Genomic DNA, 48,037 nt, shown 5'->3' on the forward strand with positions numbered 1-48,037 from the left:
CTCTTGGAAAACCTTTTTCACCAAACCCTCGGCAATGGCCATGATGTCGTCCTCGCCAACAAAACTCAGCTCCAAGTCTATCTGGGTGAATTCTGGCTGGCGGTCGGCGCGCAGGTCTTCATCGCGGAAACATTTGACAATCTGGAAATAGCGGTCCATGCCGCCCATCATCAGCAACTGCTTGAAAAGCTGCGGCGACTGCGGCAGAGCGAAGAATTTACCCGCATTAACCCGGCTCGGCACGAGATAATCCCGCGCCCCTTCCGGCGTGGAGCGCGTCAGCATCGGCGTTTCGATTTCCAAGAAGCCGTTTTCGCAGAGGAAGCTCCGCCCAGCCTGCGTCGCCGTGTGCCGCATGACCAAGTTGGCTCCGATTTCGGGCCGCCGCAAATCAAGATAGCGGTATTGCAGGCGGATGTTGTCCGAAACCTCGCTGTCCTCGTCGAGCGGGAAGGGCGGAGTTTTGCTCGTGTTGAGGACGTGCAGCTCGCTGACCATGATTTCAATCGCCCCGGTCTTCAGCTTCGGGTTCGCCATGTCGCCGGGCCGCGCCTCGACCTTGCCGCGCACCGCCAAAACCCACTCGGAGCGCAGCTGGTGCGCCTTGGCGTGCGGCTCAGGGTTGACTTCCGGGTTGAACACAATCTGGGTGATGCCCCAGCGGTCGCGGAGGTCGATGAAGATAACCCCGCCGTGGTCGCGGCGGCGAAGAACCCAGCCCATGAGAACGACCTCCTGATTCAGGTTGTCGAGGCCGAGGGTGTTGCAGTTATGTGTGCGCCGCAGCGCGCCGAGTGAGTCCATTGATGTCTCTTGGTTATGGCCTTATATATACTGATTTGGAAGGAAACCGATTGAAGTTGTTATTTATCAAATAGAATTGATTGATAGCTACATCGATATCAGTGCAAATGAAAGAAATATGAATAACAGCATTGTCAATACGGAAGACCAAGTAAATATATCTCTACTGAATAACAACCCTACATGCGTAACGATAAGCAGAGTAATTATATAAAGAAAAACGAAAGGACAGGAAACTTCGCCAGCTTCTTTGATGTTTCCGAAGAATAGCGACAACAAAACTAATATAACAAAAAAGATAATACTAGGGCGTGAATGAATAACGATATCCTTCAGTTTTATTTTCCATATGTTGTATGTAATTAATTGCAAGACAATAGAAACGATAAAAATCATAGGCGATATAGCCAGAACGGCCTGACCAATTTCCTTGCTAGTTGGCCCGCCACACCCGGCAACTAACGGGAGTATTAACAAGATGAAAAATAAATTTTTATTCATATTCATACACCGTTAAGGCAAGCTCGCCAATTTAATTTTTACTGCATTCCTTCTCGATTTCTTTGCCTTCCAAATACAAGGTGTCTGGGCAAATATCCTGCTCGTGCGCCCAAACAACCGTGCCGTGCTCCACCTTCGCCATGAGAAAATAATTCAGGTACTATAGCCAGCATTGGCGTGTTCAATGGCCATGCTGATTTTTTTTGATCGCTTCCAGCAGCGTGTCAATCGTATATCCTTTCTGCCATTCTTGACGATCTTCAACGTAATTTCCGCTGCCTTTGTCAAAGTGCTGCATGAATCGGATAAGCCCTGCAACGCCAAGCCCTTTGCAAAGGGCCTCTATGCCAAGTCGCTGAATTTCACTTTCTGTGGCGTAATTAACGTGCTTCATACTAAAACCTCACTCAGCCATTGCACAGGATTTCTTGCCTGCACCTTCAAATCCTCAACTTTTAATGCCAGCTTCAGAAATTTATCATCAACGGTCAGGAAAACATCTGCGGAAGTCTCTGCGCAGGCCAAATGCAGCGAATCAAACGCCTGCATTCCTGTCTTTTCAAACTCTTTCGCTCTCAATGCGATGCGAGCATCAATCTCAATAATTTGTTCCGCCAATCCACTGATAAATTTCAGTTTGCTTCTTTTTGCTTCATCGGGAGTGTTCGCAATTTCAAATTCAGCAATTTTGCTGCTTATCAAGCAACATTGTTTCTGTTCGCACAGCAGCAAAATCATCTTGACAGCTTCCGATTCAAGCCGGACACGAAGATTCGACTGATCATCAAATGGCCTATTCAGGCAACAGGTATCCAAATATATTTTCATTGGAACTTATCCAACTGCCTGCGCCACCATTAGCGGCATTTCCTGATAAGAAAATTCCCACAGCCCGACATTGGCTTTGGCGTGTTCAACAGTCATGCTGACGATATTTCCGCTCTCGTCAAAATCAACGTAAATATTCTCGCTGAGTTCCCGCGTTTCAGTTATCTCAATCGGCTCAAAAATTACACCGCTTCCAGCCTTTTCAGCCCGCTCAAATCCACTTTCTTTTCCGCCTTGCCCAAATCAAACTGAAGCTGGAGCTTCAGCCAGCCTTCCGCTGTCCTCCCGAAAACCTTGGACAACCGCAAAGCCATTTCTGGACTGATCCGCGCACGGGCATTCAGCAAGGCGGACAAAGTTTTCGGCTTCACGCCCAACGCCTTTGCCGCATCCTTCACTGTCAACTTTAAAGCATCTATACAAAATTCACGGATTATTTCTCCCGGATGCGGCGGGTTGCACATTTCCATAATCAGCCTCTCAATGATAATCTTCGTAATCAATATCTGTAATATCAGCATTGCAGAACTTAAACGTCACCCGCCAGTTGCCGCTGACCGAAACAGACCATATTCCTTCTCGCTCGCCTTTGAGCGGATGCAGTCGCAATCCCGGCAAATTCATGTCTTCAGGAGATTCAGCCGTTGCAAGCAACGCAAGGATTTTACGGAGTTTGCTTGCCTGTTCCGCCTGAATACCTGCTGTGCTGCCGTTCTTGAACAGCTTTTCAAGCCCTTTGTGCCTGAATTTGACGATCATGGATATTTAATCGCACCGCTGTGCTCCACCTTCGCCATGAGAAAACAATTTAGGTCGTTCAATTCCTGAAACACACCGAAATTTAAAAGCGGCTGGCAATCGTAGAGCTTTGTTTCCCCGTTTTTGAACACGATGAGCAAGCCAGCTCAATCACGGCTTGAGCCTGTATTCTGATCCCAGTGACTGTCTTCATCTTCTGCGATGACTGTTTGCTGTTTAGGCATAATTTTCTGCACAAATTTTTTCCATCCTACAGGAGATTCAACGATATTGAAGCCGACATCCATCATGGTGCCATTTTTCCTTCGCCAGCGCGGAAAAACCTTTAGCTTATAGCAGGCGGAATCCGGCCCTCCAGAAACCACGAGGGTGTATTTCTTTCCTTCCACGGAAAATTTTTCTGGCAGTTCATAGAGCCGCAGGCCATCCAGCGACACATCTTCTAATATACCGGCATAAACAAGATGCCCATCAGCAATATCAGCAATATATCCTTGTAGCTTCATTCTGGCCTGCCGACGTTTTTCAACTTTTCCTTCCATCGCACCCTCTCTCATTCATGTTATCGCTATATGGCGCATCTGTATGGGTACAGCTGAGATTATTATTCCTCAATCAGCTTTGCTAACCTCTCTGCCAGCTCTGTCGTAGGCCCTTGCAAGGAAAACGTACTCTGCTCTTGGCTGTCCATATTCCGCAGCACCGCCTCCTGCCGTTCAAGCTCCTGTTCGCCGATAATCAGGGTGAAACGCGCTTTGACTCGATCAGCCTGTTTCATCTGGGCTTTGAGACTGCGGCTGCCGTGTTCTATTGCGGCATAGAAACCAAGGCGGCGCAGGTTATGAACAAGCGGCACTGCAAAAATCGCAGCCTGCTCACCCAAGGCGGCGGCGAAAAGATCGGCGCGGACAAAGGCAGCCTTGCTGTCTTGTTCCTGCTGTTCCATGAGCAGAATCAAGCGTTCCATGCCCATACCAAAGCCGATACCGGGCGTGTTTTTCGGCCCACCCAGTTCTTCAATTAGGCCATCATAGCGACCACCAGCAGCCACTGCTGACTGTGCGCCAAGGTTGGTGGTGGTGAATTCAAAAGTGGTGCGGACATAATAATCCAAACCGCGTACCATAAAGCGGTTAAGCTGATAGGTCACACCCAACTCGTCTAAGCCACGCCGTACCGCCGTAAAGTGTGCGTCACAATCTGAACAGAGGCTGTCGAGAATGGATGGCGCGTCCTGAACGGTCTCTTTACAGCCCTTGCTTTTGCAGTCCAAGACGCGGAGGGGATTAGTACTGCTTCTGCGCTTGCAATCCTCGCAGAGACTGGCTGCGCGTTCCTGCAAATATTCTACTAAGCAGCTGCGGAACGCTGGACGACACTGCGGGCAGCCAATGGAGTTAATTTCTAGGCTGACGTGCAGGCCCAGCTCGTTGAGGAGCATTTGGGCCATTGCCATCAGCTCTGCGTCAGCTGCGGCTTCGCTGGCCCCGATAATTTCTACGTCAATCTGATGAAACTGGCGCAGCCTGCCTTTTTGCGGGCGTTCGTGGCGGAACATCGGGCCAATGGTGAACAACCGCTGTACCGGCTGCTGAACATGCAGACCGTGTTCGACATAGGCACGAGCTATCGAAGCCGTAGCTTCAGGCCGCAAAGTAAGGCCCTTGTCGGCAAAAGAGTACATCTCTTTTTCCACAATGTCCGTGGCCTCCCCGATGGAGCGGGCGAATAGCTCGGTCGGCTCCAGCAAAGGCAGGCGGATTTCCCGCAAGCCGAAACGGCGAAAAATATCGCGGGCTACCTGCTCGAGCTGCTGCCAGCGGGCAGCCTCGTCAGGCAGGATGTCTTTAAAGCCGTTAGCGGTCTTGAACTTCACGGAATGTACCTCCTGAAGAGCGATCTTCTCCCTTGAAATCAGGGATAAATCGGGCATAGTGTGGACATGGAAGAAAGTAAAATTTTAGCTGTCCACCGGGGAAAAGTCAAGCCTGGGCCGCAGAATTATGGTAATATGAAAAATTGCCGCCCGCGTCTGAGAGGACGATGCTTGACAAAGCAGGCCGGGCGTAGCATTATTGACAGAAGTTTAAAAACCGCCCGGCGCACGCCCTGTCATATTTCATGAAGAGCACATCACGCAAGAGACGAGAATGAAGCTGCCCGAACTTACAATAGGTTCCTTCACCGCCCGCATACCGATTATTCAGGGAGGGATGTCTGTCCGGGTCTCTACCTCGGCCTTGGCAGTTCCAGTGGCGGAATGCGGTGGAATCGGAACCATCGGTGGTTCAGGCATTCCAGTGCCAGAACTCCAGGAAGACATTCGCAGGGCTAAAGCGGCCACGACCGGTGTCATCGCGGTCAACATTATGTACGCGATGCGGAATTTTTACGAGCTGGTTATGGGGTCGATTGAGGCCGGGGTCGATGTGATCATTACCGGCGCAGGCTTTTCCAGAGATATCTTCCGTATCGGCAAAGAACACAAGGTGCCGATAATCTCTATCGTCTCCTCGCCAGATTTCGCCAAATTGGCTGAAAGGTTTGGAGCTGCCGCAATTGTGGTTGAATCAGCCGAGGCAGGTGGCCATCTTGGCACAGACAAGCCACTGCGGGAAATTTTTCCTGCTGTCCGTAAAGTAGTCTCTAAGGTGCCTCTGATTGCTGCGGGTGGCATCACCGACGGCTTTGAAATGGCCGAGCTGATGGATCAGTACGGCGCAGACGGAATCCAGATCGCCTCACGTTTTGTCCTCAGCGAGGAATGCTCAGTGTCGCAGGAATTCAAAGAGGTCTATCTCCGGGCGCAAAAGGAGGATATTGTCAACGTCCAGTCGCCCGTTGGGATGACAGGGCGGGCGATCAGAACGCCATTTATTGATCAACTGGAGCGCGGCGAGGATGTAGCCCCGGACAAATGCAAATACAAATGCCTGAAGCATTGCAGCTATAAATACTGCATCAACGACCGACTGACCGCCTCCTGCACTGGCGACGTGGCAAATGGGTTGGTTTTCTCTGGGGCCAACACCTACAAAATGAAAGAAATCCTGCCAGTGAAAGAAATCTTCCGGCAGTTTGTCCGCGATGCCGAGTCGGTGTATAAGGAAGGCGGGGAGAAAATATAGATGAACGGCGACGCAGCTGAAATCCGGCAGACTGAAGAGCAGCAGGCCCTCGTCATCCTGCCAGAAGAGCATCCGGTGCGAGAAGAGGACATTGACCCAGACGCTCTTGCCATCCTTTATCGTCTCAAGGAGGCTGGTTATGCTGGGTATCTGGTGGGCGGCGGAGTACGTGATTTGTATCTTGGCAAACAGCCTAAGGACTTTGATATCTCCACCAATGCCCATCCTGGTCAGCTCCGCAAGCTCTTCCGTAACTCCCGCACCATTGGCAAGCGCTTCCGGTTGGTGCAGGTTTTTTTCCGGGACAACAAGATTATTGAGGTCTCAACCCTCCGTTCCCAGAGTGAATACGATGAGGACGGTGAGCCGGACAAGGTGCTGCCTGCCAACAACACGTTTGGCACCTTGGAGGAAGATGCCTTCCGTCGCGACTTGACGATCAACTCGTTGTTTTACGAGGTCGAAAACAAAACAGTCATTGACTATGTTGGTGGGGTGCAGGATCTGACCGACGGCATCGTGCGGCTCATTGGCGACCCTGACCGCAGGATCATCCGCGATCCAGTACGGATGTTGCGGGCAGTTCGTCATGCTGCCCGGGCCGGATTCACCATTGAAAATGCGAGCTGGCAAGCCATAGTCCGCCACCGCGACAAGATTGATCTCTGTCCGGTTTCCCGGATTCGGGATGAGCTGCTCAAAGACTTGCAAAGCGGCAAAAGCCGGGCCTGGGTTGAACTTGTGCTGGAAACTGGCCTGTTCGCTGTTCTCTTTCCCTTTTACAATGAACTCCTCACTGGGGAGGAAGGGGCGGAAGTGAAGCGCGAGTTGGTTGCCCGACTTTCCACCACTGACCGGATATGCAGCGAAGGTGGCAAGCTCGGCAAGGTGCTGTTCGATGATGCCTTGTTGTTTGCCTTGCTGCTCCATCCTTGGGCGAAACGGCTGTTTGGCCTACCGCAGGCAGATGCCAAAACAGCGCGGCGGCTGGCCAGTACAGTGCGTGATGGACTGGACGCGGCCTTTTCTACGCGCCTCAATCTCCCCCGCGCCACGTTAGACACCATCACCATTTTATTTATCAACAGTTCGATCTTTCAAGACTACGCCCGCAGCGGCAGCTGGCCTACTTGGCTGAAGAAAAAAAGCTATTTTAACGCCTGCGCCCGCTTTGCCGCCTGTCTCAACGAGGCAGAGGGCGGCGAAGCAGCGGATGTATCCCTTTTTGTCAAAGTGCTACCGCAAAGCAGCCGTCCGCAACCGGTGCGGGAGCAGAAAGCAGTGTTTACTTTCCCAGACAGCGGCTCTCGAAGCGGAGGCAGCAACGGTTACAATCCAGCCTTCAGCAGTAACCCAGAAGGAGTCTTTGGTTTGCGTCGAGCTGGCCAGAATTTACGGCTGCTATAAGGCCGGTAGCATCAGCACTGAACCGCAGCGACCTGTGCCTAGTTTTTTCCCCGCCCGGCGATAAGAAAAGAAATCCTGATTGCAGACCGTGCAGAGGCCTGCGGTCTCAATCTGCGTTTCTTTTATCCCCGTAGCAACGAGCTGTTCCCGGCTGATTGCCCAGAAATCAAAGTAATTTGCTCTGATCTGTTGCCCGTGCATGGATGCGGGCAGCTCCTGTCGCCAGTTGACAAACTCTGCGCAGCACGGGCCAAGCGAGGGACTGAGCACCGCTCGCAGATGCGCCGGATCAGTGCCAAATCGCGCCTGCATCACCTGCACTGTGGCTGCGATGATATTCAGCACACTGCCTTTCCAGCCGTTATGGGCTGCCGCGATGACCTGTTGTACCGGATCGTATAGCAGCACGGCCTGGCAGTCTGCCTGTTGAATCAGTAAGCCTACGCCTGGTTGCTGCGTGACCAGGGCATCTACTCCCGCATATTCGCTGTCCTGCTCGATCTCTTCCAGCACCAGCACCTGATCGCCATGCACCTGCACTGCCGAGACGAGATGCGTTATCCCTAAGCATTGCTTGAGCCGTTGCCGGTTGATCGTCACCTTGTCCGGCTGATCGCCCACCCCGTAGCTGAGGTTCAGACTGGCAAAGGGTTGCTCGCTCACCCCGCCGTGGCGGCAAAACATGCCGTGCGGCAGATCGGCAAGCAGGTTGGAGCGGTACCAGCAGAGGCTATCTTGCTGTTCTCTTTTCATGATTACATAGTACAGCAAAGCGCAAGCAGGTTAAAGCGGAGAGTGAACCATTTTTGCCTGCTTGGTCAGGTGTGCGGCTCGTTTACCAAGGAGTTTGGCTCGATAAGAAAGGAGTTATACTCGGCAGAAGAGGAGTTCGGCTTGGCCAAACTGCTTTCCTGCCGACTTGCAAAGGAGTCTGGCCGACTACAACTCCTTTGTGGCCGAGCAAGACTCCTCTGCGGCTAATCAGAACTCCTTTGGTAGTCGGCCAGACTCCTTTTTTGCCGAGTACAACTCCTTTGCAAGTCGGCAACACTCCTTTCTGGCCAAGCCAAACTCCTTTGTCAGCGAGCAAGAAAGAAGTCTTTCCTAGGAGTTAGGCAGAAAATCCTGCCAGATGAGAAAGCGGTTCCTTCTCCGCTGGAAGCTGCTGGCTGCAATCTGCCTCTCCGCCTTGATCCTCTCCTGTGCGCTCTCAAATTTTGCTTGACTCAGTTCCGTCATTTGGTTACTTTACCAAGTAAGCTCAAAGGAACTATTGCCATGAATGAACAAGAAAAGCTGCGCTATGAAGCCAAAGCCAATGTGCTGAAGGCACTCGCCCATCCCACCCGGCTGTGGATGGCCGAACAGCTCGCGGGCGGGGAAAAATGTGTCTGCGAGTTTGTTGATGCCGTGGAATTCGACTTTTCCACCATTTCCAAGCACCTTGCCGTGCTGAAACAGGCCGGGATTGTCGAGGATGAGAAGCGCGGCAAGCAGGTCTTTTACCGGCTGAAGGTGCCGTGTGTGCTGAAATTCATGCACTGCGTGGAAGCGGTGCTGAAGTCGAATCTGCGATAGGGCTGTTCCACGGCAGGAAAACATGGCAAGAGTGCTGGGCACTGTTTGGATAAACAACAAAGGAGATTGCAATGAAAATCCAGATACTGGGCACCGGCTGCCCTAAATGCAAAAAGCTGGCAGAGCAGGCCGAAGCTGCTGCCAAAGCCCTTCAGCTTGACTTTGAGCTGGAAAAAATCACAGACATCCGGCAAATCATGGTGTTTGGCGTGATGACGACACCTGCCTTGGCGATTGATGGCGAGGTGAAGCTGGTCGGCATGGTGCCTTCTGTCGAAGAACTTAAGAAGATGCTGTCTGCATAAGGAGCGCGGCACGATGAATACGATGAAAAGGAAAAACATTGCTACTATCCTTCTGGCCTTATTCCTTGCTGCGGGCAGCAGCTTCGCAGCGTCAGCAGCGGAAACGAGTGCTGCTGGCAGCAGTCAGGCACCCGCAGCGGCCCAGAAGACTGAGCAGAGCAGGACGCGGGTCTATTACTTCCACGGCAACATACGCTGCACAACCTGCAAGAAGATTGAGGCACTGACCAAGAAGACCGTGGAGGAGTCGTTTGCCGGACAGCTCAAGGACGGCTCGATGGAAGTGCAGGTGGTCAATCTTGACCTGTCTGAGAACGAGCATTTCGTTGAAGACTATCAACTCGCCACGCGCTCGGTGGTGGTCTCCCAGCTCAAGCAGGGCAAGGAGACGAAATGGCGGCGGCTGGACAAGGTCTGGCAGCTTGTCCATGATGAAGCGGCCTTTGCGCAATACCTCCGCGATGAAATCAGCCTGCTGCTCAACGGGAAAGGCTCATGACTGAGTCCATCCTTGTGCCGCTGGCCTCGGCCTTCTGGCTCGGCATCCTCACCTCCATCAGCCCCTGCCCGCTGACCACTAACATCGCGGCCATCTCCTACGTGGGACGGCGGGTGGGCAGACCGGCCAGCGTCTTGCAAGCAGGGTTGCTCTACACCGCCGGGCGTGCTCTGGCCTATCTGCTGCTGGGTGTGCTGCTGGTCGGCAGCCTGCTCTCCGCGCCCTCGCTCTCGCAGGTGCTGCAAAAGCACATGAACATGGCCCTCGGCCCGGTGCTGATTGTGGTCGGCCTGATCCTGCTGGAGATCATCCGCCTGCCTGCGGGCAAGGGCGGCGGCCTGAGCGCGGCCTTGCAGAACAAGGCGGATTCCTTGGGCATCGGCGGGGCTGGTCTGCTCGGCATCGTCTTTGCCCTGTCTTTCTGCCCGACCTCAGCAGCCCTGTTCTTCGGCTCGCTCCTGCCGCTGGCAGTGCAGCAGCAGTCAAGCCTGCTCATTCCCGGCATCTACGGACTGGCCACCGGCCTGCCGGTGCTGCTCTTCGCCCTGTTGCTGGCCTTTGGGGCCAACAAGGTCGCGCAAGCCTTCAACCGCATCACCGCCTTTGAACGCTGGGCACGGCGGCTGACCGGCCTGCTCTTCCTCGTGGTGGGCGGCTATTATTGCGCGGTGTATTTCTTGTGAATGATCGGAACTCCATGCCGCCCTTTTCTTGCCGAAAGCGCAACAGAGGCCGCAAGGAATGCCTCATTCCTCGCTGGCAACGGGTCATTCCCCTCTGGCAATGGCTCATTGCCAGCTGGAAACGTGGCATTGCCAGCTGGCAATACGGCGTTCCCAGCAAGGAATGCCTCATTCCCCTCTGGCAATGAGGCATTTCCTCTTGGCAATGAGCCATTGCCAGAGTGAAACGTGACATTCCTTGTTGGCAATGAGGCATTCCCAGCGTAGAATGAGGCGTTTCCAAGCCGGAGCAGGGCATTCCCAGCCGCAGCCAGGCGCAAGGCAGCCGCGCAAGAGGCAGTCTTGGCACGTTTTTCCGCCTGCGAAGCGGAGAGCAGGGCATTGGCGCAGAGCATCATCGCCGCCCTGACTGGCAGCGCGGCTTTCTTTTCTTCTATGGAGTGAACCACTATGTCTGATCAAATGAAGGATGCCCTCCGCGCTGACGTGCGGGCCAGGTACGGCAACATCGCGGCGCAGGGTGGATCGTGCTGCGGCGCTTCCAAATGCTCACCGTCGCCGCTGGGCAATCCCTTGGCCTCGGCCAGCGTCGGCTATGCGGCGGAGGAAATGGCCGCTGTGCCGGACGGGGCCAACATGGGCCTGGGCTGCGGCAATCCGCAGGCCATCGCCGAATTGCAGCCCGGCGAGACCGTGCTTGACTTGGGCAGCGGCGGCGGCTTTGACTGCTTCCTTGCGGCCCGGCAGGTGGGCGCGGCAGGCCGGGTCATCGGCGTGGACATGACCCCGGAGATGCTGGCCAAGGCCCGTGACAACGCGCGGAAAGGCGGCTATGCCAATGTTGAGTTCAGGCTGGGCGAGATCGAGCATCTGCCGGTGGCCGACAGCAGCGTGGACGTGATCATCTCCAACTGCGTCATCAACCTCTCGCCGGACAAAGCGCAGGTCTTCGCCGAGGCCTGCCGGGTCCTGCGTCCGGGCGGCAGGCTGGCGATTGCCGATGTGGTGGCAATCGCCACGCTGCCGCCGGAGCTGGCGGCGATCACCGAAGCCTACACCTGCTGCGCCGCCGGGGCCGCGCCAGTTGCCGAGATCGAGGCCATGCTGCATCAGGCAGGCTTCAGCGCAGTTTCTATAGAGATCAAGGAGGACAGCCGGGCCTTCATCAAAGACTGGATGGCTGGCAGCGGCATAGAGAACTACGTGCGCTCGGCCCAGATTCGGGCGGTGAAATAATAAGCAAGGGGGAGCACAGCAATGAATCAACCAGCACAAAAAGAACTTTCCTTCCTCGACCGCTATCTGACCCTGTGGATATTCACCGCGATGGGCTTTGGAGTCGGTCTCGGCTTTCTCTTCCCCCGCGCTGTCACCAGCCTGAACAACGCGGTATCCGTGGGCACCACCAATATCCCGATTGCGATTGGCCTGATCCTGATGATGTACCCGCCCTTGGCCAAGGTGCGTTATGAGGAACTGGGCGACGTGTTCCGCAACTGGAAGGTGCTCGGCCTGTCGCTCATCCAGAACTGGCTCATCGGCCCGGTACTGATGTTCCTCCTTGCCATTATTTTCCTGCGTGGCTATCCCGAATACATGACTGGCCTCATCCTCATCGGCCTAGCCCGCTGTATTGCTATGGTTATAGTCTGGAACGAGTTGGCCAAAGGCGATAACGAATACGCCGCCGGGTTAGTGGCCTTCAATAGCATCTTTCAGGTCTTCTTTTACAGTGCTTATGCCTGGGTCTTCATCACCGTATTGCCGCCCTGGTTTGGGTTGACTGGCAGTGTAGTGGCGGTCAGCATCGGCGCAATTGCTCAAAGCGTATTTATCTATCTCGGCATCCCTTTTCTTGCCGGGTTCCTGACGCGCTTCTTCTTGGTCAAGGCCAAAGGCAAAGACTGGTATCACCGCGTCTTCGTGCCGCGCATCAGTCCAATTACCTTGATCGCCCTGCTCTTCACTATCGTGGTGATGTTCTCGCTTAAGGGCGATGTTATTGTCTCGCTGCCTTTAGATGTAGTGCGAATTGCCGTGCCGCTCCTGATCTACTTCCTGATCATGTTCTTTGTTTCCTTCTTCATGGGCCGCATGGCTGGCGCGGACTATGGCAAGACCGTCACTTTAGCCTTCACCGCTGCCAGTAACAACTTTGAGCTGGCAATCGCGGTCGCGGTGGCCGTGTTTGGCATCGGTTCCGGCGCAGCCTTTGCCGCTGTCATTGGCCCTTTGATCGAAGTGCCGGTGATGATTGCTTTGGTCAATGCGGCCTTCTGGCTGCGGAAGAGGATGTTCGGGGAATAAGTACAGTCAGCTCATTTGAGCTACAACCAACAGCAACTGAATCAGTCCCTCAGACTTTTTTTGTTGACATACAGCATACATAGTGTTTAACTAGAGCAGGTTATCAACCTGGTAAGAATGTGTGCGGTTGATTTCATCTGACAGATACTGACAACATGAAAGGAGATAGCTATGGGCGACAAAGGCGGCAAGAAAGATAAGGACAAGAACAAGAAGCAGATGGCCCAGAAACATGACCAGAAGGTCAAAGAAACGAAGGAGAAACAGCCGAAGAAAGTAGAAAAGTAGCGTGGTAAATCGGATAGTTTGTCATCACCTCTCAAGGTGATGCTCATTCCCCGAGTGAAGACCTTAACCGCCTTGGGTGGTTTACCATTTCAACCCTCTGGTTTTACCAGAGGGTTGGACTATAAAAAATAGGTTGGCCAATCACTCAAAATAATTATAGGCCCGATAGCCCTTCTGCTGGACAATCTGATCCCGTTCAGCCAGCTTCAGGTCTGCAATAATCATCTCCTGCACCATTTCTGCAAAGCTGATCTTTGGTTCCCAGCCGAGCTTCTCCTTGGCTTTGGATGGATCGCCAAGCAAGGTCTCTACCTCTGTCGGACGGAAATAACGAGGATCAACCCGGACGATAGTCTTGCCGCTCTTGCGCTCAATGCCGACTTCGTTCAGCCCGCTGCCCTGCCAGACCATGCTCATGCCCAGTTCCTCCGCAGCGATTTCCACAAATTCCCGCACTGAATGCTGCTTACCCGTGGCAATGACAAAATCCTCCGGCTGTTCCTGCTGGAGCATCAACCACTGCATCTGCACATAGTCCTTGGCATGGCCCCAATCGCGCAGCGAGTTAAGATTGCCGAGAAAAAGGGCCTCCTGTAACCCTAGCTTGATCCGTGCCAAGGCCCTGGTGATCTTGCGGGTGACAAAAGTCTCGCCTCGTACTGGCGACTCATGGTTGAAGAGGATGCCGTTACAGCAGTACATCTGGTAGGCTTCTCGATAATTGACCGTGATCCAATATGAATAGAGCTTGGCCACGGCGTAGGGCGAGCGAGGATAAAATGGCGTAGTCTCGCGCTGGGGAATCTCTTGCACCTTGCCGAACAACTCCGAGGTGGAGGCCTGATAAAAGCGCGTTTTACTTTCCAAACCGAGGATGCGAATGGCTTCAAGCAGGCGCAGGGTGCCGAGCGCGTCGCTGTTGGCGGTATATTCCGGGGTCTCAAAGGACACCGCCACATGACTCTGCGCCGCCAGATTGTAGATTTCGTCTGGCTGCACCTCTTGGATTATTCTGATCAGATTGGTGGCATCAGTCAGGTCGCCGTGATGGAGCTGGAAGCGGACATCCTGCTCGTGCGGGTCTTGATAAAGATGGTCCACTCGGTCGGTGTTGAAGAGCGAGGAACGCCGTTTGAGGCCATGTACCTTGTAGCCTTTTTCAAGGAGGAATTCGGCAAGATATGCGCCATCTTGACCAGTGACACCAGTAATCAGAGCTGTCTTCATTTCTGCTATTTTTGCTGCCTGAGAAAATCGTCAAAATAAGCGATGGTCGGAACCAGCCCCTCGCGCAGGGAAATATTCGGTTCCCAGCCGAGCTTGGCCTTGGCCAAAGTGATGTCTGGTTGTCGCTGGCGAGGATCGTCTGCTGGCAGTGGCTTAAAGATCAACTCAGACTTGGAGCCGGTTAGCTCAAGAATATTTTCGGCCAGCTGGAGGATAGTGAACTCGCCGGGATTGCCGGTGTTGACTGGGCCGGTGAAATCGTCCTCGGTGGCCATCAGACGGATGAACGCCTCGATCAGGTCATCAACATAACAGAAAGAGCGGGTCTGTGAGCCGTCGCCATAGATGGTGATCGGCTCGCCCTGTAGAGCCTGAACGATAAAGTTGGAGACTACCCGCCCGTCGTTGGGGTGCATTCTGGGGCCATAGGTGTTGAAAATCCGAGCCACTTTGATTCTGAGCTTATGCTGTCGGTGGTAATCGAAAAACAGGGTCTCGGCGCAGCGCTTGCCCTCATCATAGCAGGAGCGCACCCCGTTGGGATTGACATGGCCCCAGTAGGATTCCGGCTGCGGGTGAATCTGCGGGTCGCCATAGACCTCGGAGGTGGAGGCTTGGAAAATCTTCGCCTTCACCCGTTTGGCCAGACCTAGCATATTGATCGCCCCATGCACCGAAGTTTTGGTGGTTTGCACCGGGTCAAACTGATAATGGATAGGCGAGGCCGGGCAGGCTAAGTTGTAGATTTCGTCAACTTCGATGTAGAGCGGAAAGGTTACGTCGTGCCGGAGCAGCTCGAAATGCGGATTGTCCAGAAGGTGGAGAATATTTTGCTTGGTGCCAGTGAAGTAGTTGTCCACGCAAATAATATCGTGTCCCTCGTTCAGTAGCCGCTCGCAAAGATGCGAGCCAAGAAAGCCAGCACCACCTGTGATCAATATCCGTTTTTTCTGCTGTACAGCCTTCATGCGCCGCTCCAGTTTGTTATGTTTTGGGAAGAGAAAAATGCGTTGGCAACCGCAGACGCAGCACTACACAGCGGAGCAAACTCCCCGCATGATGTATTCGGCCACCGGCAACAAGAAGGGTTGTATTCCATAGGACAGTACGCCGTCATCAAGTTGCAGCGGAGAGCAAACCATCTTCTCCTCGTGCGGTATGGTCACGTGTTCAACGAAGCCAGGGAAGAGTACGACAGGTTTGCCAAGGAGTTTGGCTCGGCCAGAAAGGAGTTGTACTCGGCAGAAGAGGAGTTTTGCTTGGCCAAACTGCTTTCCTAGTCGGCCACAAAGGAGTTTGGCCGACTCCAACTCCTTTCCTAATCGGCAGAACTCCTTTACGGCTTGGCCAGATTCCTTTGTAAGTCGGCCAAACTCCTTGGCGACCAAGCACGATTCCTTTCCAACTCGGCAGAACTCCTCTTTTGCCCAGCCGAACTGCTTGGCAAGCGAGCAAGAAAAGAATATTTTCTTAGAATTATCCCCAATACCGCATGAAGAGAAAGGGGTTTGCTCTCCGTTTCAACCTGATGGCGGCTTACTGCAAGAGATCTTTTCTGTCTGGTGCGCCCGGCAGGATTTGAACCTGCGGCACCCAGATTAGGAATCTGGTGCTCTATCCACCTGAGCTACGGGCGCGGCAAACAACGATGGCCAATTCTACCTTAACCTGGGGTAAAAGAAAAGCCTTTCTGTATCAGCCAGCGGAAAAGACCGCACCGTGACGACACTCTTCCGGCAGCGGTACGCTCTTGCGGCCATAGCCTGGCTGGACGATGCAGTTTCTGCCCACTTGCATCCCATCTGGAATCCGGGCCTCTTTGCCGACCAAGGTGATCCCGCTGTAGAGGTGCGTTGGGAATTCTTTATTAACGATCTTCTTTGCCTCTGCGTCGCCGCAGCCAACGATTGCTCCTTTGCCGATTTGCACTCGTTTATCAGCAACGACTAAGTCCACTTCCGCATTTTCCTCGATCAGCGCATCTTCAAAAAGAACCGAATCACGCACTGCCGCGCCTTTTTTCACTACCACGCCGGGCGAAAGGACGGAATTGATTACTGTGCCTTCAATGACACAGCCTGCCGCGATCAACGAAGACTGGACTGTGCAGCCAGCGGCAAAGCGAGCCGGGGCGCGATCCATCATCCGCCGCTTGTTTTCGATGTTTGGCCTGATCCCCCACGCTTCTGGTGAAATGCCTGAATCTGGACGGATGATATCCATGTTCGCGTCCCAGTATGCCTGGATCGTGCCGACATCGCGCCAGTAGCCATAGAAGGGATAGGCAAAGACCTGCCGTTCCTCAATCGCCTTGGGAATAATGTGCATTCCGAAATCTATTTCCTTGCGGTCACGGGACAGCATGGCCAGCAGGTATTCGGTATCAAAGACGTAAATGCCCATCGAAGCTAGATTGGTGCGCGCCACCTTGGGCTTTTCCTCCCAATCGACAATCCGGTTGTCCTCATCGACAATCCCTGCCCCGAATTGGTGGATTTCGCTCATCGGTACAACCATCATGCCGATGGTGATGCCCGCCTTTTTTTGGCGGTGACAGGCGATCATATCGTTGAGATCCATCTGGTAAATATGATCACCAGAGAGAATGACGACCTGCTCAGAGGGATTAGCCCGAATAAAGTCGATGTTTTGGCGAATCGCGTCTGCCGTACCTTTGTACCAATCTGAATCCTTCTCACCAGTACGGGGCGGCAGGATTTCCACCCCCCGACTACGGCCTGTGAAGTCCCAAGCCTGGCCGTTCTGGATGTGCCGCATCAGCGAGAGCGGCTTGTACTGGGTCAACACGCCGACTTTGCTCAAACCGGCATTCATTACATTGGATAGGGAAAAATCGATAATTCGATACAGGCCGCCGAAAGGCACAGCCGGTTTAGCCCGGTGGCCAACCAAAATATTCAGGCGGCTGCCGATACCGCCCGCCAGGAGCAGCACGAGCGCGTCGTTCGCATCTCTCATCGTAATTCCTCCAGATCAGCAAGCCCCTGCTGCGGCCATCTGCTATCCGCTATTTCTGGTGCAACCGTGCAACCACCGCCAATGACCATGCCGTCCGGCACTTGATTGTTCCAACCGATCACTGTTACGGCTCCGTCAGCGACACCAGCTTGGACATTATAGCCAAAGGCGGTGTTGACATCGCTGACCACTCGCTCCAGCCTGCTACCTCCCTTAACCACGGTATTGAAGAGAAGAATCGAGCCATTAACCTCCGCGCCTTTTTCGACCCGGACACCGGGAAAAAGGATGGAATTCGTCACTTTCCCCTCGACGATACAGCCGTTGTAGGCCATTGAGTTATCGAGAACCCCTTCCTGTCCCACCTTGAGCGGCTGGCAGTCGCGAATGCCACGATGCTCCAAGTTGGTGCGAATCCCCCATTTTTCCATATCAATCAGTGGATTCTCGCCAAGTAGATCCATCGAGGTCTGCCAGTATTCATCTACCGTGCGAGTATAGCCCCAGTAGCCGTTGAATTTATAACCGAATACCTTCATATTCCGCTGCATCATCAAAGGAATAATGTCGCGGCCAAACTCATAGGACTCAGCGGCCTGGTTTTCTTTGAGCACCTCACAAAGCACCTGTGGCTTGAAGCAGAGGACAGTCAGTGAGGCCCATTCACCCTTGGGTTCCGCCGGTTTTTCTTCGTAGGAAAGCAGTCGTCCGCCTTCGGTAAAATCGTCGGCAATTTCCGCCACGCCGAAACGCCGGGCAGCATTTTTCTTTTCTACCTTAATAAAAGCGGCAGTTAAATCTGCATCCTGCTCGTGATGGAAACGGATCAGATTCCGGTAGTCCATCTCATAAATATGATCGCCAGAGAGGATAAGGATTTCCTCTGGCTTGTTGTAGCGGACAAAATCGAGATTCTGATAAACCGCGTCCGCTGACCCCCGATACCAGTGCGGATTATGATAATCTTTAAAGGGCGGCAGAATGAAAATACCTCGGTTCCTGCCAACCATGTCCCAAGCCGCACCAGTGCCGATGTGATTGATCAGCGAGTAGGAACGATACTGACTCAGGATGGCGATACGCTCTATCCCGGAGCGCATCAGATTGCTCAAAGGAAAGTCGATCACCCGGGCGAAGCCGCCAAAGGGGACAGCGGATTTGGGGCGGTAATGGGTGAGTACGCCCAGTTCATCAACGCGGCCTCCGGCCAAGATCATCGCCAAAGTGGAAGGCATTGCCATACAGACTCCCTGGAGTTCAGGCTTTTGGGGTTCCTGTGTCTACGAAAGCGGCAGCAGCCCGTAGGAGAGCTGCCTTTCCCGCAGCCCAATTATACTGCGGTGCTGGCAAAACGACAAAGGAAATCCCGGCAAAAGAAAGGGCTACAAATGCCGAGTGGCGATTTTCATCAAGGTGCCGGTCGTAAACTCCTGCCCTTCGCGTCGGGGCGGCAGGTTCTTCAGCGGCAATTCCGCCCGCGCCGCCTCGCGGTGGCCACCGGCAGAGCCGTACTCACCGAAGGTCTTCTGCGCGAACTTGCCCGCGTGCTTGCGGTAGCCGTCGCAGCGGAGGATTACCACCAGCTTATCTGCGCAGATACCCGACACCAGTACCCAGTCGAACTGGTCAACATGGTTAAGGAAATCGGCAATGATCACCAGTACGTCTGGGGTGCTGACCTTGCCGATGTGGGCATAGGATCGGCCTTTGCTGGATTTGACCTCCCGCAGGGCGGTACGGAAATATTTTAACTCCGAGCGGCGCAGTTCAGTCAATTCAAACTTGCGCACTAGGTTGCGGTTGGCCAGGTTGAAGACGTAACGGAAGGAAATGCCGTCAGCGAGCTGGAGGTTCTTCTTCTCAAAATTCTGCGTATCAACTTTGATGCCGTAATACAGGGCTGTGGCGAGCGAAACCGAGGGCGTGATATTCGCGGCGCGCAGATATTCAACCATCATGGAGGCCACTGCTCCATAGTCTGGGCGGATGTCGATGAATTTCGCATCCCAGCCGCTGGTGATCGGATGATGATCGATCACTGCGTCAAATTGGATTTTTTCAAAACAGGGCTGGTGAGTGGGCTGGGAGTCGAGGAGAATTTTTTTGGAATAGTCGTTGATCTGGAGGGTATGCAGCCGCTCAATGGGAATTTTCAGCCGCTCGACCATCGTCATGTTGTTGAGTCGCCGGATTTCGTTGGGATAGCCGATAGTGACGCTGCCCACCCGGTAACTGAGGAGCCGCTTCACTGCTAGCGCACAGGCCAGCGAGTCGGGATCGGCGACGATGACAATCAGCACCTGATCGGCACGGCCAAAGAGCTGGTAAAAAGCGTTCAGACGGTTCAGGGCGGAACAACGGCTTTTTTCGCTCCGGTTGACAACACCTGCGATCTTTTCCAATCGAATCTGCTTCAACAAGGCACCTGTGGCTATTTTTCACAAAGGAACCGGCAAGGACAAAACCGCAGAGTACGGCAGATTCCTGCGGTAGCCTGGAAATTTCTTATCATGGTAGCACAGGGCGAAAGAGAAATGCAAGCAGGCTTTTTGTTAGCGGAAGCGGGGCACAGAGGGGAACAAGCCCGGATCAGTGTGGGGGATGAAACGGGAACCGGAAAAACGGAGCATGAACTCCTGATTCACGTTCAATTCAAGGTAGGTAATCCGGCGGCAGATGGCTTTTGCCCGTTCCCAAAGCAAGCAGTCCAGCAGGAGCATCTCTGCCCCAGCCAACGAGGTGTTGCCGACCGGATTGAAAATCGTCAGCGGCAGATCAGGGAGCATTCCCAAGGTGATGGCCTGTTTCGGATTGATATGTTTGCCAAAAGCCCCGGCCACGTGAATCTGCGTTAGCTCCCCAAAAGAGACACCAACCTGATTGATTAGCGTTTCCAAGATTGCATACATGGCGGCTTTGGAGCGTATCATGGCATCAATCTCTGTCTGGCTGATGGCCACTCTTTGTGTAAGTACAAAAACTGTCTCGCCCTCGCGCTGAAGTAGGTGCTTCTTGATAAAGCTGCGCTGCTTCTCGCTCTGACCAGGAAATTCTCTCTGAAACTTACCGCGTAAGTCGATGATCCGGGCCAAGTACAGCTCTGCAACCATGTCAATCAAACCTGAACCGCAGATACCCACCGGGGCGGCATCGCCGATGCTGCGCCAGCAGAGCTGCCAGTCTTTGCGGTCGATGCTGACTTGCTCAATCGCGCCTGGCGCGGCCCGCATTCCCATCTTCGCTACTCCGCCTTCTAAAGCTGGACCGGCTGCGCCCGCGCAAGCAATCAACCAGTCAGAGCTGCCCAGCACCACTTCGGCATTGGTGCCGACATCAATGAGCATGGCTGTTTGTTCGGCTTGGTCAAGACCAGTGGCAAGTATCCCGGCGATCAAGTCGCCGCCAAAATAACTGCCCCGACTGGGGAAGGGCCAGATTTTTGCCTGCGGATGGAGCCTTAGCCCTATTTCCACGGCCAGCAAGGGATCAGGCGCATTGACCAATGGAATGTATGGCTCTCGGCAAAGGTAATGCGGACTAAGGCCAAGCAGCAAATGCGTCATTGTGGTGTTGCCTGCTACAGTTACAGCATAAATCGTCTCTGGTCGCACAGCAGATTCTTGGCAAAGATCTTTGATGAGATCGTTGATCGCCTTAATTACTGCCTGTTGAAGCCGCTTCAGTCCCTTGTCTTGGTCGGCAAAATGAATGCGACTGAGGATATCCGCTCCGTATTCTACCTGGAGATTGAGGGCTGTGCGGCGAGCGAGGATTCTGCCGGTGAGCAGATCAATGAGACTGGCCTCAAGATGGGTGGAGCCTAAATCTAAAGCAAGGCCGAGCAGGAAAGCAGGTTGTTCTGCAAAGAAGTCAATCAGCTCTAAGTGACTGGAGAGAATTTGAACCACAACCCAGCCTTTGAAGCCAGCAGAACGGAACGAGGCCGCAGTCTTTGCTAGGCAGGCAAAGGGGCTACGCAGAGGCTGTTTGGCCAGTTGTGGCGGCAGCGCGGTACTTAACGCCGCCTTCAGCCGGTCAAGATCAGCAACGTTATCGGTAAGACTGGGCGGGCTAGCCTCAACATAGATAACAGTGGTCAGGGGCAATGTGGTCAGCAAGAGCTGGCTCCAAGGTATGGGAAACAAGCAACAGCTTTTCCCGGTAATGCTTGACTGGAAAGCCTGTAGCGGGTAAAAATTGAAACTTATTGTAGCAAAAGGGACGGCGCAGGAAAATAGGAGAATTGGCCGACCCGTTGTTTCGAGCCGCCTTTTTCTCAACCGCTAAACACTCTTGAATCTCCTCAACCGCTACATGCTGAAGCAGTTCGGCAAGAATCTCCTTCTGCTGGCTCTGAGCTTCATCGCCATCTATATTCTCATCGACTTTTTCGAGAAGATTGATAATTTTGTCGAAAAAGGCAAGCCCATGGCCTTAGTGGCCAAATTTTTCCTTCTTTCCATCCCGTTTGTGGTCGAACAAATGGGGCCGGTCTGTATTCTTTTGGCTGGAGTGGTCACGCTTGGCGTGCTCAACAATTCTAATGAGCTGACTGCCCTCAAAGCAGGCGGTGTTTCCCTTAAACAAATCACTGGCCCGATCATTGCTGCCGGGTTGTTAGTCACTTTACTGCTCCTGGCCTTGTCGCAATTTGTTCTGCCTAGGACAGCAGCGCAGACTGCCAAGATATGGTACCGGGATGTCAAAGGTCAGATGCCGCTCGGTATTTATCGAAGCGGACGTTATTATTATCAAGGGGAAAATAACTTCTATTCATTTGCCCGGCCTGATCCAAGCAAAAATGTTTTCCTGTTTTTTTCGCATACCTCCTGGAATAGAGACTATGCGCTGCAAACTATGATCGCTGCTGGTCAGGCTGTTTGGAAGAATGGGAAATGGACGCTGTACAACGGCCAAGTCCAAACTGCGCAGGGCAACGGTCAATTCAAGACAGAGATATTTAAATGGCGGAGATTCCCTTTTGCCGAGAAGCCAGCGGACTTCTTTCTGCCTCGGCTGCGCAGCAGCGAGATGTCCATCCTTGAACTGTATCGAGACGCGCTCCGTGGCAAGCAGAGCAAAGAGGAACAAGCTGTAGCTTGGGCTGATTTTTACGGGCGAATCTCCTATATTCTCCTGGGCCTGCCGCTGCTCCTTCTGGGTTTACCGCTTTTGCTCATGGTGTATCGCAAATGGGGCCGTGATTTGTCGTTAGCAGTGCCTGTCAGTTGCGGTCTCGCCTTTGCCTGCTGGGGTATCTGGGCTATACTTCAGTCATTAGCCAAAGCCGCCTACCTCAATCCGCTGGCTGCCGCCTTATCAGTGCATCTGGTCGTGGGTACCCTGGGATTATTCCTGCTGCTGCGGGAAGATACGTAAAGGCGAGCTGAGTGCGCTGACAGAACGCAAAACACCGAGGAACTGCGTAAGATGGATACCCCTAGAACACTGCAAGATATCGAAAAATTGATTGCGTTCCAAACGCCAGAAAGCCTGCATTTGGATTACAAAGCCGGTTCTGTGCTGACTTTGGAAAAGAAAGACGAACTCTGCAAGGATGTTTCAGCCTTGGCTAATTCAGATGGCGGGGTACTGATCTATGGCATCAAAGAAGAAAAAATTCACAAGGTAGCCTATCCGGTCAGCATAGACGAAGGAGTTGATACCAGCAAGGTCAGCAAAGAGTGGCTGGAGCAAATTTTAACCTCAAATATAACGCCCATTATTTCAGGCGTAGAAATCTTCGAGATCAAGAGCGGAGCCAACCGCGCCATCGTGGTTATTCAGGTGGCAAAGAGTTTTCGTGGCCCGCATCAGGCCCCAGACAAAAAATATTACAAAAGACGGAATGTGTTCACCGAACCCATGGAGCATTACGAGATAGAAGATATTCGCAATCGTAAGCAGTTCATCCCTTCTCTGGTTAATATGGATGTGCAGCTTTCTGGTTTTCAAGTTCAGCTGGTCATTGAAAATATAGGCAACGAAGTGGCGCATAATGTGAAATTTATTTTTTCTGATAACTTTTCCTGGTACAAGAGAAGAGGTCTTCCGCACGCTCTCAAAAATGGCATTAAATTTTTTCCGCCAGGACGAAAAATAACCTTCTACACCGAGCCGCTCCATATCTTACTGAATGATAAATCTGGCTTCGATCCTTTTTTTGACGTGGCCATAACCTATTTTCATCCCCAGGCAAGCAGCGAAGTTACGGAAGATATTCATATTAACTTAAAAGACTTTCTCAATAGTGCCATAGAAAGTAATTATTTAAAAAAGATTTCCTCGACTTTAGATGAATTAAGCAAGATAACCAGCGAACTCAACACGGTAAATAATCATCTGCAACATATTGAAAGCATAGCCGGAGCCACAGGGCTGGATTTGTCTATCTCAACCCTGACCAATATCAATAAAATTTTTAAATATAATGGCGGTGCTCAGTGTGTAACCATTGAACATTGCGACCCCTATGTGCTGCAAGAGGTGCTTGAAGTTGATTTTGAAATGGCTTCCAATATTTATTTTTACTATCATAACAATTACAAGGGAACACCCATCGAAGAAATTCCAGGCATGACCGAAGAACTGCTGGAGAAGCTCAGAAAACTTTCCAAAACCATCATTTAAAGAGAAGATGCGCAAAAAGATCGGCATCGTCGGCGTACCCCCTCTGGAGATCATTTGCCAGCTTAATGCGGAGCAAGCCGACATCATTGATCTTGATGAACCGCAGCTTTTCCTGCCTATTGATCAGAGCGATCAGCATCTGCCCAGAGTCTATTGCGCTGTTCTCCGCACCGTGCTGCTCAATGCCTTGAATATCGAGCTTGACCAGATTTACATTGATGTTGGCCCTGGTAAGTGCGACTGCGCCTTGCATGTCGCAGCGGTGCTGAAAGACCTTCTCCGCATTCCAGTCCTTGCCACTCGCAATACAGACACTGAGGGCTTTGGTTTTCCCATTTGCCAGAGCAGTTTACCCCTCATCAACAAGATGCAGGCCATTACCAAAGGGGTGCAATTCTGTCGGCCCTCGCCTGCTTATGAAGCCTGCGTGCCGACAGTTGGTTTCTGGGGTGTTCCGCCGCGTGATTTCTCCATTCTTTCGCTGTTCCCGGACACTACCCACGTGTATGGCTGGGCACGCTGCATGGAAAACAAGACTCCAGCTCATCTCGAACTGGAATCCTGCTGTAACTTGGAGATACCCACTGTTTTCTTCGCCCAATCCTTTTGTGCCAAAACTGCTTTGGCCAAACATCTGGCTGCTCGGCATCCAAAGGCACTCTGGGTGGATTGTGACGTGAGTGCTGGCTCTAGTTTGCGAGCCAAGATCGAGGCTTTTCTCGAACTCTCTGGCGTACTACGAGGCCATTGTGTTGTTAGCTGATTTTGGGACTTCCTATTGCAAACTCCTGGATACGGAACAGCAGGCGCGGCCAGAGATCATTCCCTCCTGTGACTTGCCCCGGAACTTTCAGGCAGACCTTGGCACAGGCCATAATGCCAAGCGGCGAAGCAAGCAGACCGTTAACGAGTTAACTGCCTTGGCCAAAGGCGGCAGCCAACTGATTGCCGAGCCGGATTTTGTCCTGCTTGACTGCGGTAGCCGCGATATCAAGTTTGTCCGCTTTCAGGGCGGCGCAATGGCCGACATGGGCTGGAATGCTGAATGCGGCGCGTCAATGGGTTTTACGATTGAGCTGCTGGCTCAATACTATCACATCGACTACGCCAAGGTAGCCGTGCCAGACAACGGCTTTTCCGTCACCTGCGGCGTGCTTGGCTTGAGCCATATCTTTGATGCGGTGGCCGCAGGCAGCTCTGAGACCGAAGCCGCAGCCAAGTTCGTGCGCGGCATCGCCCGTAATGCCTTCCGTTTTGCCGGTTCGCCAGAGAAACTCTACCTTTCTGGCGGCTTGTGCGAGAATCCGCTCTTTGTGGCCTGCTTTCCCTGCGAACTTATCCCGCTCGGTCGCTTTGTTTTGCTGGAGGGATTGAAGGAATATCTCCTTCCGTAGCGGTTTGCCAAGGAGTTTGGCCAAATAAAACTCCTCTGCAAGTCGGCAAAACTCCTTGGCGGCTCGCTACAACTCCTTTCTTGCCGAGTAGCAAAGGAGTCTTGGTTAGCCAAACTCCTTGGCGGGTTAGCCGGAAAGGAGTTCTGTCGACTAAAACTCCTTTCTGGCCAAACAGAACTCCTTTGTTAGTCGGCAAGACTCCTTTCTTGCTTGGCCAAACTCCTTTGCTAGTCGGCAGAACTCCTTTGTTGCCGAGCAGAACTCCTTGGCAAGTGAGCCAGACTCCTTCCTAGCTCACTCTTTTTCCTTGGTAAATCCACCGTACTCTTAGACCAATTCCGCCATTACCGTGTTGGCTAATAACAAGCCTTGCGCTGTAAGGCGCAGTTTTTCTTGAACGATCTCCAACAGCCCTTGTTGCATGAGCCGCAGCAGTGTTTCGCCGTAATAAACTTGGGCATCTAAGCCAAAACGGCGGCGCAGTTCAGGCAAAGAAACGCCATCTAACATCCGCAGGCCCATAACAACGGTCTCGCGGAAAGCCGCTTCGTTCTCCAAGTGTTCTTCTTCCTGCCACACCTGTTGGCCGTCTTCCATCAGCCTGCAAAACTCGCGCCAATCAGCCACTGCGCTGCGCCGCTTCCCCTGAAGGCAGGACACCGCGCCTGGGCCTAAGCCAAAATACTCGCCGTTTCGCCAGTAATTGAGATTATGGCGACAGGCAAAGCCTGGTAGGGCATAGTTCGAGATTTCATAGCGGTGGAAATCTGCGCTAGACAGCATAAGCTGCGTTGCCACTAGCATTTGCAGCCCGGTTTCCTCATCAGGCAAGAGCAGCGCGCCCTGTGCCTGCTGGCGGGCAAAGGGGGTTCCCTTTTCAATGGTCAGCTCATAGAGGGAAAGATGCTGCGGCTGAAGAGCAAGTGCCTGGGCCAGGGTTTCCTGCCAGCTGCGCAGGGTTTGTCCGGGCAAGCCATACATTAAATCCAGATTGAGATTGGTAAATCCTGCCTGCCGGGCCAGTTGTACGGTCTGCACTGCGTCTTGTGCAGAATGCGGACGGCCTAAACGTTGCAGTTCCTTGTCTTGCAAAGACTGCACGCCGATGGACAGGCGGTTGAAGCCTGCTTGCCGCAGGGTTTGCAGAGCAGAAAGGTCAACGGTAGCGGGATTAACCTCAATTGAAATTTCCGCTTCTTCGAGAGCAGGGAAAGAATGCAGGCAATCGGCCAGTAAGCCTTGTAAGGCTTTGGCTGGCAGGAGAGTTGGCGTGCCGCCACCGAAGAAGATACTGGTGAGTGGTTGCTGAAGAAAGAATTGCGCGAACCATCGCAGCTGTTTGCTGACTGCCGCAAGATAGGCTTGGCCTTGGTCAACCGGTAAACCTGCTTCGGAGTAAAAGCTGCAATAGGCACACTTCCGCAGGCAGAATGGCACATGGAGATACAGGCCCAAATCTTGCTGCATCAATCAGGCCAAGCGTGAGCACAGTGCCGCGCAATCGCTGCGAACCGCTGCCATCTGGCCTTGATCTGCAAAACTATAGACCGTTTCCCCTGCGCCAATGATCAGATGATCGAGCAACTGGATATTCATAAAAGAGCACAGGAGATGGAGGGTGCGCGTCAGCTGTTCATCCTGGGCTGAAGGCTGAAGACTGCCCGACGGATGATTGTGGGCAATTACCAAGGCAACAGCATTGCGGGCTAGAGCGGCTTTAAGTAACTCGCGGGGATAGACGGTGTTGACATTCACCGTGCCTTCCGAGAGGATTTCGCTGTCAATCACTGCGTGACTGGCATCAAGATAGACCGCCATGAAGACTTCTCGCCGCAAACCGCGCAAGGCGTGGATGAGATAGTCAGCCACGTCCTTGGAGGAGGTGATATAGTTCTTCTTCTGGATGCGCTGGCGCAAATAACGGCGCGCGACCCCTTGAATGAACTGGAGGGCAAAGATGTTTTTCGGCCCCATGCCCCTGATCTTCTCCAGAGCTGAAGGATGCGCATCCAAAACCTCTGGCAGGCTTTTGAACCGCTGCATGGCTTCCTCTGCGGCTGGGCGGCAATCGCAGCGTGGCGTGCCAAAGGTCAGCAGCAGCTCAATCACTTCGGTATCGGTCAGGGCATCAATGCCTTGCGCCTGAAAGCGATCCCGCAGCCGCTGCCGGTGGCCTTCGCCAGGTTTGCTAGGGTCTTCCTGAAGGTTGATCATGATCGGCAAAAGGTGGCTGGTGAGGGTAGTGGTTGCCATTCAGAGCAACGCGGCTCATCTTACACTGCATCCAGGCAAGATAAAACCTCAGCTCACCCCATGTCAACTCCATTTATCTCGGTATCAGTTATGGCGCAACGCAGTGGATTCAGACCCAAGCAAACGAACGTGCACGCTCTTGTCTTCGTAACCGCTGAGATGGAGAATCGCGTTGATTGGCTGCAGCGTTTTGGCGGGACGTACCCGCAGGCAACCCGCTGCATCCAGCCAGGCAATTCCGCCCTTGAGGACTAAATCATCTGTATCGTGCTGGCAGCCAGTTAGTGGGCAGTCAAGAACAGCCGAAACCAAGCCGTCGTTGCCCACAATTTCCCCGTGTAAGCTACGCAAAGCAGGCGCAACCAACTCGTGGAACAGCAAGCGCACCGCAGGCGGTGGGCCAGGCAAGCCAAAGAACGGTACCTTCCCCAGCAGTCCGACTAAGGTTGCTTTGCCTGGCCGTACATGCAAGCGATTGCAGAGCGGTTCTCCGCCCAGCAGGCTAAACACCTGCTCAGTCAGGTCGAATTTCCCTGGCCCCATGCCGCCGGTGCTGATGAGCAGATCAGGTTGATGCTGCTGGATGATCTGCTGCATCAGGGCTGCGCTGCGCTCGGCGTTGTCCTCGACAAGAGCAGTGCAAACACAGAGGCAGTTCTCTGCCTGCAATAAAGCAGCGAGTAAGATCCCGTTCCCGGAGATTTTCTGACCATGCTGGAGGACTGCTCCGGCCTTAATCAATTCGCTGCCTGTGCAAAGGACTGCTACCCTTGGCTGGCGATGCACAGCAATGTCCTGCGTGCCGTTCTCTGCTAACCAAAGGAGATGCTCAGGCAGGAGGCGGGTTCCAGCAGCAAGCAACAGTTGCCCTGCTTGAATCTCCTGCCCTTGACAGCGGATGTGGAGCGGCTGGCTGGTCAGTTCTGCGAGCGGCACCAACACCTTGTCTGCCTGTTCCTGACACACCTCACACGGCACAACCCTGGCGCAATGAGACGGCACAGCTGCGCCAGTCATAATCCTGATTGCTTGGCCTAACTGAAGGGCTTTGTATTCAAGACATCCAGCAGCACTCTCGCCACTGATTTGAAAAACAGCAACACGATGATCGACAAAGAGCGGTTGACTGGCTAAGGCAAAGCCATCTCGGGTAGATTGATCAAAGGAAGGGCTAGGATACTGCGCATGAATGGCAACGGCACTGATACGACCAAGGGCGTTGCTTAAGGGAATCTGTTCGGGTGCTAAAGGAGCGAGGCGGGCAGTGAGGGCAGCGCAGGCTTCAGCAAGAGAAAAAAAGGCAATCTTCTTCACTGGCTGGTGATCAGGAGAACTCTTGCGTAATTCAGAAGCATTCAATAACCGGTACGAATGAAGATAGGAAACAGTGCAGCACCGCAGTTCTCCCAGAAAAGCATAGAGAGTGCTTTCTAAAAAACCACTCTAGTGCTTTTTATAAAGCCATTAGAGTGCTCGTAGTACGGGCACCAGAGTGGTCTTGGTACGAGCACTAGAGTGCCTTTCCGATGAGCACTCTCTATGCTTTTTATCGAGCACGAGAGTGCTTTTTTCCGGCCACCGATATGCGGCGTTAGAAAGCTACTCTGTGTCTGCTAGAGCCTGTTAACGCTATTTACTAAGTTAATAACTTTCTGTTATTGTTACCCTATGGAAATAACACAGCAGCAATACGAAAAAATAAGCGGCATCTTCCCGCGTCAGAGAGGCAATGTCACAATTGACAACCTCACGATGTTGAACGCGATGCTGCATGTCCTTGAACATGGGTGCAAATGGAGAGGGCTTCCAAGCAGTTTCGGCAATTGGCACAGCATTTACACCCGCATGAGCCGCTGGAGCAAAAATGGTGTGCTTGACCGGATTTTTGCACGGTTGCAGCAGGAGCAGATGTCCGCATCAATGCGGATGCCTTTTCTCTCGACAGCACGGTCAGTAAAGTTCATCCTGACGGAACCGGGGCATTAAAAAAAATGGCCCTCAGTCAGTCGGCAAATCCTGCGGCGGATGGACAACCAAACTGCATCTGATTGCCGCATCCGCTGAATGCGCGGTGATATTCTCTCTTTCTCCCAGCCAGGCTGCTGGTGGAATTGGGAGCGGCTTCGGAACCATGCGCTATGGTCATGGACAGGGCGTATGAAGGAGATGAGACAAAAAAATTGACAGCCGAACTGGGATTTTTCCCCGTCGTGCCTCCGAAAAGCAGTCGGACAGAACCTTGGGAGCATGACAAGGAGCTGTACAAAAAGCGCAATGAAATCGAACGGCTGCTCAGGAGGCTGAAGGGATGCCGCCGCATCTTCACCCGGTTTGACAAATTGGATGGCATGTTCATCGGGTTTATCGTTTTGGCCCTGATCGTGATCGCAATTAAATAGTGTTAATAGGCCCTACTACGGTTCAACGGTTGACGTTTTATGCTGCTAGTGCTTGCTCAAGATCAGCCACAATGTCCTGGATATTTTCGATACCGACGGAGAGCCGGATCATGGATTCGCTTAACCCTGTCGCCGCGAGTTGTTCCGCAGAAAGCTGTGAATGAGTAGTGCTTGCCGGATGAATAGCCAGCGACTTTGCATCCCCAACATTAGCCAGGTGCGAGAAAAGCCGCAGGCTATCAATGAAGCACCGCCCTGCTTCCCTGCCCCCTTTGATACCAAAAGCAACCATGCCGCCAAAGCCCTTGGGCAAATACTTGCGGGCAGTTTGATTGGCCTCGCCAGGTAGTCCAGGATAGCGCACCCAATCCACCTTTGGATGCTGTTGCAGGAATTCTGCCACAGCTTGCGCATTCAGGCAGTGCCGTTCCATGCGTAACGCCAGGGTCTCAATCCCTTGCAGGAAAAAGGCGCAGTTATCTGGGCTGATGCACGCTCCCAAATTGCGCAGGGGTACTAAACGCATCCGCAGGGCAAAGGCAATCGGGTTCATTGCGCCCAGGTCATGGGCAAAACGCAGACCATGGTAGCCAGGATCAGGCTGATTGTAGAGGGTAAATTTGGGATTTGTCCAATCGAAGGTACCGCCATCAATCACAATACCCCCAATTGCGATGCCGTGACCACCCATCCACTTGGTTAACGAATGCACCACGATGTTTGCTCCGTGCTCTAAGGGACGGAACAGATACGGCGTGGTAAAGGTGGAGTCAACAATCAAAGGGAGATGATGCTTACGGGCAATAGTAGCCACCGCCTCAATATCGGTCATGTCCAACCCTGGATTACCAATAGTCTCACAGAAGATGGCTCTGGTTTTCTCTGTAATTGCTCTCGCAAAGTTGTCTGGAACAGTGGGATCAACGAAATGCACTTTGATCCCCAGCTGCGGTAGAATGGCATCAAACTGGGTGTAGGTACCACCATAGAGATTGCAGGCTGCCACTACCTCATCACCTGCGGCACAGATGTTGATGATCGAATAAAAGATCGCAGACATACCAGAAGCCAAGGCTAAGGCAGCAGCTCCACCTTCAAGGGCAGCTACCCGCTTCTCTAGCACATCTTGCGTTGGATTCATCAAGCGAGTATAGATATTGCCCAACTCTTTTAAAGCAAAAAGGTTGGCGGCGTGCTCGCTGTTTTTAAAGAGATAGGAGCTGGTTCGATATACCGGTACAGCTCGGGAAAGCGTATCCTGATCAACCGTGTGTCCGGCGTGTAAGGCAAGGGTTTCAAAGCGGTGCTGGCTCATGGGTGTGCCTCCTTGTTCGCTGTGAAGAGGAATGGGACGAGCTGAAGAGATGCTGCGACTCTTCTCTTTGTAGCGGATTGCCCATGCGCTGGCAAGGAGAGATTAGACCTCTTGCATAAGGGCAACAAAGGCTTCCTGCTTGCCCCTGCGATTTTCTTTGCTGGGCTGAAGTCTGTCTTGCCTGAACAATCTACGCCCGCAGTGTTGGTTCCTTTTCTGTGATCCTGTGTTTTCTTTGTCTGGCTGCGGTCGAGATACGCTCCGCTGTAGATTTTCTTGAATAAATATACCATGTTTTCTGCTGAAGAGTATGCCGAAAACGGCCTGATGCACACCGGAATTGCCCTAATTCCAATTAACATCGGGCCGTTTCAAATTGGAATCGCCTTAATTCCTGTTGGAATTGGTTCAATGTTAACAGGAATTGCCCCAATTCCAATTGACTTTAGGCCGTTTCCGATTGGAATCACCTTGATTCCTGTTGGAATTGGTTCAATGTTAACAGGAATTGCCCCAATTCCAATTGACTTTAGGCCGTTTCCGATTTGAATCACCTTGATTCCTGTTGGAATTGGTTCAATGTTAACAGGAATTACCCCAATTCCAATTGAATTTAGGTCGATTCCGATTGGAATCGCCTTGATTTCTGTTGGAATTGCCCCGATTCCAGTTGACTTTGGAGCGATGCAAGCGGCAAACAACCAAGGTGCGAACGTCTGACGGTTTTCTGTGGCTGCATGAGTGGTGTATCCTCTCTGCTTTAACACCTCGCGCTGTATCAAGCGCAAGTGCGCAGTTAGATCTCCATAGAACAGTCCTACATGATCTCGTAGGGTACTTTATGCAAGAGGTCTATTTTATACTGAGGCTGATAACACACGGATGCTGCGTTGCGCGCAAGCATCAGCAAGACCAAGGAAAAAGCTGAGGAAGAGGAGTAGATGCCACGCAACTGAAGCTGTTTTGTTTGGGGCGTATTCTCGGTTGCGCAGCCAGTTCCACAGTTGCACAGCCAATGGAGTAGCGCAGAGCAGGGTCAATACACGTCGTATTGCTTGCTTGCTCAGACTCTCTTGTGGTGGGACTTTGTGCCAAAACAGCTTGGCTGAATAGCCCATCAGATAGATTCGTTTGGCGATCCCTTGGACAGTGAGCAAATGCCAATGAAAGCCTTGCGCTGAGGGATCGTACAGCAAGCGCATTCCTTGCTGGGCAAGACGGCAGCCAAGTTCTAAATCCTCATGCGAGGCATAAGGAAACGATTCATCAAACCAGCCGCTCTTATCCAGGAGTGCCCTTTTCACCGACACATTGCAGGTGTAAAAAAACATCGGCCCAGCTTCCTGGCCAGCTTGCAAAGCAGCATAATTGAAAAAATATCTTCTCCCGGCCTGCTCTAACCAACGCATAAACAGGCTGGGAGGTAGCTCTTCAGGAAAGGAAACATAGCCAAGCAAGGCATCACGTTCATCTGGTCGTTCTTGATGAAACTGAAGATGCTTTTGTAAGAGCAGAGCAGCTGGTTCAATGTCATCGCCTAGAATCAAGACAGCCTTGCCTCTCACTAAAGCAAGACCAGCATTTCTAGCTCGAGCTGGGCCGCTGTTTTTTGCTAGAGAAACCCAGCAGAGAGGTGCAGTGGTCTTTTCGGCAAAATGCTGGAGGAGCTGGACTGTGTTATCAGAAGAGCCATCATCTACCACGATGATTTCGTAGCAAGATGCAGCCGCAGTTTGTGCTTCCAGAGCGGCTAAGGTACGTTGCAAGGCTGCCGCGCGATTATAGGTAGGCAGCAGAACAGAAAGCTCTGGCGCAGCCGCAGCAAAACTCCTGCTGGTGCCACGTGCTTTAAGTTGCTCCTTGCTGCTCATGCTGCGGCCAGATCCATCTTCTGTCTGCTGTACTTCACTGCGGCAACGAGCCAACCCACCACATAGGCCAGGTAAATCCGGCTTTGGATGGTTTGCTCTGTTGGTGTGCAACAACCAATTGCCCGGAAGCTGTTCGAGAGCAGCCTCTTGAGCAGAGACTGGCTGTCGCGTTGTTGATTAACCGGCACAAAGGCGGTGTTCTTGAGGGTTCGGGAGATAATGTAATCGGTAATGCCGCCCCAATAGTAGCGTTTGTAAAAGAAAGACGGCTCAGTTCGCTCTTTCGGGACAAAATGATACATGCAAACATCTGGGTGGTAGTATAAACGACCGCCCAATGCCCTTAATCGATGCTGAAACTGCACTTCTTCGCCAGAAAGCAAGAGATTCTTCTTTCTGCCTAAGCGTGTATCAAAGCCATGTAATTGTTGGAGGACATCAAGACGATAAAAACTGTTGCAACCGACTAACCATTCCCCTTCAGCTTCCAGGAAACGAGGTAGATCTCCCCAGTTTACCCAGCCTAAGGCCCCGTAATACGCCTCTGAAAGCCAAACAGGAGCTGGAACTTCCCATTCCAGCTGCACAGGGCCACCGACCCATTCTGGTTGCGGCTGAACTTGCTCAAAACTCCACAAGGCCTTTTCTAACCAAAGGCGATCAGCAACCGCATCATCATCAAGATAGCCGATATACGGAGTACGGCTTACTTTCCAGCCTGTATTTCGGGCGCAGGATAGACCGATCTCGGCTTCGTAAACGTACTTAAAGTTAGGGAGATGGGTAAACTGCTGACAAATGGCTGCGGTACGATCTGTAGAACCGTTATCAACCACCAAGACTGCATACAGTGACTGATCGAGCGTTTGCTGATACAGACTGTTGATGCACTTTTCTATAAATCGTTCCCGATTATGGGTGCAGATGATCGCAGTTATTTTGAGTGATGCTGACATTGTGTTGGAACCTCAGTACGGTTCCTTGTGTAACAGCTCCACATAATCCTGCCGCAGGAAATTATGCAGCAGCACAATGCCTGCCTTGGTCATGATGAGCTTTTTTAAAGTTATACAGGCAAGGTAATTTCTTTTTTACTTACAGAACTGTTTGAAATAGCGGCAACGACTAATTCATCTGCTGTCTTCCCTTCTGCAAACAAGGCATTACGTTCAAGTTTTAATTTATCATTTATAAAATTATGCCTTATCTCGAATTCGGTAAAAATCTCACTCCATGTTTTTACTAAAAATTTTATTCTGCCGCTATCTTGAAAGAGAACCAAACCTTTTTCTCCATGCATTTTGTTCGTCTCAATATGTCTTTTTATATAGTTCTTTGTGTCAAATTTTCTCCCGACGAGATAAAACCTCCATTCCATATTAGAGCCATTAAATTCAGGTTGATCTTCTATCACATTGATATATTTTAAAACTTGCGAATACTCTTTTTCCCCTATATTTTTCAATGGGTGTTTTAACTCAACAACAATATTTTCGATACTGTCAGTTAATTGATTCTGACGACAAGCAAAAATATCCATTTCTTTAAGTTTATCAGGATGATCAATTTTTCTATCGTAGATATCCCCTGAAATATGATACACATACCTTCGCAACGCTTCTTCAAATTTTGGTTCCGCAGCTGTTACGAGATGGTATTGTTCTCCAAATATCCAATAATTATTCTCTATTAATGTCTGGAGATGATTAACTTCATCCGCTTTAATGTTCTCATTAAAAACTAATTCCTTTAATGAATAATATGTTTTATATCGATCTTCGATCAATTTTATGGCTGAAATTATTCTTCCTAATCTTGCTGAATGAAATAAATTTGCAAAAGCTTCCCGCTCTTCAGGCTCTAATTTTACTACTTCATCTAAAATAGCGAGAATGCGATCTCGTTCATTAGAATCGAGCAACAAATCCAAAAAGCGAACAAATGTCTTTTGCTGTTCTATGTTTAAGTTTGAGAAAACTTTAGGCTGGACTTCATATAATCCTATTATTGTTTCCTTCAGCTCTTTTTGTCTATATTCATCCCAACTATTTTTGTACTCAGGGAACACTCCTTTTGATTCAAACTCCTCTATCATATTTGATGCAAATTTCCGTAAATAAGGCTTTCTTTTTGATTTTAAATAATCAACAAGTTTTTCTTGCAAGAATTTATATTCCGGCGAATTTGACGCATTAAAAAGATTCTGTTGATTCGCTGAACCGCTTTGAGAAAAAATAAAGTTGTCAAATAGATTACTCTCAATAAATACACTATGATAAAAATGATCCCCTTTCCTATTCAGCGTTGTAAAATCTTTATAGATCTCATCTCCTTTTTTATTAATATAGTAAAACTTAGATTCTTCCTTGTTTAGCTTGTTTCCCCATTGAATAAATCGTATGTTAAAATTATTTTGGTCACATACAAATAAAATATTGTCACGTTCACAAATCAATTCTTCGTAATCCAGCAATTCCCCATTAATTATTATTTTGTATTCCTTAGACTTATTTAATTCAAGGAACCAACAGAATTCCTTTTTCAAAAAAGGAATAATTTCTTTTTCTATATCTTGCGGAGGTAACGTGATATTAAAAAATATCACCTTCGTGCCTTTACCGTCAGGTATCCCACTAACCCAGTTAGAAACCTCATAATTTTTCAAATCTTGCGAATCAATTTTTATTATTCCACTTTTAAGTATATCTCCATCTTGATAAGATGTATGCCACTCTGCGTTTTTTGCAAAAACAAAAAAAGTTAATCTTCCAACTCCATTTTTTCCATGAAGAACAGACGAATGTTTTTGAGACGTTATTTCTATAGCTTTTTCTGAATCATAAAATTTATCAAACTTATCTTTTAATTTATCAAAATCAATACCATTACCATTATCTTTCACTGAAAGATAATCTAACGAGCCAAGTTTATTGACTTCATATTCTATTTCAACAGTACTGGCTTTCGCATCAAATCCATTCCATATATATTCAGCTACCCCATGAAATGGCTTGTAATTTTTAAGAACCTTCTTTATACCAGAAGTTGTTATTTCAACGCCTCTTTTCATAGAACTTATCGTGTCGTGTTCAAGATGTAAAAATACTTTTGAGGCAATATCTTGACATTGCCTCAAAAGTTTTCTAACTCATCAGCTTTACATAATCCTGCCGCAGGAAATTATGCAGCAGCACAATGCCTGCCTTGGTCATGATCGATTCAGGATGAAACTGCACGCCTTCCACAGCCAAGGTCTTGTGGCGCAGGCCCATCAGCTCGCCCTGATCGGTGTGACAAGTGGCCTCCAGGCAATCCGGCAGACTGCTTTCCTCCACTACAAGTGAGTGGTAGCGCATTCCCTCAAAGGGATTCTCCAAGCCGGTGAACACACCTTTATTGTCATGAAACATCAGGCTCGTTTTACCGTGCATCACCCTGCCTGCGCGGATCACCTTGCCGCCAAAGGCTTCACCAATGGATTGATGACCGAGACAGACACCAAGGATAGGAATCTTACCGCTGAAATACTGAATCGCCGCGATGGAGATGCCTGCCTCTTTAGGTGTGCAAGGGCCAGGCGAGATCAGTAAGCGATCAGGCTGCATAGCCGCGATTTCCGCCACGGTGATTTTGTCATTACGGAAGACGCGGATTTCTGGCGGCTGCCAACTTGATGGTGCATTTGGTGGCGCAGCAGCCAAGGTTTGAACGATGTTAAAGGTGAACGAGTCGTAGTTATCAATGAGGACGATCACGGCAGCAGCCCCTGTTCGGCAAGTTCGACAGCCCGGCGCAATGCACGGGCCTTGTTAACGGTTTCCTCGAATTCCTTCTCTGGTACAGAATCAGCGACGATACCTGCTCCTGCTTGCACCCAAAGATCATTGCCCTGGAGGACAAAGGTACGAATAGCAATGCAGAAATCCATGTTACCGGAAAAACCGAAATAGCCCACTGCGCCTGCGTAAGGGCCGCGTCGGTCTGGTTCCAGCTCATCAATGATCTTCATCGCTTGAATCTTTGCTGCACCGCTAACTGTACCTGCTGGGAAGCAGGCAGCCAGCACATCGAACTGATCTTTGCCAGCGGCTAACTGACCATGCACGCCAGAGACGATGTGCATGACGTGACTGTACTGCTCCACCACCATCAAGTCGCGCACCTCAACCGTGCCGTGCTCGGCAACTCGGCCTGTGTCGTTGCGCCCTAGATCAACGAGCATCAGATGTTCGGCTCGCTCTTTGGGGTCAGCCAGCAGTTCTGCTGCCAAAGCCTTATCCTCCTCAGCAGTCGCCCCACGTTTGCGGGTACCAGCAATTGGGCGCAGTTCAATCTCGCCGTCCTCTAAGCGCACGAGAATTTCCGGCGACGAACCGATGAGGCAAAGATCATCTAAGCGGAGATAAAAGAGATAAGGGCTGGGATTGACGTGACGCAGGGAGCGGTAAAGCAAAAAGGGATCAAGTTCAGTTTTGCTCTGAAAACGCTGCGAGAGTACCACCTGGATGATGTCGCCAGCAGCGATGTTTTCTTTGGCCCGCTCAACCATCTGACAGAAAGCCTGCTCGTCCATGTTGGAACGGAACTCGTGTTTCCTGCAAGCTGTCGAAGTAAACATGGACTCTGGTAAAGGATGACGCAGCCGCGCCAGCACTGCCTCTATCCGGGCGCAGCCATCCACATACAATTCCGCTGCGTCCTTGCCCTCTTCTGGAATGACATTGCAGACCACGGTTAACTTCTGGCTGATCGAATCATGAATCAACACTAGCCGGGGCACCATAAAAGAGGAATCGGGGATATCCAGCGGGGTGTGGCGATCTGGGATTTCCTCAATGAAACGGATTATATCATAGCCGAGAAAGCCGACTAACCCGCCGTAAAATCTCGGCAGGCCGGGCGCAGTGCTGGCGTTGAAGGAGGCGAGTAATTCGCGCAGCTCGGTCAGCGGATTGACTCCTTCGCGCACATCAGCAGCCCTGCCGCAACGTGTCAGGCTGATCTGGCCGCCCTTCGAGGAGAAGGTCAGTAGCGGATCTAGGCCGATGAAGGAATAGCGGCCCCATTTCTCGCCGCCTGCCATTGATTCAAAAAGAAAGGCATGATGCTCGTTGCCTACGATTTTGGCAAAAAGGGTGAGCGGCGTGTCGAGATCGGCAATCACGGTGCGGTGAAGCGGAATTAGCCCCGCCTCTGCGGTCATCGCCGAGAATGTTTCCAGATCAGGGGAATACATGGCTCCTGTCCTGCGAAAAAATAAAAAGCCACAGAAGCATCTGCTTCCGTGGCTGACTGTCCTTCCTCAACCAGAGCTGCCGGAGCTGATTTAGGCAGCGGCCAGCATCTTGTTGACCCGCTTGGTCAGCCGGGAAATCTTCCGGGAAGCGGTGTTTCTGTGGATGGTGCCCTTGCTGGCGATTTTCTGGATGATCGGCATGGCTTTTTTCAAGGCCTCCTGCGCTGTTTCGCCCGCACCTGCGGTCACTGCATCTTCAACGTGGCGGATGGCGGTGTGCATCCTTGATTTGTTCCTACGGTTGCGCAAGCGGCGCACCTTCGATTGCCTATCCCGTTTCTCTGCTGACGAATGATTAGCCATAAAAGTATCCTTAAAAATGAATATTGTTCAAATGAAATAAAAAATATAGCTGACCTGCCTGCGCTTGTCAACTGTATTTGCAGCCAAGCACATCAGTTCTTCGGCTGTGTCTCCCCAGACTCTGCCGGAGCAGCCTTGCTGTCCTGCTGTATTTTTTCCTGCATCTTGAACAGGAAGCTCCAGAGCCGGGAGTCATCAGCCTCTTTTTTTTGAGAAAGAGCTTCCGTCTGAATGACCGGAATCTCATCCACATTCCGCTGCGTTGGCGGTTTGGCTGTTGGTTGCGCCTCATCAGCAGGAGATTCAAACGGTGCGAAGAGAACAGAGACTTCTTCCGGCGGCTTGGTAGCGGCTTCCACCTGTTTCTGCCCGTCTGTAGTCGAAGTAGTACCGACTGGCTGGGCGGTGAAGAGATTATTCAGCGCACTGTTCACTGCGTCCTGCGCTGATACAGTTGCCTGCTGGCCTAGACTTCCTGTCGCCGTCTTCCCGTCGAGGGTGAAATCTGCGCCTTCCATATCCGCTCCGAGCAGATTGGCTCCAGTGAGGTCGGCACCACCGAGCGATGCGCCGCGCAGTACTGCGTTGTGCAGGTTGGCTCGGATTAAACTGGCCTTATTCAGCTGCGCGCTACTCAAATCTGCACCTTCTAGGTTCGCCTCGGTCAGATTCAGCCGGTCCAACACCACCCCGCTCAGATTGCAGCCACGACAGGCATTGGTGGTGAGCAGCTGGTTAAAATTTTTCCGAATCTCCGGGTTAGACGAGCCAAGCAATTCGGCAGAGCCAGCCCTGCCGCAGCAGAACAGAGCTGCGCAGAACAGAAGACATCCCTGTACATTGATGCTGATTTTCCGCATGAGCCGTCAAGCCTCCGCCAGACCACTGCGTTGTTCAGGGCCAGACCAACTGTCGGTGTATCCAGCCAGAAGGCAACTGGGAATGAGACACCTTGATCCAGTCTCCCTGCTGATCGATTTTTTTGAGAATCACTTCGCGCACCACTCTGCCAACCTGAGGAGAATCCGTACTTGCTTCGGCTCGGATGTTCCCCTTGGCTGCCTTGACGATCACATAGGGCACTTTCGAGACCAAACTGGCGGCTATCCAGCCTTTGTCATTTTCGTAATCGCTGACATTCAGCCAGTCGCCTTTACGTTCAATCACTTGCAGCGGATATCCAGCAGGCAGCTGAAACAGTACATTCGATGCAGCGGCATCCGGGGTCGAACGGAGATTTACGCCATCCTTCACGACCGACACAAACTCAGCTGCTGAGGCTGCTGCCGCAAAAGCCAGTGTCACCAACAGTATCCCTAACCTTGCCGCAAAAGTCCAGTGGTTCATTGCATTGCCTCCTTTTCTTCACTCTACGGTGCTCATCTCAAATAACCCTCTTGCATAATGCAACAAATCAAGAAGAAGAGTGCGTTCCATAGTACACGATGTTTTTTACTTAACTCTGAGAAACCATTCCTTTCTTACTCGCTGGCCAAGGAGTTTGGCTTGGCCACAGAGGAGTTCTGCCAACTTGCCAAGGAGTTGTACTCGGCAGGAAAGGCGTCTGGCCGAGTAGCAAAGAAGTTCTGCCGACTTGGAAAGGAGTTTGAGTCGGTAAAACTCCTTTGCGACCGACTAGGAAAGGAGTTTGGCCAAGCCGAACTCCTCTTCTGCCGACTTCAACTCTTTTCTGGCCGAGCCAAACTCCTTGGCCAACGAGCACTATTCTTGTTGACCTATGCAGGATATCAAATGCAAAAGAAATTCCTGGTTCCCCTTGGCTCCACAGATGTCAGCGGCTGCGCTGCCAACGCAGGTGAGGCCGATCTCGCCTGCGAACCGGCTCATCTCAAGCAAAACTTCTGCGTGCAGATGCTGCTCGCGGACGATGCCGCCCGCGCCAACCTTGCTTTTCGGTAACTCAAACTGCGGCTTTACCAAGGCGACAATCTGCGCTGGGCCGTCGAACAGCGGCAACAAAGGCGGTAGCAGGAGTTGAAGCGAGATGAACGAGGCATCAATGACGACTAAATCTAAGGGATCGGGAATCTGCGCCTTGGTCAACAAGCGGGCGTTAGTGCGCTCCAACACTACTACCCGCTGGTCTTGGCGCAGTTTCCAAGCTAGCAGGCCATAGCCGACATCAACGCTATAAACCCGCGCCGCGCCCTGCTGAAGCAGACAATCAGTGAAACCGCCGGTGGAGCAGCCGATGTCAGCGCAAATCCAGCCGCTAGGATCAAGATGGAAATCCCGCAACCCACCCGCCAGCTTTTCACCGCTGCGGCTGACATAAGGGGAACTTTTCCTCAGCCGGATCTCGCTGTCTGCTGCCACCAGCGTCCCAGCCTTGCAGTCCGTACTGGTGCCAACTAACACCCGGCCTGCACCGATCAAGGCGCGGGCTGCTGCGGCATCCACAGCCAGGCCTCGCTTGATCAGCAGCTGGTCAAGCCGCTGCTTGTCACTGGGCATTTAGGGCTGACGCAGATTCTCCATCCGCTCCTTTGCCACCTTGGCCTCGCGACTGTCGGGATGCTCGGAGATCAGCTTGCCGTAGATGATTTTGGCAGTCTCTTTGTCAGTCAGCTTCTCAAAGGACATTGCTTGCCGGAGCAGGGCCGCCGAGATGTGCGGATCGCCGTTGTAGTTGGAGATTACTTTTTGGTAATCGAGGATGGCGAGATCATATTCGCCCTGGTTGAACAGGCATTCGCCCATCAAATAGAGGGCCTTGGCTGCCTGTTTGCCGTTGGGCTGACCAGCCAAATGCTGCTCGAACAGCTTGTAGGCCTTTTTGTAGTTCTTCTCTTTGAAGCTGTTCATACCCTTGCCGAGCAGACCGTCCTCAGCCTTGTCCTCAGCCTCATCTGCTGCTGGAGCAGGCTCTTTTTTCACCTCTTCGGCAGCAGGAGGGGCAGGAGCTTTTTCCTCCTGCCGGACAGGCGTTTCAAAGCCGTCCTCCTCCTCTGGTGGTGACTGCTCCACCTGCTGGCTTGGCTCGACAGGTGCTTTGCGCACCTTTCTGTTCCCCGGCTCAATGGTCGTTACATCGCCTTCCCCGCTGCTGGCAGTTCCTTCCTCGCCTGCGGCGCGTAAGGCTATATCTGCCTTTCTTCTTGCTTCAGCCGCCTTTTCAGCCGCTTCTTTGGCCCGCTGCTCCGCCTCTCTGGCCTTCTGGGCGGCATCATGCACCTTGTCCTGGCTCGCCTGCTCAAGACCATTACTGAGTTGTTCAATTCTCTGTTCCAGCGACTGCACCAGGTTCTCGTTGGATTTGCTCAGATGCCCGTTCTCTGTCTTTACCTGCTCAAGCGCAGCCTGGAGCGCGGCGATTTTGTCCTCGGTTTCGGCCTTATACTGATTGAAGCGCTCGATGTTTTCTTGATTCACAGAGCGGAGCTGGCGGGCCTCTTCGGCCATTTCTTCAAGCCGACTGGCTGCGTTGGCCGCCTCTTTGAGCTGCTTGTCAGCGGCTTTTGATTCCACCTCCTTGAGCTTCTCATCTGTCTGCGACTCGACCGTTTTCACTTTCTGATTCATGGAGCGGAGCTGGTAGTTCAACTTCCGCACCTCATCCTGGCTGGCGCACTGGCAGAGTAGCAGCAGAGCGCAGCCTGCTGCTGCCATATTGCTGAATCCTTTCATGAGCAACCTCTGGTGGAAATAAGTGGGCAAGAAAAAAATCAGTTACGGCGGCGCGGTGACCAGCGCGGATACGACTGGTTGCCCTGTAATCGGAAGAGCGTCCGCTCGCCTTTGCCATTGGCGTGGATGGCACAGATTTCCATCTGCCCATTCCGTTTACGGGAAAAGGCGATTTGCCTGCCATCTGGCGACCAAGTCGGGGACTCGTAGTCGCCGTAGCCGGAGGTAATGCGGGTCGGTGAGCCGCCGCCTGCCGGAATGCTGAAGAGGTGATAATGTCCGGCAGTCAGGCTGGTGTAAACGATCTTGTCCCCTTTGGGTGACCAAGACGGCTCGACATTTTCCTCGCCCTGAAGAGTCAGGAGGCGCGTTCTTCTGCTGCCCAAATCCATCAGATAGACCTGTGGCTTGCCACTGCGGTCAGAGACAAAGGCGATTTGCCTGCCGTCTGGCGAAAAGGAGGGCGAGACGTTGATGCCAGAGCGTTGGGTTAGCCGGTCGATGATACGTCCCTGCATATCCATTCTATAAAGGTCAGGACTGCCGTCCCGGCTTAAGGTGACGATCATCGTCCTGCCGTCTGGTGAAAAGGCAGGCGCCAAATTCATGCCCTCACGCCGTGAGATCGCCTTGGTAACGCGGTTCTGGCTGAGGTCAGTGATATAGAGATTCTGATTGCCGCGATGATAGGAGGAGTAGGCCAACATCCGGCCATCAATAGTGAAGCGCGGCGAGACGCAGAGATGGTTATGCCGGGTGACTTGGCGGACATTGCGACCGAGCACATCGGAGAGATAGACCTCCTTGCTGCCAGTGCCGTCGGAGACAAAGGCGATAGAGGTGCGACTAATGCCCGGCTCGCCGGTGAAGTCCTCGACTAAGGCATCAACCAGGCGCAGAGCTAACTCGTCCTGCTCAGAGGGCAAGCCATGGAACTGGCGCGCGGGCAAGCTTTTCCCCGCTGCTGTGTCGAGCAGGCTGGCTTCTATCATCGTCTGCCCGCCCACAGAAGAATATTTGCCTTGTACCACATAATCTGCGCCGCTGGCGTTGCCTCGCAGGGGATCAATGGTCTGGATAAAGCCGTGGAACTCCAGCCCGCTGATAATCAGTCGGGCAATGTCCTTGCCAGTGCCAGTGTCCTGGTTGCCAGAGCCGTCAGCAAAAGGCGGCACCGCGACTCCCACCTTACGCACCCCTGAGTTAGAGATATCGAGCTGGATGCGCTCGGCTGCGGCCTGGAAATCGGTCAGCAACAGAAACAGCAGTACCAAGGGAACAGCAAAACAGGATTTGGACAGGTTGATTGCGTGCATAGTGAATGAAATAAAATGTTATAACGTCAGTCCCTGGGGAGTAAAATTCAAAGCAAACTCCAACTTCGGCTCGCGGATCAGGGCAGGGAAATTCGGCAACGGCTCGGCACTACGCAGTGCCTTGAGCACTGACTGATCAAACAAGGCATCGCCGGATTTCTGCTCGATCTTCATGTCTTCAATAGTGCCAGCTTTGCTCACGGTCAGCGCGACCACGGTTTTCAGTTTCCGGTCGGCGTTGACCATTTCCGGCACTTTCCAGCGACTGCTAATCTTCTCATTCAATGAGCTGGCATACTGCCGCAAGGCAACCGTGCTCCCTACACCCCCACTGCCTGAGCCGATCCCTCCATTACCAAGCAGACTACCGCTGCCCGCGCCGGTTCCTTTGCCAGCTCCACCGAGACCAACACCTGCTATTGCCGAGCTGACCGCCACATTCTGCCGAAGGGCACGGACGAGTTGCTCTCTAGCCTTGACTGCTGCCCGCTGCGCCTGTTTCGCTTCATGTTCAATGCGCCGAGCCTCTGCTAGAGCCTTCCGTTGCTCCATTGCCGCGATCTTCCGCCGAGCCTCTGCGGCGGCGGCCTTTTTCTCCGCCTCTATCTTAGCGGCCTTGGCAAGAGCCTGCTTCTTTGCCTGTGCAGCAATTTTGGCCCGCTCTTTTTTTGCTTCGATGATTTTTGCTGTCTGTTCTTTCTGCGCTTTTTCCTCGGCTATTCTTTTTTCCTCAAGAGCAGCAGCCTTTTTCTCCGCCTCCAATTTGGCGACCTTAACTGCTTCCTCCTGTTTCTTGGCCTCGGCAATTTTCGCCTTTTCCAAAGCCTCTTTCTTCTGTTTTACCGGATTAAGGGAAACTACATCCTTCTTAACCTGAACCACAGGAATGGTTTCCGGCTTTGGTGCGGAAACTACCGCTGCCTTCTGCTCCGGGGCTTTCTCAACTGTCTTCTTGACTGCCTGCTCCGGCTTGACCGCAACGACCTCTTTCTCGATGGGCTTTGTCGGCAGCACCTTTTCGGCAATAGGCTCCGGCTTGACTTCTGCCTTTACCGTTGCTTTCTCAACCAGCTGCGGCTTTTGCTCTGGTTGAACGACCTTGGCGACAGGCTTTTCCAGTTCGGTTTCCTGCACGACCTCTTTCGCCACTGGCTGCTCTAGCTTGACTTCCTTTTTTGGCTCGGCAACCTTTACCGCAGTCTTCCGTTCCTTCCGGGCCTTGATTTCAACTGGCTGCGGCAGCGAGGCTTCCTCCTTAAGCACCGGTACCAGCTCGGTTGCCGGGGCTGCCGCCGGAGTCGGGCCAGGTTCAGAAAGGCTAACAAAGTTTACCGTGACTGTATTGTCAAAGCGGAAGCCTGGCCCACTGCTTGCCATGTTCTGCAATACCGCTGCGCTGGCGAAAATAGCCAGGTGCATAGCCACTGCAAGGTTCAGCGGCCACTGCCAACCTGCACGGTCATCCCGCTGCTCTAAAAAGGCCTGCCAGTCATCATAATTCATTCCGTTCATTGCTGCGCTCCGCCTCCTGCGCCTTTCTGCTCATCCGGCTGTGTCACCATACCCAATTTATCAAACCCGGCTTGTTTGATCTGTGCCATAATCTGCACCACGATGCCGTAATTAACGTTTTCATCAGCCTGCAAATAAATAGGCTCTCCTCTTCTTTCTGACGGCAGCTTCTCCAATTTATCGCGCAGATCAGCGATATTGAGCGGAGCCGTATGATCGCCAAAGAAGATCTGCCCAGCAGCGTTGACCTCTACCTGTAACGGCTTCTCGTCGTTATCCTGCGGCAGGGCCTCACCTGTAGTTTTGGGCAGGCTGATGTCAATACCCTGGGTCATCATGGGCGCAGTGACCATGAAAATGATCAGCAGCACCAACATCACATCCACCAGCGGAGTCACATTGATCTCTGCCACCAGCGACTTGCGGCCTTTGCCGCGTATGGAACCCATTCCCATGATTTTTTCTTCAATAAACAGCTGTTACTTTCTGGTCAGCATATCACGTTCAATCAGATTGAGAAAATCAAAGGAGAAGTTCTCTATGTCTGACTGAAAGTCTGCTGCCTTGTTTGAATAAAGATTGTAAAAGATAACCGCTGGAATAGCGACCGCAAGACCAGCTGCTGTGGCAACCAGGGCCTCAGAGATGCCAGGGGCAACTACGGCCAAAGAGGCACCGCCCCGTGCGCCGATTTCCTGGAAGGAGACTAAAATACCCCAGACCGTACCGAAAAGGCCGATGAACGGAGTCGCGCTGCCCGTGGTGGCCAGGAAACTGAGAGAGCGTTCCAGCCGCTCGGTTTCAATGAGCTGGGCCTTGCGTACTGCCCGCTTGAGGTTGTCCATCACGGCCAGCTTCATCTGGAGGTTTTCTGCGTTCTCGGCAGTCTGGCCACTGCGCACGGCACTGATTTTACGCAGCTCATTAAAGCCTGAAACAAAGACAGCTGCCTCTGGACTGAGAGCAGAAGCCTTGGCCGACTCATAGGCATTGTTCAACGTCTTTGATTCCCAGAAATCACTGAGAAACTCTTCCGAAGCTTTGCGGGAGCGCGCGAAGAGCAGATGTTTTGAGATAATAATCCACCAAGAGACCACGGAGAAAAACAGCAAGGCGAGCATGACCAGCTTGACAAGGAGACTGGCATGAGCCATCATGCTGAAAACCGAGAAATTCACAAAAACACTCCTGCAACGGCAATGGGTTGAATTGAAATGCAATCCGAACAGCGGACACTTTATCCGCTTCTCCTGCCCGCCGTTTTCGCAGCAGCCGGAGTATCCGGGCAAAGGTTTTAAAAAGGGGAAGATAAACAGAAACGTTCCCCACAGATTATAACGGGTTCTGAAAATTCTGTCGACCCTCAACTGAAAAGAGGGGAGGACACAGACCAGAAGTGGGGAAGAAGTTTTCTTGCGGAGCTTTCCCACCGGAATCAGAATATAAGAAATACGTCCAGAAAGGCAAGGGAGGTTTTGATGTCCGATTCGATTTATGATGTAATCATTGTTGGCGCAGGTCCAGCTGGCATTCAGGCAGCTATTCACGCGGCCCGCAAGAAAACCCAGGTGCTGCTCCTGGGTCGAGTTGAGAGCAGCTCGCTGTATCCGGCCCATGTAGAGAATTATGCCTGCGTTGATGGCGTGACTGAGGGCAAGCAACTGCTCGAAGCAGGCCTAGCCCAAGTGCGGCGTTTTGGGGCAGAGGTTTCGCCAGAAGATTTACTCAAAATTAGTCAGCAGGAAGACGGTCTTTTTGCCTTAGAGATGGAGAGCGGCAAAAGTACACTCTGTCGCACCCTGATTCTCGCGATGGGCATCGCCAAAACCAAGCTGGCTGTGCCGGGCGAGAGCGATTTTTCAGGCCGGGGCGTGAGTTACTGCGTAGATTGCGATGCCAATTTCTTCCGAAACGCGACCGTACTGGTGGTTGGCAACCACAGCGCAGCCATTGACGGCGCATTGACCCTGCTTGATTATGCCAGCAAGGTCTATTTGGCCGCCGCAGAGTTAAAGGCCTCGGAAGAGTTGCTCCGGCGACTGCATGAAAGCAAGGTGGAACTGCTGACAGGCCGCCGTGTCAAAGAAATCCGGGGCAGCGAGACCGGCGTAGAAGAAGTGCTGCTCGATAACGGCGAAGTGGTCAAGACCAACGGCGTGTTTATCGAGCTTGGCTCCAAAGGCGCACTGCAATTGGCCGCAAAAATCGGCGTGCAGATGGACATGGAATACTTCAAATACATTGACGTAAACCGCAAACAGGAAACCAACATCCCTGGTGTCTATGCTGCTGGCGATATCACTGGGCCACCGTATCAAATGGCCAAGGCCGTAGGCGAAGGCTGCGTAGCTGGGATGGAAGCAGCCATGTTTGCCCGCAGACAAAAGCAGCAGGGATGATTTAAATAAGTAAACCCCCGGCTCTGCCGGGGGACTCCCGAAGTTTGACAGTTCCGGGAGAATATGGAAGTCTCGCTATTCTGAACCGCTCAAAGTTCAAGAAGAGGAGACTTCCATGTACGACAGCCAAAGTCTAAGCCACACCAAGTGGGAATGCAAGTATCACATTGTCTGGATACCAAAATACCGCAAGAAAGCTCTCTTTGTCGAATTGCGGAAATACTTGGGAGAAATCCTGAGGGAGCTGGCCAAACAAAAAGAATGCGAGGTGCTGGAGGGGCATCTCATGCCTGACCATGTGCATATCATGCTTTCCATACCGCCCAAGTATTCGGTGTCTCAAGTCGTTGGATTCATCAAAGGCAAGAGCGCAATCCATATTGCCCGCAACTTCCAAGGGAGGAAGAA

Annotated in this window: 51 protein-coding genes, 1 tRNA gene and 2 pseudogenes; 16 read left to right on the plus strand and 38 right to left on the minus strand. The window is 52.1% G+C overall.

Annotated features, from left to right (window positions below):
• The 8 genes from aspS to hisS form a co-directional block, all read right to left on the minus strand.
• A partial coding sequence (aspS, locus tag ACNKIB_RS06010) for an aspartate--tRNA ligase (RefSeq protein WP_417909643.1) occupies window positions 1-804 on the minus strand: 804 nt, incomplete at its 3' end.
• A gap of 682 nt (window positions 805-1,486) precedes the next feature.
• On the minus strand, window positions 1,487-1,699 hold the full coding sequence (locus ACNKIB_RS06015) for a hypothetical protein (RefSeq protein ID WP_417909644.1): 213 nt from the start codon (window positions 1,697-1,699) through the stop codon (window positions 1,487-1,489).
• A complete protein-coding gene (locus tag ACNKIB_RS06020) occupies window positions 1,696-2,133 on the minus strand; it encodes a PIN domain-containing protein (RefSeq protein WP_417909645.1) in 438 nt (145 codons plus the stop codon). The genes ACNKIB_RS06015 and ACNKIB_RS06020 overlap by 4 nt, the downstream gene beginning before the upstream one ends.
• A 6-nt stretch (window positions 2,134-2,139) precedes the next feature.
• Window positions 2,140-2,316, minus strand: a complete 177-nt coding sequence (locus ACNKIB_RS06025; RefSeq protein WP_417909692.1) for a DUF2283 domain-containing protein — start codon at window positions 2,314-2,316, stop codon at window positions 2,140-2,142.
• The gene (locus ACNKIB_RS06030; protein WP_417909646.1) at window positions 2,316-2,603 is read right to left on the minus strand and encodes a HigA family addiction module antitoxin; all 288 of its coding nucleotides are present in this window, start codon (window positions 2,601-2,603) and stop codon (window positions 2,316-2,318) included. The genes ACNKIB_RS06025 and ACNKIB_RS06030 overlap by 1 nt, the downstream gene beginning before the upstream one ends.
• 10 nt (window positions 2,604-2,613) lie before the next feature.
• On the minus strand, window positions 2,614-2,892 hold the full coding sequence (locus ACNKIB_RS06035) for a type II toxin-antitoxin system RelE/ParE family toxin (protein ID WP_417909647.1): 279 nt from the start codon (window positions 2,890-2,892) through the stop codon (window positions 2,614-2,616).
• A 146-nt stretch (window positions 2,893-3,038) separates the two neighbouring features.
• Window positions 3,039-3,434: a PilZ domain-containing protein gene (locus ACNKIB_RS06040; protein WP_417909648.1), complete on the minus strand. Its 396-nt coding sequence runs from the start codon at window positions 3,432-3,434 to the stop codon at window positions 3,039-3,041.
• Window positions 3,435-3,496: 62 nt separating this feature from the next.
• Window positions 3,497-4,768 (minus strand): histidine--tRNA ligase, encoded by a 1,272-nt coding sequence (gene hisS / locus ACNKIB_RS06045; protein ID WP_417909649.1) that lies wholly within the window; start codon window positions 4,766-4,768, stop codon window positions 3,497-3,499.
• A gap of 274 nt (window positions 4,769-5,042) precedes the next feature.
• Here hisS and ACNKIB_RS06050 point away from each other — a divergent pair, with 274 nt between their 5' ends.
• Complete coding sequence (locus ACNKIB_RS06050; RefSeq protein WP_417909650.1) at window positions 5,043-6,020, plus strand: NAD(P)H-dependent flavin oxidoreductase; 978 nt, start codon at window positions 5,043-5,045, stop codon at window positions 6,018-6,020.
• Complete coding sequence (locus tag ACNKIB_RS06055; protein WP_417909651.1) at window positions 6,021-7,427, plus strand: polya polymerase; 1,407 nt, start codon at window positions 6,021-6,023, stop codon at window positions 7,425-7,427.
• On the opposite strand, the gene pgeF is transcribed toward ACNKIB_RS06055, so the two are convergent.
• A complete protein-coding gene (gene pgeF / locus ACNKIB_RS06060; RefSeq protein WP_417909652.1) occupies window positions 7,422-8,180 on the minus strand; it encodes a peptidoglycan editing factor PgeF in 759 nt (252 codons plus the stop codon). The genes ACNKIB_RS06055 and pgeF overlap by 6 nt on opposite strands.
• Before the next feature lie 42 nt (window positions 8,181-8,222).
• Between pgeF and ACNKIB_RS06065 the strand changes: the two genes are divergently transcribed.
• The 5 genes from ACNKIB_RS06065 to ACNKIB_RS06085 all read left to right on the plus strand — a co-directional run bounded on the left by ACNKIB_RS06065 (window position 8,223) and on the right by ACNKIB_RS06085 (window position 10,492).
• Window positions 8,223-8,408 carry a hypothetical protein gene (locus ACNKIB_RS06065; protein ID WP_417909653.1) on the plus strand — a complete coding sequence of 62 codons (186 nt, stop codon included), beginning with the start codon at window positions 8,223-8,225 and terminating at the stop codon, window positions 8,406-8,408.
• A 297-nt stretch (window positions 8,409-8,705) separates the two neighbouring features.
• Entirely contained in the window at window positions 8,706-9,005 is a 300-nt protein-coding gene (locus ACNKIB_RS06070) for an ArsR/SmtB family transcription factor (RefSeq protein ID WP_417909654.1), read from the plus strand.
• 71 nt (window positions 9,006-9,076) lie between these two features.
• Window positions 9,077-9,310 carry a thioredoxin family protein gene (locus ACNKIB_RS06075; RefSeq protein ID WP_417909655.1) on the plus strand — a complete coding sequence of 78 codons (234 nt, stop codon included), beginning with the start codon at window positions 9,077-9,079 and terminating at the stop codon, window positions 9,308-9,310.
• Between the two features lie 13 nt (window positions 9,311-9,323).
• Entirely contained in the window at window positions 9,324-9,809 is a 486-nt protein-coding gene (locus tag ACNKIB_RS06080; RefSeq protein WP_417909656.1) for a nitrophenyl compound nitroreductase subunit ArsF family protein, read from the plus strand.
• Window positions 9,806-10,492, plus strand: coding sequence for an aromatic aminobenezylarsenical efflux permease ArsG family transporter (locus ACNKIB_RS06085; RefSeq protein ID WP_417909657.1), 687 nt, complete (start codon window positions 9,806-9,808; stop codon window positions 10,490-10,492). The genes ACNKIB_RS06080 and ACNKIB_RS06085 overlap by 4 nt, the downstream gene beginning before the upstream one ends.
• Here the strand turns inward: ACNKIB_RS06085 and ACNKIB_RS06090 are convergent.
• The gene (locus ACNKIB_RS06090; protein ID WP_417909658.1) at window positions 10,468-10,941 is read right to left on the minus strand and encodes a hypothetical protein; all 474 of its coding nucleotides are present in this window, start codon (window positions 10,939-10,941) and stop codon (window positions 10,468-10,470) included. The genes ACNKIB_RS06085 and ACNKIB_RS06090 overlap by 25 nt on opposite strands.
• Window position 10,942: 1 nt before the next feature.
• Between ACNKIB_RS06090 and ACNKIB_RS06095 the strand changes: the two genes are divergently transcribed.
• Window positions 10,943-11,728 carry an arsenite methyltransferase gene (locus ACNKIB_RS06095; protein ID WP_417909659.1) on the plus strand — a complete coding sequence of 262 codons (786 nt, stop codon included), beginning with the start codon at window positions 10,943-10,945 and terminating at the stop codon, window positions 11,726-11,728.
• A 21-nt stretch (window positions 11,729-11,749) separates the two neighbouring features.
• On the plus strand, window positions 11,750-12,799 hold the full coding sequence (gene arsB / locus ACNKIB_RS06100) for an ACR3 family arsenite efflux transporter (RefSeq protein ID WP_417909660.1): 1,050 nt from the start codon (window positions 11,750-11,752) through the stop codon (window positions 12,797-12,799).
• Window positions 12,800-13,228: 429 nt separating this feature from the next.
• Here arsB and gmd read toward each other — a convergent pair whose 3' ends face one another.
• The 8 genes from gmd to ACNKIB_RS06140 form a co-directional block, all read right to left on the minus strand.
• Entirely contained in the window at window positions 13,229-14,314 is a 1,086-nt protein-coding gene (gene gmd, locus ACNKIB_RS06105; protein WP_417909661.1) for a GDP-mannose 4,6-dehydratase, read from the minus strand.
• A gap of 5 nt (window positions 14,315-14,319) precedes the next feature.
• On the minus strand, window positions 14,320-15,282 hold the full coding sequence (locus ACNKIB_RS06110; protein WP_417909662.1) for a UDP-glucuronic acid decarboxylase family protein: 963 nt from the start codon (window positions 15,280-15,282) through the stop codon (window positions 14,320-14,322).
• Window positions 15,283-15,345: 63 nt separating this feature from the next.
• Window positions 15,346-15,702 carry a hypothetical protein gene (locus tag ACNKIB_RS06115; protein WP_417909663.1) on the minus strand — a complete coding sequence of 119 codons (357 nt, stop codon included), beginning with the start codon at window positions 15,700-15,702 and terminating at the stop codon, window positions 15,346-15,348.
• Between the two features lie 172 nt (window positions 15,703-15,874).
• A tRNA-Arg gene (locus ACNKIB_RS06120) sits at window positions 15,875-15,951 on the minus strand.
• Between the two features lie 58 nt (window positions 15,952-16,009).
• Complete coding sequence (locus tag ACNKIB_RS06125; RefSeq protein WP_417909664.1) at window positions 16,010-17,293, minus strand: glucose-1-phosphate adenylyltransferase family protein; 1,284 nt, start codon at window positions 17,291-17,293, stop codon at window positions 16,010-16,012.
• The gene (locus tag ACNKIB_RS06130; RefSeq protein ID WP_417909665.1) at window positions 17,290-18,534 is read right to left on the minus strand and encodes a glucose-1-phosphate adenylyltransferase family protein; all 1,245 of its coding nucleotides are present in this window, start codon (window positions 18,532-18,534) and stop codon (window positions 17,290-17,292) included. Before ACNKIB_RS06130 ends, ACNKIB_RS06125 begins: the two co-directional genes overlap by 4 nt.
• A 141-nt stretch (window positions 18,535-18,675) precedes the next feature.
• Window positions 18,676-19,695: a DHH family phosphoesterase gene (locus tag ACNKIB_RS06135; RefSeq protein WP_417909666.1), complete on the minus strand. Its 1,020-nt coding sequence runs from the start codon at window positions 19,693-19,695 to the stop codon at window positions 18,676-18,678.
• Window positions 19,696-19,845: 150 nt separating this feature from the next.
• On the minus strand, window positions 19,846-21,411 hold the full coding sequence (locus ACNKIB_RS06140; protein ID WP_417909667.1) for an ASKHA domain-containing protein: 1,566 nt from the start codon (window positions 21,409-21,411) through the stop codon (window positions 19,846-19,848).
• 175 nt (window positions 21,412-21,586) lie between these two features.
• Between ACNKIB_RS06140 and ACNKIB_RS06145 the strand changes: the two genes are divergently transcribed.
• The 4 genes from ACNKIB_RS06145 to ACNKIB_RS06160 are packed head-to-tail and all read left to right on the plus strand — an operon-like array spanning window position 21,587 to window position 25,317.
• Window positions 21,587-22,672, plus strand: coding sequence for an LptF/LptG family permease (locus ACNKIB_RS06145; RefSeq protein WP_417909668.1), 1,086 nt, complete (start codon window positions 21,587-21,589; stop codon window positions 22,670-22,672).
• A 51-nt stretch (window positions 22,673-22,723) separates the two neighbouring features.
• The gene (locus tag ACNKIB_RS06150) at window positions 22,724-23,923 is read left to right on the plus strand and encodes a helix-turn-helix domain-containing protein (protein ID WP_417909669.1); all 1,200 of its coding nucleotides are present in this window, start codon (window positions 22,724-22,726) and stop codon (window positions 23,921-23,923) included.
• A gap of 7 nt (window positions 23,924-23,930) precedes the next feature.
• Window positions 23,931-24,686, plus strand: coding sequence for a hypothetical protein (locus ACNKIB_RS06155; RefSeq protein WP_417909670.1), 756 nt, complete (start codon window positions 23,931-23,933; stop codon window positions 24,684-24,686).
• Complete coding sequence (locus tag ACNKIB_RS06160) at window positions 24,673-25,317, plus strand: ATPase (protein ID WP_417909671.1); 645 nt, start codon at window positions 24,673-24,675, stop codon at window positions 25,315-25,317. The genes ACNKIB_RS06155 and ACNKIB_RS06160 overlap by 14 nt, the downstream gene beginning before the upstream one ends.
• A gap of 327 nt (window positions 25,318-25,644) precedes the next feature.
• Here the strand turns inward: ACNKIB_RS06160 and hemW are convergent, their stop codons facing one another.
• The 3 genes from hemW to ACNKIB_RS06175 form a co-directional block, all read right to left on the minus strand.
• Window positions 25,645-26,784 carry a radical SAM family heme chaperone HemW gene (gene hemW, locus ACNKIB_RS06165; protein ID WP_417909672.1) on the minus strand — a complete coding sequence of 380 codons (1,140 nt, stop codon included), beginning with the start codon at window positions 26,782-26,784 and terminating at the stop codon, window positions 25,645-25,647.
• Window positions 26,785-26,787: 3 nt separating this feature from the next.
• Window positions 26,788-27,570 carry a RadC family protein gene (gene radC, locus ACNKIB_RS06170; RefSeq protein ID WP_417909673.1) on the minus strand — a complete coding sequence of 261 codons (783 nt, stop codon included), beginning with the start codon at window positions 27,568-27,570 and terminating at the stop codon, window positions 26,788-26,790.
• Between the two features lie 84 nt (window positions 27,571-27,654).
• Complete coding sequence (locus ACNKIB_RS06175; RefSeq protein WP_417909674.1) at window positions 27,655-28,884, minus strand: molybdopterin molybdotransferase MoeA; 1,230 nt, start codon at window positions 28,882-28,884, stop codon at window positions 27,655-27,657.
• 354 nt (window positions 28,885-29,238) lie between these two features.
• Between ACNKIB_RS06175 and ACNKIB_RS06180 the strand changes: the two are divergent.
• Window positions 29,239-29,969 (plus strand): annotated as a pseudogene (locus ACNKIB_RS06180) (IS5 family transposase).
• A gap of 37 nt (window positions 29,970-30,006) precedes the next feature.
• On the opposite strand, the gene ACNKIB_RS06185 reads toward ACNKIB_RS06180, so the two are convergent.
• The 17 genes and pseudogenes from ACNKIB_RS06185 to tolQ form a co-directional block, all read right to left on the minus strand.
• The gene (locus tag ACNKIB_RS06185; RefSeq protein WP_417909675.1) at window positions 30,007-31,284 is read right to left on the minus strand and encodes an O-acetylhomoserine aminocarboxypropyltransferase/cysteine synthase family protein; all 1,278 of its coding nucleotides are present in this window, start codon (window positions 31,282-31,284) and stop codon (window positions 30,007-30,009) included.
• Window positions 31,285-31,655: 371 nt separating this feature from the next.
• Window positions 31,656-32,051, minus strand: a complete 396-nt coding sequence (locus tag ACNKIB_RS06190; protein WP_417909676.1) for a hypothetical protein — start codon at window positions 32,049-32,051, stop codon at window positions 31,656-31,658.
• Between the two features lie 90 nt (window positions 32,052-32,141).
• Window positions 32,142-33,155: a glycosyltransferase family 2 protein gene (locus ACNKIB_RS06195; RefSeq protein ID WP_417909677.1), complete on the minus strand. Its 1,014-nt coding sequence runs from the start codon at window positions 33,153-33,155 to the stop codon at window positions 32,142-32,144.
• A complete protein-coding gene (locus ACNKIB_RS06200; protein ID WP_417909678.1) occupies window positions 33,152-34,111 on the minus strand; it encodes a glycosyltransferase family 2 protein in 960 nt (319 codons plus the stop codon). The genes ACNKIB_RS06195 and ACNKIB_RS06200 overlap by 4 nt, the downstream gene beginning before the upstream one ends.
• Before the next feature lie 110 nt (window positions 34,112-34,221).
• Window positions 34,222-36,225 (minus strand): ATP-binding protein, encoded by a 2,004-nt coding sequence (locus ACNKIB_RS06205; RefSeq protein ID WP_417909679.1) that lies wholly within the window; start codon window positions 36,223-36,225, stop codon window positions 34,222-34,224.
• Between the two features lie 73 nt (window positions 36,226-36,298).
• Window positions 36,299-36,910: an anthranilate synthase component II gene (locus ACNKIB_RS06210; RefSeq protein ID WP_417909680.1), complete on the minus strand. Its 612-nt coding sequence runs from the start codon at window positions 36,908-36,910 to the stop codon at window positions 36,299-36,301.
• Window positions 36,907-38,391 carry an anthranilate synthase component I gene (gene trpE / locus ACNKIB_RS06215; RefSeq protein WP_417909681.1) on the minus strand — a complete coding sequence of 495 codons (1,485 nt, stop codon included), beginning with the start codon at window positions 38,389-38,391 and terminating at the stop codon, window positions 36,907-36,909. Before trpE ends, ACNKIB_RS06210 begins: the two co-directional genes overlap by 4 nt.
• A gap of 90 nt (window positions 38,392-38,481) precedes the next feature.
• Window positions 38,482-38,754, minus strand: coding sequence for a 30S ribosomal protein S20 (gene rpsT, locus ACNKIB_RS06220; protein WP_417909682.1), 273 nt, complete (start codon window positions 38,752-38,754; stop codon window positions 38,482-38,484).
• Between the two features lie 92 nt (window positions 38,755-38,846).
• Window positions 38,847-39,614: a pentapeptide repeat-containing protein gene (locus tag ACNKIB_RS06225; protein ID WP_417909683.1), complete on the minus strand. Its 768-nt coding sequence runs from the start codon at window positions 39,612-39,614 to the stop codon at window positions 38,847-38,849.
• A 34-nt stretch (window positions 39,615-39,648) separates the two neighbouring features.
• Window positions 39,649-40,101, minus strand: coding sequence for an SH3 domain-containing protein (locus tag ACNKIB_RS06230; protein ID WP_417909684.1), 453 nt, complete (start codon window positions 40,099-40,101; stop codon window positions 39,649-39,651).
• Window positions 40,102-40,476: 375 nt separating this feature from the next.
• Window positions 40,477-41,229, minus strand: a complete 753-nt coding sequence (locus ACNKIB_RS06235) for a TlyA family RNA methyltransferase (protein WP_417909685.1) — start codon at window positions 41,227-41,229, stop codon at window positions 40,477-40,479.
• Window positions 41,230-42,402, minus strand: a complete 1,173-nt coding sequence (locus ACNKIB_RS06240; protein WP_417909686.1) for a tetratricopeptide repeat protein — start codon at window positions 42,400-42,402, stop codon at window positions 41,230-41,232.
• 38 nt (window positions 42,403-42,440) lie between these two features.
• On the minus strand, window positions 42,441-43,394 hold the full coding sequence (locus ACNKIB_RS06245; RefSeq protein ID WP_417909693.1) for an LpqB family beta-propeller domain-containing protein: 954 nt from the start codon (window positions 43,392-43,394) through the stop codon (window positions 42,441-42,443).
• A gap of 73 nt (window positions 43,395-43,467) precedes the next feature.
• Window positions 43,468-43,542, minus strand: a pseudogene (locus ACNKIB_RS06250) (hypothetical protein); the annotation flags it as partial.
• Window positions 43,543-43,736: 194 nt separating this feature from the next.
• Window positions 43,737-45,230: a cell envelope integrity protein TolA gene (tolA, locus tag ACNKIB_RS06255; protein WP_417909687.1), complete on the minus strand. Its 1,494-nt coding sequence runs from the start codon at window positions 45,228-45,230 to the stop codon at window positions 43,737-43,739.
• The gene (gene tolR / locus ACNKIB_RS06260) at window positions 45,227-45,685 is read right to left on the minus strand and encodes a protein TolR (RefSeq protein WP_417909688.1); all 459 of its coding nucleotides are present in this window, start codon (window positions 45,683-45,685) and stop codon (window positions 45,227-45,229) included. The genes tolA and tolR overlap by 4 nt, the downstream gene beginning before the upstream one ends.
• 24 nt (window positions 45,686-45,709) lie before the next feature.
• Entirely contained in the window at window positions 45,710-46,408 is a 699-nt protein-coding gene (gene tolQ, locus ACNKIB_RS06265) for a protein TolQ (protein ID WP_417909689.1), read from the minus strand.
• Between the two features lie 300 nt (window positions 46,409-46,708).
• Between tolQ and ACNKIB_RS06270 the strand changes: the two genes are divergently transcribed.
• Window positions 46,709-47,629, plus strand: a complete 921-nt coding sequence (locus tag ACNKIB_RS06270; RefSeq protein WP_417909690.1) for an NAD(P)/FAD-dependent oxidoreductase — start codon at window positions 46,709-46,711, stop codon at window positions 47,627-47,629.
• Window positions 47,630-47,744: 115 nt separating this feature from the next.
• On the plus strand, window positions 47,745-48,037 hold a 293-nt coding region (gene tnpA / locus ACNKIB_RS06275), incomplete at its 3' end, for an IS200/IS605 family transposase (protein WP_417909691.1).

It is taken from the genome of Candidatus Electronema sp. PJ (genome assembly GCF_048287395.1).
Classification (GTDB): domain Bacteria; phylum Desulfobacterota; class Desulfobulbia; order Desulfobulbales; family Desulfobulbaceae; genus Electronema.

Excerpts from the sequence above, each read along its gene's own strand:
- ACNKIB_RS06015 (WP_417909644.1), bottom strand. The coding sequence starts at position 1,699 with ATGAAGCACGTTAATTACGCCACAGAAAGTGAAATTCAGCGACTTGGC.
- ACNKIB_RS06020 (WP_417909645.1), bottom strand. The coding sequence starts at position 2,133 with ATGAAAATATATTTGGATACCTGTTGCCTGAATAGGCCATTTGATGAT.
- ACNKIB_RS06030 (WP_417909646.1), bottom strand. The coding sequence starts at position 2,603 with ATGGAAATGTGCAACCCGCCGCATCCGGGAGAAATAATCCGTGAATTT.
- ACNKIB_RS06035 (WP_417909647.1), bottom strand. The coding sequence starts at position 2,892 with ATGATCGTCAAATTCAGGCACAAAGGGCTTGAAAAGCTGTTCAAGAAC.
- ACNKIB_RS06040 (WP_417909648.1), bottom strand. The coding sequence starts at position 3,434 with ATGGAAGGAAAAGTTGAAAAACGTCGGCAGGCCAGAATGAAGCTACAA.
- ACNKIB_RS06050 (WP_417909650.1), top strand. The coding sequence starts at position 5,043 with ATGAAGCTGCCCGAACTTACAATAGGTTCCTTCACCGCCCGCATACCG.
- ACNKIB_RS06055 (WP_417909651.1), top strand. The coding sequence starts at position 6,021 with ATGAACGGCGACGCAGCTGAAATCCGGCAGACTGAAGAGCAGCAGGCC.
- pgeF (WP_417909652.1), bottom strand. The coding sequence starts at position 8,180 with ATGAAAAGAGAACAGCAAGATAGCCTCTGCTGGTACCGCTCCAACCTG.
- ACNKIB_RS06070 (WP_417909654.1), top strand. The coding sequence starts at position 8,706 with ATGAATGAACAAGAAAAGCTGCGCTATGAAGCCAAAGCCAATGTGCTG.
- ACNKIB_RS06075 (WP_417909655.1), top strand. The coding sequence starts at position 9,077 with ATGAAAATCCAGATACTGGGCACCGGCTGCCCTAAATGCAAAAAGCTG.
- ACNKIB_RS06080 (WP_417909656.1), top strand. The coding sequence starts at position 9,324 with ATGAATACGATGAAAAGGAAAAACATTGCTACTATCCTTCTGGCCTTA.
- ACNKIB_RS06085 (WP_417909657.1), top strand. The coding sequence starts at position 9,806 with ATGACTGAGTCCATCCTTGTGCCGCTGGCCTCGGCCTTCTGGCTCGGC.
- ACNKIB_RS06095 (WP_417909659.1), top strand. The coding sequence starts at position 10,943 with ATGTCTGATCAAATGAAGGATGCCCTCCGCGCTGACGTGCGGGCCAGG.
- arsB (WP_417909660.1), top strand. The coding sequence starts at position 11,750 with ATGAATCAACCAGCACAAAAAGAACTTTCCTTCCTCGACCGCTATCTG.
- gmd (WP_417909661.1), bottom strand. The coding sequence starts at position 14,314 with ATGAAGACAGCTCTGATTACTGGTGTCACTGGTCAAGATGGCGCATAT.
- ACNKIB_RS06110 (WP_417909662.1), bottom strand. The coding sequence starts at position 15,282 with ATGAAGGCTGTACAGCAGAAAAAACGGATATTGATCACAGGTGGTGCT.
- ACNKIB_RS06125 (WP_417909664.1), bottom strand. The coding sequence starts at position 17,293 with ATGAGAGATGCGAACGACGCGCTCGTGCTGCTCCTGGCGGGCGGTATC.
- ACNKIB_RS06130 (WP_417909665.1), bottom strand. The coding sequence starts at position 18,534 with ATGGCAATGCCTTCCACTTTGGCGATGATCTTGGCCGGAGGCCGCGTT.
- ACNKIB_RS06150 (WP_417909669.1), top strand. The coding sequence starts at position 22,724 with ATGGATACCCCTAGAACACTGCAAGATATCGAAAAATTGATTGCGTTC.
- ACNKIB_RS06155 (WP_417909670.1), top strand. The coding sequence starts at position 23,931 with ATGCGCAAAAAGATCGGCATCGTCGGCGTACCCCCTCTGGAGATCATT.
- hemW (WP_417909672.1), bottom strand. The coding sequence starts at position 26,784 with ATGCAGCAAGATTTGGGCCTGTATCTCCATGTGCCATTCTGCCTGCGG.
- radC (WP_417909673.1), bottom strand. The coding sequence starts at position 27,570 with ATGGCAACCACTACCCTCACCAGCCACCTTTTGCCGATCATGATCAAC.
- ACNKIB_RS06185 (WP_417909675.1), bottom strand. The coding sequence starts at position 31,284 with ATGAGCCAGCACCGCTTTGAAACCCTTGCCTTACACGCCGGACACACG.
- ACNKIB_RS06195 (WP_417909677.1), bottom strand. The coding sequence starts at position 33,155 with ATGAGCAGCAAGGAGCAACTTAAAGCACGTGGCACCAGCAGGAGTTTT.
- ACNKIB_RS06200 (WP_417909678.1), bottom strand. The coding sequence starts at position 34,111 with ATGTCAGCATCACTCAAAATAACTGCGATCATCTGCACCCATAATCGG.
- ACNKIB_RS06205 (WP_417909679.1), bottom strand. The coding sequence starts at position 36,225 with ATGAAAAGAGGCGTTGAAATAACAACTTCTGGTATAAAGAAGGTTCTT.
- trpE (WP_417909681.1), bottom strand. The coding sequence starts at position 38,391 with ATGTATTCCCCTGATCTGGAAACATTCTCGGCGATGACCGCAGAGGCG.
- rpsT (WP_417909682.1), bottom strand. The coding sequence starts at position 38,754 with ATGGCTAATCATTCGTCAGCAGAGAAACGGGATAGGCAATCGAAGGTG.
- ACNKIB_RS06225 (WP_417909683.1), bottom strand. The coding sequence starts at position 39,614 with ATGCGGAAAATCAGCATCAATGTACAGGGATGTCTTCTGTTCTGCGCA.
- ACNKIB_RS06230 (WP_417909684.1), bottom strand. The coding sequence starts at position 40,101 with ATGAACCACTGGACTTTTGCGGCAAGGTTAGGGATACTGTTGGTGACA.
- ACNKIB_RS06235 (WP_417909685.1), bottom strand. The coding sequence starts at position 41,229 with ATGCCCAGTGACAAGCAGCGGCTTGACCAGCTGCTGATCAAGCGAGGC.
- ACNKIB_RS06240 (WP_417909686.1), bottom strand. The coding sequence starts at position 42,402 with ATGAAAGGATTCAGCAATATGGCAGCAGCAGGCTGCGCTCTGCTGCTA.
- ACNKIB_RS06245 (WP_417909693.1), bottom strand. The coding sequence starts at position 43,394 with ATGATAGAAGCCAGCCTGCTCGACACAGCAGCGGGGAAAAGCTTGCCC.
- tolA (WP_417909687.1), bottom strand. The coding sequence starts at position 45,230 with ATGAACGGAATGAATTATGATGACTGGCAGGCCTTTTTAGAGCAGCGG.
- tolR (WP_417909688.1), bottom strand. The coding sequence starts at position 45,685 with ATGGGAATGGGTTCCATACGCGGCAAAGGCCGCAAGTCGCTGGTGGCA.
- ACNKIB_RS06270 (WP_417909690.1), top strand. The coding sequence starts at position 46,709 with ATGTCCGATTCGATTTATGATGTAATCATTGTTGGCGCAGGTCCAGCT.